The following is a 57,671-nucleotide window of genomic DNA, read 5'->3' as shown; positions in this document are numbered from 1 at the left end:
GTACGTTTCTTCAGCGGTGGAGCAAGAACTCAAAGCTTGGTAATTTCCAACCAATCGAATACGGCTCGATTTGTTGATACAATTCACATGTTTGGTAAACCCAAGACTCTCCAACTGAACTAATTTTTAGGGAATGGGGAATGGTAAAAGTAGAGGTGAAGCATTAGGAAATAAATCTTTCTATAAAATGGAAAAATAGTCAACCAAATGCTTCATCGTTACACTAGTTAGTAGTTAGTATTTAGTGATTAGTTATTGTTTATTAGTTGGAAAAATTATCAACCAATAAACAAAAATTCCCCATTCCCTATTCTCACTCAATGCCCTATTCTCAACTACCAACTAGTAACTACGATTTAGCAAATGAATATAGCAGTGGTGGGGTTAAGCCATAAAACAGCCCCAGTAGAAGTCCGGGAAAAACTGAGCATTCCAGAACCACAAATTGAAAGTGCGATCGCTCAACTGGCCAGCTATCCCCATATTGACGAAGTTGCAATTCTCAGCACTTGTAACCGCCTAGAAATTTATATTGTTGCCAGTGAAGCAGACCAAGGTATTCGGGAAGTAACGCAGTTTCTTGCGGAATATAGTAAATTACCCGTGCTTTCTCTACGACAACACTTATTTATGCTGCTACATGATGATGCAGTAATGCACGTTATGCGGGTAGCAGGTGGTTTAGATAGTCTGGTACTTGGAGAAGGTCAAATTCTGGCTCAGGTGAAGACTACTCACAAACTGGGACAGCAATATAGCGGTATAAAAACCATTTTGAATCGATTATTTAAACAAGCGCTGACAGCTGGTAAGCGGGTTCGCACTGAAACTAGTATTGGTACTGGCGCTGTCTCTATCAGTTCGGCAGCTGTAGAGTTAGCACAGCTAAAAGTGGCAAATTTGGCAGCTTGCCGAGTGGTAATTTTGGGTGCTGGTAAAATGTCGCGGCTGTTGGTGCAACACCTAATTTCTAAAGGTGCTGTGGAAATTAGTATTGTAAATCGCTCTCGCGATCGCGCCCAAGAATTAGCAAAGCTGTTCCCTCAACAACCGATCAAAATTCATCCGCTATCGGAAATGATGAGCGTAATTGCCGATAGTGATTTAGTATTTACAAGTACTTCGGCAACAGAGCCAATACTTGACCGTGCCAAATTGGAAATGGTTTTAGAAGTTCAGCGCTCTTTAATGTTATTTGATATTTCTGTGCCGCGTAATGTCCATGCGGATGTAAATGAACTGGAAAATGTGCAGGCTTTTAATGTGGATGATTTGAAGGCAGTAGTAGCGCAAAACTACGAAAGCCGTCGGAAGATTGCACAGGAAGCCGAGCGACTTTTAGAGGAAGAAGTGGAAGCCTTTGATATTTGGTGGCGCAGTCTGGAAACTGTTACTACTATTAGCTGTCTGCGAAATAAAGTCGAAACCATCCGCGAACAAGAGTTAGAAAAAGCTTTGTCGAGATTGGGTTCGGAATTCGCTGACAAACATCAAGAAATAATAGAGGCATTAACACGGGGAATTGTCAATAAAATTTTACATGACCCGATGGTGCAATTGCGATCGCAGCAAGATGTTGAAGCTAGACGGCGCTGTATGCAAACTCTGCAAATGCTGTTCAACCTCGATGCAGAAGAACAATTTAGTTAAATTTAACAACAAAATCCCCGGCTTCTGCGAAAAGTTGGGGATCTGAGCTTTCAATTAGATATACTTCTAATTAGATAGATATCTAATTAGAAGTTAGTTATGCAACCAGAGCAATTTAACATCTTACTCCGCTTTTTCAAGGCATTGGCGGATGATAGCCGATTGAAGATTGTAGGTATCCTGGCAAATCAGGAGTGCAGCGTTGAAGAATTGGCGGCGCTACTGCAACTGAAGGAACCGACGGTATCTCATCATTTAGCGAAACTTAAAGAGCTAAATTTGGTGACAATGCGTCCTGAAGGTAATAGCCGTCTATATCAATTGGATAGTGAGGCTTTGCAAAGCATTAGCAAGGAAATTTTCACACCTGAAAAAATAGCATCCTTGATAGAGGATGTGGATACTGAAGCTTGGGAAAGCAAAGTGTTGAAAAACTATTTCGACGGTGGATACCTTAAGGAAATCCCCGCTAGTCGCAAAAAGCGTCTAGTAATTCTCAAGTGGTTAGCAAACCAGTTTGATATAGGAGTCAACTACCCTGAACGCATGGTAAATGACATTCTTAAACGCTACCATCCCGACTGCGCCACCCTGCGACGGGAGTTCATTGCTTGCAAGTTAATGCAGCGAGAGAATGGGGTTTATTGGCGTACAACATAGATATGAAAGATGAGCAAACCGCACAATCATAGGTTGTATTTTTATGCAGTTAGAAACACAAAAGTTTTCTTATACACCTGAAGAGTATTTAGAACTTGAAGAAAAAGCAGAATATAAAAGCGAATACCGTGATGGAGAAATTGTACCGATGACGGGTGGCACTACAAATCATAATAAAATTGCTGGCAACTTTTATGCTTATTTGAAGTTTGGTTTGAGAGGCAAGAATTATGATGTTTATATTGGTGATGTGCGTTTGTGGATACCCCGTTATCGGCAGCATACTTATCCTGATGTGATGGTGATTGAGGGACAACCTATTTATACGGGATCCAGCACAACAACGGTTATGAACCCGATGTTAATTGCTGAAGTTTTATCTAAATCGACTAAAAATTATGACCAAGGCGATAAGTTTCTTTATTATCGCTCTATTCCCGAATTCAAGGAATATATTTTAATTGACCAATATCAGTATCATGTGATGCAATATGTAAAAACTGCGGAAAGTCAATGGTCATTCACTGAACTTGAACATGAATCTGCAATTTTATCACTGCAAACGGTTGATTTTAAAATTGAATTGCGCGACCTTTACGAACAAGTCAATTTTGCCGAGAATAACGAAGATTGAAGAAGAATTCAGAAGTCAGAATCAATGAGTAGAGGATTCAGAGCAATTTCTAACCAGTAATTTGACTTTGAATAAGTAACAGTATTCATGTACTTTTATTTGTCCAAAGTCAAATCACTAAATACATTGCATAAACAGAAAGCTAATCACACTTTATTTTCCCAAATAAGCTTCTAAAACTTTGGGATTAGTTTGAATTTCTGCGGGTGTACCATCAGCTAAATTTTGCCCTTCGGCAAGTACCCAAACGCGATCGCACAAGGACATAACCACATCCATATTATGTTCAATAATCAGAAAAGTCATGCCATCTTGACGGTTCCAAGTGATAATGCGATCGCAAATATCATCAATCAGTTTCGGATTCACCCCAGCCGCCGGTTCATCCAACAAAATCAACTTGGGATTAGTCATCAGCGCTCGCCCCATTTCTAGCAGCTTGCGTTGTCCACCAGACAAGCCACCTGCGTAATCGTGTGCTTTTTTGGCCAAGCCTACTGATTCTAACAGGAACATTGCCCGCTCTTGCAGTTGCTTTTCTTCCTTAGCAACAATGTGCGGTTGCAACTGCACCTGCCAAAAATTTTCGCCCGTTTGTTTTTGCGCCGCCAGCAGCATATTTTCTAACACCGATAACCGCGAGAGAGTCCGTGCAACCTGAAAAGTGCGGATTACTCCCTGCTGGGCGATTTGATATGGTTGCAAATTGTGAATCGGTTCGCCGTCAAAAATCACTCGTCCCTTATCTGGGCGGATGAAGTTTGAGAGTAAATTAAATAAAGTAGTTTTACCAGCACCATTGGGGCCAATCAAGCCCGTAATGCTGCCTTTAGCAACTTCGATTCTGGCCTCATTAACTGCTTTGACACCACCAAAGCTTTTAGAAAGTCCAGTGGCTGCCAAAAGGGGAAGTGGAGATGAATAGTTATTTACCAAGGGTGAGTTCCTCTTTTTTCCCTAAGATACCTTGAGGACGCCAAATCATCAGCACCATCAAAATTAGTCCGATTACCATGATCCGAAATGCGCCCAAACGTGCCTCATCAAGGGAAACGATTCTGGGTAAGACTTCTCGCGTTAACGCATCGTAAGCAAAGAAAATTACCGCACCTACGATTGTGCCGACATTATTCCCAGAACCGCCTAAAATCACCATAATCCAAGTGTCAAAAGTGATCTGGGGTTGAAAATTATCAGGGTAAATGGCGCTGAGTTGCCAAGCAAAGAAAGCACCAGCGATACCCGCGATCGCACCGCCTAACATGAGAGATTGTAATTTATACCAAAAAACATTTTTTCCCAGCGCTTTGGGAATTTCTTCATCTTCGCGGATAGCTTTGAGAATTCTACCCCAAGGCGATCGCACCAAAATTTCTAAACGCCAGTATACAAATGCTAAAACCAGCAGCAACACCAGCATTAAACCCGCTTTTGGGTTGTAGTTATACAGTCCGATTACCCCAGAAATATAAATCGCTGTCGCCAAAATTGCTAACACAATTCCCACACCCAAGCGCGATGCAAATTCTTGCTTGCTAGTCGTCCTTTTGCCCAAATCAGTAGTCCGAGATATTTGAGTGGTGCGAATCCATTGCCACAAAGAAAAGAAAGTTACGGCAGCCAGCAGCGTTAAAAGCCCAATCATTATTAATCTGACAAACAAACTTGGTTCTGTGGATAGAGGTATGGGATAACTTTGCACACCAAACGCCCCAGAAATCCAAGTGTCACCCACAGGTAATTCCTGATTATTCACCACCAAACGAATTAATTCGCCCGTACCAATGGTGACAATTCCTAGATAATCTTCTCGTAAGCGGAGAGTTACAAAACCAATTATCAAACCCAATAAGGCTGCGACAATTGCCCCAGCCAGTGCTGATATAAGTAGGGGTACGCCCTTTAAGCTTAACAATACCGTTGTATACGCTCCCAGAGTCATGAAAGCAATATGACCAAAGTTAATTAATCCCGTAAAGCCCCACTGTAAATTCAGTCCTAGTGCGAATAAAGCAAAAAGTGCTGTAGAAATTGCTAAGAAAATGAGATAGTCAACCATATTAAATTATTTGGGAATTGGGAATTGGGCATTGGGCATTGGGCGTTAGGAGTGCTGAGTGCTGAGTTAGGAGTTAAAAGTTTTGTTTATCTCCTTGTCCCCTCATCTCCCCTGCTCCCCTGCCCCTCTGCCCCCCGCGCTGGGCGAATAAATTTTAGCGTAGCTTGAGCGTAGCTAATTTTATGGGAATACTATTTATTGTTGGTGTTTGGTGGTAGGGAATAATTGACGTATGAATCTGCTGCGACTTAGAATGCATCACTTAATCGAGCAGTTAGGCGATGACGATTTGCAAGACATTTGGAATGTTCTCGAAGCTTTACATTATGACTTTTATATGCTCAAAGCGATACAAAAAGTCAAGCGATCGCAGCAACCGTGGGATATCTTAACCCATGAAGAAGCGGTAAGACTGTTGATGTTTTTCTGATTCAGCAGCGCTTTTAGTAGTGCTGAGTGCTGAGTGCTGAGTGCTGAGTGCTGAGTGCCCAGTAGTAGCCCATAGTTAAAACTAAGGGATTAGTTAGGATTAGGAAGAAATTTATTTATTATTTAGAACTAAAGTCAGAGGATTTAGATCCATATACTGAATTGTAAGTCTTAGTACTGGTTCTTGACTCAGCACTCAGCACTTTCAACTCAGCACTCTTTGGCCCCTCAAGTTTTGGTGAAGGTAACGCCCAGTGAGTCTGGAAATGCGCTATGCCAGGTCTTTTTTGCTAGACCTGAAGAATTTAGAACCTGCCGCCTACGAGCGGGTGCATGATTTTGTTTTTATTGAGTTAGCCCAAAAGTGGCAGTTGACTGATTTAAAAGAACTGCGACAGCTTGATAGTGAAGGCATTTTTCACCGCTTCACCCTAGACAATTATCTGATTGGTATAGAAATTAGAGGTGAAATTGTGAAATTTTTGCGTGTCATCCCTATGCCCGATGTTTAAAGTCAAGAGTCAATCAATTTTGAATTTTGGAATTGCGGATTTTGGATTTGTTCCACCCACGTTCGCTTTCTTGGCACGTTCGCGGTAGCGTCTAGTAAAGAAGTGCGGAGCATCAACCGAAATAAATTTTAACCTAAAACTTGTACTGAGCGGAGTCGAAGTATCTAAAATCTAAAATCTAAAATTGGCACGGTCAAAGGAACACTGAAAACTGTAAACTGTATAAGGCTAGGCAGGGATCGCTATAACCTTACATTAAACTGGTTTTTGAAAAACACTTTATTTGAGATTTCCCTATGGATGCTAGGGCACTTTGGCAACGATACCAAAACTGGTTATATTTCCACGAGGGATTGGGACTGTACTTAGACATAAGTCGGATGCGGTTCGATGATGCCTTCGTGGAATCGTTGCAGCCGAAGTTTGACAAGGCGTTTGCGGATATGGCTCAACTAGAGAAGGGTGCGATCGCAAATCCTGACGAGAACCGCATGGTTGGACACTACTGGCTGCGAAATCCTGATTTAGCGCCAGCTCCAGAACTTACACAAGAAATAGTTCAAACCTTAGAACAAATCGAAGCCTTTGCGGAAAAAGTCCAAACAGGTGCTATTCATCCTCCTAGAGCAAGCCGCTTCACGGATATTATCTCCATTGGTATTGGTGGTTCCGCTCTCGGCCCCCAATTCGTTGCGGAAGCTCTCGCTCCTGATTTCCCGCCGCTGAAACTTCACTTTATCGATAACAACGATCCCGCAGGTATCGATCGCGTTCTCAATCATCTACGAAATAGCCTCGCCAGCACTTTGGTATTGGTGATCTCCAAATCTGGGGGAACACCGGAACCGCGCAACGGCATGATTGAAGTTAAAAAAGCTTACGCCGGACACAATTTGGAGTTTGCTCAATATGCGGTAGCTATTACCAGTGTTGATAGCAACCTCGATAAGCTAGCCAAAGATGAAGGTTGGCTGGCGAGATTTCCGATGTATGACTGGGTAGGAGGACGCACCTCAGAAATGTCTGCTGTAGGGCTAGTACCAGCGGCATTACAAGGCATTGATGTTCGCGCTATGCTAGATGGCGCCAAAGAGATGGATGACGCTACCCGCGTCCCAGATGTGAAAAATAACCCAGCAGCCTTGCTTGCTTTGTCTTGGTACTTTGCAGGTAACGGAAAGGGCGAAAAAGATATGGTTGTTCTACCTTACAAGGACAGCTTATTTTTATTCAGTCGCTATTTGCAACAGCTGGTGATGGAATCCTTGGGCAAGGAAAAAGACTTAGACGGCAATGTAGTCCATCAAGGTATCGCTGTTTATGGCAACAAAGGCTCAACAGATCAACACGCTTACGTCCAGCAGTTACGCGAGGGTGTAGCGAATTTCTTTGCTACCTTCATCGAAGTGTTGGAAGATCGTCACGGCCCGTCCACTGAAATAGATCCTGGAGTTACATCAGGCGATTATCTTTCTGGTTTTCTCCAAGGAACCCGACAAGCGCTTTATGAAAATCACCGCGATTCCATTACAGTCACGATTCCTCAAGTTAACCCCCGAACTGTAGGGGCATTAATTGCTTTGTATGAACGTGCTGTTGGTTTATACGCTAGCTTAGTCAACGTCAACGCCTACCATCAACCAGGTGTAGAAGCTGGCAAAAAAGCTGCCGCCTCTATTCTCGATTTGCAAACACGAGTGGTAGCAGTACTACAAAAAGAAAAAACTCCCCTTTCTCTTGACGAACTCGCCGAGAAGGCAGGCGCATCAGACCAAGTTGAGGCAATTTACAAGATTTTGCGTCACATTCATGCCAATCAACGAGGTGTGATTTTACAAGGCAATCTTCAGAAACCCGGTAGTTTGACCGTTTCTGCTAGCTGATAGCTTTAATCTAAATCTCAGATTTTGTCCAGAATTGTTGTCTCAACAATTTTTTATTGTGAAGCATCCTAAATAGAAGATATATCTTCTGTCTAGGATGCTTCACTGTATAATTCGTAATACTTCGGCTACGCTCAGTACAAGTTCGTAATTCGTAATTAAGTTTTATCACTCAATACCGTTTCGTCTAAGTATTGCTTTTTCTCTTACTTTACCTAATTACGAATTATTTTAATTATGAATTGCCATCAGGCGTTGATTAAAGTAACTCTTGGGTAAAAAACAGCGATCGGGTAAAAAAGGATTGTTGAGATTTTGACATAAGAAAGTGCTGGGTTTATCCCGATGACAAAATGGTGGCACAATTCCCCAGTGTTCTGCTAGCCAAATCCAGTATCCTGTTTCAATTCTGCCGTAGCTTGATACCGTGAGAATCTCACCAACGCTGTTGTTAATAGATACTAAATCTGACGAGGATTTGATGTCAATTAATAGCCAAGCTAACTCATCTACAGAAAAGTAATAACCATTTTCGGCAGCGATATCGATGAACTGTTGTGGCTCTTTAGCTATTAGTAATTCTTCTTTGAGAGATGGCGTTTTTTGGGCAATATCAAAAAGATCCCAAATCTGTCTTCTTGTAACTAGAAACCAGGCGAGTTCTTCTGCGGTCAGATTGTAACCGTTTTCTCTTGCTAGCTTGAGAAACGGTTCAAGGCTATCGGTTTCTGCTAGTTGACTTTTTAACTGGAAAGTTTGCTCTACTAATGACAAGAAATCAATAATCTTTTGCCATGTCACTTTGTCAAAGTTTTTGTTAACTTTTATTTTTTCTTTCCAATAAATGTATTTATCTTCTTTAAGAAAGAAATTCCAAATTTGATAATACATGGGTCATCTTGCCTAATGTTTCAAATTTTTAGGGATTTGTGATTAATGAATACCAGTGTAGTAAGTATAATGTGTTTCTTCGACAGTACTAAGCCTTCATGTTATGTAAATCAAAGTACACAGTGACTAAGTATGAATTTTTTGTAAAGTTTGTAACTATAAATAGTAGTTACTGAGAAAAACATGAAAGACTGCGATGCCTTGTGGTGGGATGCAACTAAGATTTTTATTGCTTCTCATAAAATAAAATTAAGTCAATAGATAATATTAATTATTCATGAAGTAATTAATTGTAAAGCAATCTGTACTTTAGTTATTTTGAAACGAACCGCATATTACTACGGAGAAGAAAGCTAAGTATAGCGTATTGTCGAGAGGCACAAAAGTAAACTAAAAGTATATTTTATTACTTAAAGTTTTAGTTATATTACATAGCAAGTAAAAGCGATCGCCTTTGTCTTCCTCTAAAATAAAGTTAAGGCAGCATAACAAAATGGAGTTAGTGATTTATCAGGCTGGTATATTAACTTTGAGATAAATGGAATCGCGATCGCACTTCAGTTATTTTTAAATGAACCACTGAGACGCAGAGAGAAGAAAAGAAAGAGATAGATTGTACTATCTTTAGTTAATAAGTAAATTGCAGAGAAAGTAAAAGCGATCGCCTTTATATTCCTGTAAAATAAAGTTAAGACGGCATTAATCAATGGGGTTAATTACTATGACTGAATCAACAGCAAAACAACCTGCACGTAGAGGCAGAATCTTTCCAGAACGTACTTTAGCACCAGAAGAACTTGCGAGACGCAAAGCTGAAGATGAGGCATTTTATCATCGCTGTCGCGAAATTTTTGAACGTGTACGTCCCGATTTGATTAAGGAACACTACGGCTGGTATATTGCAGTAGAGCCAAATAGTGGTGATTACTTAATTGATATGGATAAAATGCAAGCTCATAAAAAATCCCTTGAAAAATACTCAAATAGTAGACATTGTGTATTCTGTTTAAATGAAACGGGAACAACTGGCACAATATGATTCAGGGGGACTTTGGAGATAATGGGCAACTATTTTTTGAAATTGATTTGATTACATCTGATGGATTAGATTTGCCTGTAGATGCTATGTTGGATACTGGTTTTCCAGGCTTTCTCGCTATTAACAAATAAGATTTAGAGGGTCTAGACTGGTTTTATATCGGTGAGGAATCTCTACAAACTGCTAAGGGGGAATCAAGATTTGATATTTATTTAGGCAAGGTGATATTAAACGAACAAGAGTATGAAATTAACGTTTATGTGGGCAATGAAATGACGGAAGTATTGTTAGGTTCAGAATGGCTAAAAATTCTGCCGTTGGTGGTGAATTACCAGGCTGGTATATTAACTTTAGGATAATTGCGATCGCAGTTATTTTTAAATGAATAGCACATACCCAGATAAAGCATAAGTAAAAAAATAAAATTATTTCACTATCTTTAGTTAACGGGTAAATCACCTATAAGCTAAAAGCGATGTCTACGGCTGGCTACGCTTATTTACTTCATTTATTTTTAAACGAACCGCATACTCCTACGGAGAAGCAAGCTATGCGCAGTGTCTCATTAGAGAAGGACGCAAAGAGCGCGAAGGTAAAAAAAGAGATATATTTTACTATATTTAGTTAATAGGTAAATCGCGGAGAAAGTAAAAGCGATCGCTATTCCAATCACTACCTTTAATTCGCCCTAAATAGCCTGTTAAAGGTGAGGAAAGTTCAATCAAAATTTCGTGCATTTCTGGTGTTTTTATTGGCTGTGGCGGATTTGAGCCAAAATACGCACCATGTAGAGATTCAACACCAGCAGATTCTATACCTGAGTTTTTTAAATAGTTTTTGACAAGCTGGATAATGTGCGATCGCAACCTTATAGATTGTTCAACTTTATTAATATAAGTATTAAGTTTATCTTCAGCTAAACCAAAAGGAGCTTGTTGCAAACACTCTTTTAGTTCTAATAAGTTGATAGAGTTTTTGTAGTGTGTTTGCAGTTCGATTAGTTTTTGTAGAGTTTCCGGACTAATAACATTCATTTGATTTTCGGTAGCTGTTCTTAAGGCGTAAAAATTTAGTTCTCCGGCGGCTATAATTAATTTAATAGAATTGTCATACTGAAATTTACCAAGATGGTTCATACCTATTTTCAGTAACTGTGCAGGTGTACCATCAGTAACTTTTTCAGTTTTAGTTGCTTTGCACTCTCCTACTATTGGATAAGGTTGTTCAGTGTAAAAATCCATGCCTCCTGCGCCACCCGTTGCATCTGGATTTAAGCCTGAACCTGTAAAGCCTAATTTTAGTAATCCTCTACGAACCAATTTTTCAAATGTATGTCCGTCGCTAGAGTTCCCAATTTTAGCAATTTTCTGAATCCAAGCTAAGTCTAAATCTAATGTGTTTGTTGGTTGATTGCTACTCCAACCTAAGAATATTTTTATATCGTCGTCTAATTGTTTAGCTGCTGGTTGGCTAATGGCTAGGGATGCGATCGCACTCTGCAATTCTTCCAATTCAGGATTTAGCGGGGGTTCTAGCTTTTCTAATTGGTGTTTACGTTGGGCGAAGGTGCGATCGTTTAATATCGGCTTGTCTTCAGAAACAGTTAGAGAATTAGGTAAACTAACAAATTTCCCTAGCTTTTCCTGAATGTTGGGATTGACTGATATTTCTTGTAACTGAGGTAACTGATGGACACGCAAGTAAGCCAGGAAAAGATATTGTTGTTTTTGTAGTATCTCCTTTAATATATTTGGTGTCCATATTGTTAATTTAGACAAAATATCTAATGGCTTAGTCTCGTCTAGAATTTGGCAAAGCTCACATTTAGCCCAAGCTTTAATTGAAACTGAAGAGTCAGCAGGATAAAGTGCAAATCTTTGCCCAGGACGAATAAAAATCCTGGGTAAAGCTGCAATTGTTCGTCCCTGTATTAAAGCTTCAATATCAGGGATGGGTAAACATAGCCCTGTTGGAATTGAAAACTGCTGATTCATTTCTAGTTAGCTATATATTTGGGTCGATATTATCAGTAGTAGGAATGGACTTAGGAATTGAAATAGGAAATTCATTATCAACCAAATTATCATAAGTAGGAGGGCTGATGATTTCTCTAATAAGAGGATTATTGATTGCTATTTTTCGCTGCTTAATAAAGTCTAAAACCTGTTCTTGAAAATCTAAAATCTCTTTTTCCTCTTTAATTCCATAATTTTCGCTGCCCCAGTAAACCCATAAAATAGCTAAAAGAGGTTGAATATCTTCGCTTTGTAGAGCTACCCATTTTCCCTTTTTTTTATTCAACAGTATTCCCAATCGCTCTCTAGCTACTGCTGCAACTGGGCTAATAACGTTTGTGCGAACTAAGCAACCACGAGTTAAGTTAAATGTTTCGTAGTCAATCAGCCGTCCCAAGGCAGCACCGATAACGTTGCGATCTTGCTGAACTACATCTACTCCAATCCTCACCTTCCTATTATTGCCAATATTTTTGCCGATAATTTTGAAATCCATAAAGCCATTATTTGCTGCGCTAGGCTCTACTTCTTCAATCGATTCGATTCTTACTCCCTCTAAAGTTTGCCCCATTAAACTATAGATGCAAAGACGAAGAGCTTTAGAAATTGATACTTCATCTTCTAAGAGTTCATCAATATTTTCATTCACATCTGCTAACTCTTGATGAAAGTATATTTCAACAAGAGAGACATTAACTTGTTGTCCTGTATTTTTTTTATTGTTTTCAGCAAACTTATTATCATAATCTATTTGATTTTTCTCAACAATATCTTCCTCCTTTGGAATATCACTATTATTAATGTACTCAATTGGCAGAAAATTCTCTGCACACCATTTTAAAATTGACCTAACAGTAGGTTTCTCTTTACCTCGTTGCCTAAGCTTATTTTCATCAAATGGGTAAAGAACATAAGGTGGAGTCTGTTGATGTTCTTGATAAAAATCCTGTAGCCATCCTTTAACAAGAGCAATAATATCATCAGAATTGAGATATTTTAACTCAATTGGTTGTCTATCAGCTTGTTCACTTACTAATCTATCAATGACCGCCTCAGCTTGTGGTAAAAGTCTGATTTGCTCATTCCAAGTCTCAGGATACATAGCCGACAGGAAAACACCTCTTTTTAGATTGTTATATAAATCCTTAATTAAGCTTGCAATAACTTGTGCTGTTGTCAAACCATTTTCTGCAACGTCTGCATTATCTAATTCATCAAAGCAAAATACTGGAATTCTATAATGGCTAGTGATATCTAGAATCTGCCGAATATTACGTAAAGATTCAGTCTCTCTATCCTCTTTTGTTGGATTTGGCAAACCCATTGCTTCAGCTTCTTCCTGTGTTAGTTCTAAACCAGATAGCCAGCGATTTGCATAATTAACATGGACTGGAGAAAGTGTCCACAAAATTGCTTTAATTATGTAAGGGTTGCTAATTTCAGGTTTAAGTGGCAAAACTAGTTTTGTAAATTGTTCAACAAAGTTAATTGAATATTTATTTAACCAAGTTGGATATTGGCTAATATACTGTTGTGGTGTGTAGTTCCATTGCTTCGCTTCGTTAATTAAAGCAGCTGCGATTTCTTGCCACTGCATTACCTTTTGACTACCAAATGCTCTGAGGCTAGAGGCAACACTTTGTAAAAATTCATATTTGATTTGATTTAAGTTATCATATTTACTCATGTAAATAAATAAACTATTATTTTCCGCCTGCAAATGATGGCGAATTCGACTAATAATATGGCTTTTACCTAGCCCTCTTTCGGCTACAATAGTTATACCTACAGTTGTACGCTGCCCTTTTTGTATTTTGTCAAGTGCGTCAAATACTGCACTAGAGGCATGAGCATTAATTGAAGATACATCAGGAAAACTTTTTCCCCATATTTGCTGTGGTTTAACAATAAGATGCCCTGCAAATGGGTTTTGCTTTTGAATTAATTCGTCAATGGTAGATGTGCTATTAATCATCAGAGTGTGAGGTTTATGAGTAAATATTTTAAGAAAGTTTAAGATTTCAGGCGTTTTGAGTAGCAGCGTAATCCATTGAGTTCTGTAGTAATAGAATCTTCTATTTTGTCGCTTGCATTATCTTCTACAGTTCCACCTTGTAGTTGCAAAATATCGTTAGCTTGCATTTCTAGCAGCCAATCATTAAACTCTGTACGACTAACGCGATCGCCAATTCCTCTTCTAATGCGATAAATTGGCACTAGATTATTAAAGTTGTACTCATAGTTCAGCTTGTCGTAGACTTCCAACGCCACTGACTTAAACTCGTCGTAAGATGCGATTCCTTCCGAAAGCTTCGCTAACGCACCTTTCCCATTAACTAGTACATCTGCACCAACTACCGCAACATCAATCTGACTAATCCACTTCACCAACGCATTCGCCGCCCAAGTACCGACAATCGTCCCTTCAAACTTAAACTCGCTACTTCTCAAACCCTCACCCAATACCTCTAAACCCTTGCCAGATGTCAGAGAATATCCCTTTTTGGAAATTGCGATCGCACCCTGCTTCTGTAATTCCTCGAATATGCCCTGATAATCTGCTACCTTTTTACTTTTGGATACAATTCGCTTAGTGAGTTGACCCTTTTTAACTTCCTGCTGCATTCCTCCCAAATCCCACAAAGCCAAAAGAAGACGAGTGCTAGTGTTTTTTGATGTCATATTGAGTGTACTTTTTGGCAAAAAGCATCATAGTAACTGTATCTTTCTAAGTTATTTATGCAGAAAAAATAACCGAGAAATTGCTGAAGATTTCGGCGTTTCAGCTAAATAGACTCATAAAAAAATCAACAATATATTTCCTTGGGATGAATACGATTTCTCTCAAAGGCGGGATGTAATACTTGAGAAAATCCATGAATATGAAAGAGAAACGCTGTAGCTGTGCAGTTGTAAATTGAGTGGTATGTGTTTTTTCAATTCCCAGCGAAATAACAGGAATTCCAACTTTGTTTTTGCAACAGCAAGGCTTTTAGCAAATACAGGTGAGAACGAAATCCAATGAACACAATATATAAAGAACGTAAAATAGTTTCGCGTCTATTTGCAGTGCTGCTTTCGGCATTGTTGATGGTTCCCTTACTGAGTAGCTGCGGAGGCGGTTCCCAAAAAGCTAATGTGCCACCACCAGTGGATGATACCGTTGGTAGAACAGTGAGCGATCGCAAGACTGCAAGTCAAACCGAAGTTAAGAAAGGATTGGGTACAGGGCAAAAAGTGGCGCTTTTGGCAGGAGCTGCGGCACTTTACTATATGTACAACCAACATAAAAATGCTCCCCAAGAAGGAGCGCAAGGTAAATATTATCTATCCAAGAATGGGCGTGTATACTACCGTGATGCTGAACATCGCGCTCACTGGGTAACGCCACCATCAGAAGGAATTCGAGTACCAGAATCTGAAGCACAAAAGTATCGGGAATTCCAAGGCTATAACCGGAGTGCCACAGGTCGCGATCTCACTGGTCTAACTTCATCCGCAGCCCCAGCACTGTAGACCAGCGAAGCGTGTGTAAATAAGAAAGCGGGTTTCCCGGAGGATAACGCCGATCGCGCACGTCGGAAACACGAACTTAAATCAGGAGACAGATTATGGTAGATGAATTTTTCCGTAAGGCGAAGGACTTGCTTTTGGGGTCGAACAGCGATCAAGCCGATCAAGATGCCGAATTCCGCGATCGCAATGTACGTCCAGCCAGCGAAGATCCATACGGCGATCCCGCAGACCCTGCATCTTACGGCAATGTTCGCCCAGCTAGTGAAGACCCCTACGGCGACCCCGCAGATATCTCGTCTTACGGCAATGTTCGCCCAGCTAGTGAAGACCCTTACGGCGATCCCGCAGATATCTCGTCTTACGGCAATGTTCGCCCAGCTAGCGAAGACCCTTACGGCGACCCCGCAGACACTGGGGAGTTTGGTGACGTCCGCCCAGCCAGCGAAGACCCCTATGGCGACCCCGCAGATCAGGATTACCGTCGCTAACGCAAAACCCAACCCTCCAACCCCCTTCTCTAGCAAAAAATGGAGACGATTCAAAGCCTCTTCCTTAGAAGGGAAGAGAATTGGAAAGGCATTTCCAGATTTGATTTATAGGGTGATAAATTTCGGAATTAAAGAATAAGGCAGTAGTATTAGAACCTACTGCCTTTTATTTTTGTTGCTATTTCTACAAATTACGAATTACAAATTACGAACTATTTTATTACCCAAAATTTCCTGTGATCGCTCAATATTTTGACGCACAGATTGAGCCGAAGTATGCAAACCCTCTCTTTCTTCATCGGTAAGCGTCAATTCCAAAATACTTTCAATTCCACCGCATCCCAACCGACAGGGAACACCAATTACAACATCTTCTAAACCGTATTCACCTTGCAGATACGCCGCCACAGGAAGCAACCGCGACTGATTTAATAAAATCGATTCTACCATCACACTAGTAGCCGATGCCGGAGCAAAAAAAGCACCTCCCGTATGCATCAATTCCACAATTTCTGCGCCACCGTTCCGAGTTCTTTCTACCAAACGTTCAATCGTGGCTGCATCTAGCAATTCAGTGATGGGAATGCCGTTAACGGTAGCATAACGAGACAAGGGAACCATTAAATCACCGTGGCTACCCAAAACCATTGCTTTGACATCGGCAGGTAAAACGCCCAATTCTAGGGCAATGAAGGTTTCAAAACGGGCGGAATCTAACACACCAGCCATACCCATAATGCGATCGCGTGGTAAACCTGTTGCTTGCCAAGCTAGATAAGTCATCACATCCAACGGGTTAGTGACGACAATAAAAATAGCATTGGGAGAATGAGCGATCGCATTTTTTGCCGCTTCCACCACAATCTGGGCATTGGTTTTCAACAAATCATCCCGACTCATCCCTGGTTTCCGGGGAAATCCAGCGGTAATTACCACGATTTGGGAACCAGATGTATCAGCATAATTATTTGTGCCAATAATCTGGCGATTATGTATTTCAATTCCCCTGGCTTCCATCAAATCCAGCGCCAAACCTTGAGGCATTCCCGCAATAATATCTAGTAAAACGACATCTGCCAGGTTTTTCTCTGCAACACGTTGAGCTAAAGTACTGCCAACCCTACCCGCACCTACGATGGTGACACGGGGTAAATTACAGACAATTGGGGAGTTAGGGGAAAAAGACATAAATTAAGATGCCATTTTTATCAACAAGAATTCAGGAGTCAGAATAAATGCTGAATTCTGAATTCTGGCTCCTGAAGTCTTTTTACTTATTTAAACTCTTCGAGTTGATCTACACGTAACCAAATATTAGGTGTTGGCACTTTCCCAAACTTAATCAGGGCGTAATCACCTTTAATATCTACAATTTCGCCCTTGCTTTCAAACAAATAAGAAGGAAAGCGAGCATCACTGGCTTTAGCCTCCAGACTGTTTTCTAGTTTCTCGCGCACAGCGCGAACCATATCTCCTTTTTTGACTGCCATGAGTTCCTCTCTCAAATTTGTAACGTCTTTCACCTGCATTTTAAAAGAGTTTCGAGTTAGAACTCCTAACTCTTGTAAAGACGCGATTAATCGCGTCTCCTGACTCCCCGTAACGTTTGACACTGGGAGCAAAAATGACTAGATCGCCCAGCTAACCTGATCCGTTGAATTGCTGTACCACAAACTCGACAGGGTTCTCCAGCACGGTTATAAACCCAGGCTACACCACCATAGTTGCCGTTAGTACCTTTAACATTTAAGAAATTACTAAATGTCGTACCACCAGCCTCAATACTGGTTTCTAACACTTGAATTATCGCTGTTCGCAAAAGTTCAATTTGCTTTAGCTGCAAATCTATACACAAGGTTTCAGGTAAAATTCCACTCTTAAATAATGCTTCATCAGCATAAATGTTACCTAATCCCGCCACCACCGATTGATCCAGTAACGCAGTCTTAATTGGACGGCGGCGGTTTTGGAGTTTGCTTGCTAGATATTCAACAGTAAATTCGGGTGAAAATGGATCTGCTGCCAGTTTTGCTAAACCAGTGATAATACTTTCTACAGCAACACCAGGTGGAACCCACCATATTTTACCGAAGGTTCGCTGGTCAACAAAACGTAATTCTTGCCGATCCCCAAAGAATAATCTAACCCGCGTATGCTTGTGTAATGGTTCATCTCTATCCAGCCATAATAGTTGACCGGTCATTCGCAGATGAACCCCTAGCCAACTTGTGGAAGAGGGGGAGGAAAGTTCGGCAAGCAGATATTTACCGCGACGATGCCAAGTAGTGATGGCTGCGCCAACCCCTCCGGGGTAGGCATTATATTTAATTCCATTAACAAACTCACCAACAGAAAACGGGTAGGCGATGGTGCGATCGAGCAACACATCTCCTCCCGTAATTTCTTGGTTGAGGGTCAATTGATTTAGACCCCTTCGGACTGTTTCAACTTCAGGCAGTTCAGGCATTCAAGCTGAGTTAAGCAGGCAATTATGATTTATTTGAGGGATCGAGTAAGAAGAGATGGGGTAGTAACTTACATAGCCGTAGATGGCTCGTATTACTACCCAAAAGAAACCGTAAATACCCGCAGGGCGGCTCTCGTAGATTAGAGTAGGCTAGGACAAAGAATGAATGAGCTGAAATTTTCAGACTTCATACTTCAGACTTAAGACTACCCTTCATCATCGCATCAAACAACCCCCTTGTAGCTTTGCTGCTATTTTTTCGGTGCTTTAGCCTTTGGTGCTTCAACCTCGACTAATTCATCCTGGGCAAAGTTGTTGGTATTAATACCAGAGTAATTGACCTTATCAAAGCGGACAATTACAGGGTATTTGATGCCGCTTTGGTCGATGGAAGCCACAGTTCCTAGATCCTGAAACCAGTAGGATTCAGGGCGGAGAATACGTACTTTAGAACCACGTTGAACCATGATTATTTTCCCTTTTAGTTATCAATCGCCAATCTAGAGGGCTAATTGATTTCACTCTACAACCTCAAGGTCGCAGCAAGAGTCTTTGTTAAGTTATTTGTCTGAATTGAGGAGTGGGTATGGGGCATAAGAGGCAGAGGTGCGGAGGGGCAGAGGGGCAGAGGGGAAAAATTTACTGCAACTTTCTCTGCTTTCCCTGCTCCCCTGCCCCCCTGCTCCCTCATCTCCCCAGTTACATACCATATCCAAAATTGCAAAAGGTATTAGACCCCACTTGACAAGGTAGACGTTATAGCGTACCGTCATTCGCAAATAGCTATTTTGTCAAAGCTTATGTTTTAGTTAAGACAAACACACTTCCCTCATTACCTCTGCCGATCCGTAGGTCGTTATCTATATAAGTGATATCTAACCAGCCTTGCTGTTTGTCACTGTTTATGGCAACATCAATTCCGGGAAATTTTCTACCTTCTTCAATTTGTTGGATAAAAGTTACCGGAGAATTGTATTCTATTAAACGTTGTAAGCCGATAATAGAACGCTCAAATTTCACTTGGACACGCCGACCTGAAACTGGCTCAAATTTAGCAGCAACGCTGACTAATCCTTCTAAATAAGGTAAGCCATAAATCTCAGCTATGTTGTAAACACTGGTAGTATCTACCCGGATATACTGATAGATTTGACCCAGTTTACATAAAGGGAAACGGTCTAAGTTTAAAAGAGCCTTGCTAGTGGTGTATAGTAATCGCCAATTGCCATCTAGCAAATTACTAGCTTCCACCGGACGGGGTGTAGGATTAAAGTCTTCTAAATTGGCGATCGCTGCTAAGATAACCTGTTTCTGTTCTTCGGTCGCCAGTAGACCGCGATTTGTACCAGCGATCGCATCCATAAGAGCCGCTTTTCCCATCATCGCCTGTCACCTCAAAAATCACTCACTTTCCATCAGCATAAACAAGATATTAATGACATATATGTAGAGCCATAAAAATTACTAAGAATCGCTTGACCTAAGCCTTATGCTTATTAAATAAAAAAATTTCTATCTGAATGCGGATTTATCAATTAAAGGGTTGAAAAGATAACTAAATTAATCCGTGTCAAGTGATAGACTCTAAATGTCAACTTACGTAAACCTTTTCTTGTCCTGACTCGATATGTTGAACTCTCCATTACGTGAAGCAGCTCGTAACCAAAGAGCCGATGTCATCCCCCTAAAGCCAGAGTCCTCTTTGTTGGACTGGTTACAAAACAACGGTCGCATCATCGCCCGTGACGTTCACGAACCGGATTTTCAAGCTGACGAAGAAGGAATAGACTCCCTAATGGGTGTAGATGATGGAATTGGCTACGACCTCGATGATGATGACGATGATGATATAGGAATCGCTGAGAATTAGCCTTTTCAGGCTAGGGACTTGGTAGTATCCCTAGTTACTGCTATTCAATTTTATTAAGTGTGGAGTGAAGGGAAACTTCTGTGGACGCTAAATTATCTCCTGAGCAAGGATTAAACATTTCTGGAATCGCTCTAGCCTCTTTATTAGCCGTAGGGTTAGGTACAACAGCATTTTTCTTGGATTCGATGGCCAATCGGCTACCGTGGCAAAGTATGTCGCTAACTCTGCCATTACTGTTGTGTGCGTTGGGTTCAGGTTTGGTGGGCTATTGGGTAATACCTTTACTTCAAGCACTTAAAACTGGGCAAATAATTCGTGAAGATGGGCCTCAAGCTCATCTCAAAAAGGCAGGCACTCCCACAATGGGCGGTATATTTTTTATACCTGTATCTGTGTTGCTTGCCTGCATATTGTCTAACTTTTCTAAAGAGGTGCTTGCAGTTTCGGCTTTGACAATCAGCTATGGATTGATTGGCTGGCTCGACGATTGGCAAATTCTGCGCCGGAAATCAAATAAAGGTATATCTCCACAAACAAAACTGGCTTTGCAGGTGAGTTTTGCGGCTATGTTTTGTCTATGGCTGATGTTTAATCAACCTTCTAATATTACAAATATTGCTTTGCCTTGGGTAAGCTTCACACTACCATTAGGATTCCTATTTTGGCCTTTAGCAGGTTTTGTACTAGTTGCAGAAAGTAATGCGACTAATTTAACAGATGGTATTGATGGCTTGGCAGCAGGAACAGTAGCGATCGCACTTTTGGCATTAGGTGCTTTAGTCGCACCAACAGCACCAGGATTGATGGTTTTCTGTGCTGCTCTAAGTGGCGGGTGTTTAGGTTTCTTAGCCCATAATCGCAACCCAGCCCGCGTTTTCATGGGAGATACTGGTTCCCTGGCACTGGGAGGAGCTTTAGCTGCTGTAGCACTATTAACAAACAGCTTAGTAGGTCTGTTTATTCTCAGTGGTATCTTCTTTGTCGAAACCCTCTCGGTAATGGCACAGGTAAGTTATTACAAAGCCACGAAGGGCCCCGATGGCAAAGGCAAACGTCTCTTCAAGATGGCACCTTTACACCATCATTTAGAACTTACTGGCTGGTCAGAATTGCAAGTGGTTGGAGTTTTTTATATAATCGCTGCTATTTTGGCTACCATCTGTTTAGCGATCGCACCTTTCTAAATGTTTTAAAAACTGCTTGAATATAAAAAACAACTCCCATATCTTCAGGGAGTTGTTTTTTTATAGAGTAAATTTATAAGTTTCTGATTTCTATGGAAACTGAAGCGCAAAGGATAGTCATAGAGTCAATCTAAAATCTAAAATCTAAAATCTAAAATTGTTTGACCACTTGCGGTATTCTAAATTCTTTATTCTTCAATTATAAGTATTTACATATTCCCTAACTCGATTCTTCCCTGTTCGCTTTGCCTCAAGCATCGCTTGATTCGCCCGATTTAGAAAATCTTTAACCGTAATCCCTGGTTCTGATACAGCTATTCCAAAAGAAGCGGTGATGCTTTCGAGGAGCCGGTCGCCGTCCTTCAATTGCATTTGTTCAATATCTAGCCTTAATTGTTCTACTCGCTTTCTGAGCGTTTCCAGTGTCATATTAGGCATGACAATCACAAATTCTTCACCACCCCATCTGCAAGCAATGTCAAAGGAGCGAATAGATTTTAAAAGTAACTTTGCTAATCCCTGGAGAACAATGTTGGCAGTCACGTGTCCATAACGCGAGTTGTAAGACTTGAAGTTATCGATATCAAGAAAAATAATACTAAGAGGTTGTCCCGATCGTTCCGCTTCCGCTAACCTTTGTTCTGTTATGCTTTCCATATAGCTTTGATTGAATAGTTGGGTCATCCCATCCCGCAAGTTTTCATGGGTTAGACGTTGTTTAATCGATAGATTATTCAGTGCAATGCCTAATGTTCTAGCAATAATCTCAGAAGTTTGTCGATCTTCTGGACTGATTTCTTCAAGCGCATCGAGGTGTAAAATTCCAACTACTTCGCCTTGTGCAAACAATGGAACGCACAAATGTGTGCCGCTAACAGGCTGTATTAAGTGACTGCACATTAGTCCGGAATTACGAGGCGATGAAAGATTTAATTTTCCTCTCCGCAAAGCCCAACAATCAGATAGTGAAAATATTTCTTTACTTCTTCTTTCACCTCCCCAAAAACTATTCATCTGAACATAATTTTTAGAATTAGCAATTATATAAATAGAACCCCTTATATTCGGAAATAGCTTGGAACACGTTAAAGCAACTACTTGATACACCTCATCTTCAGACTCGCAGGAATAAAGTATCTCCGCCATATCTGAGAGATATATAAGTTCTCGTTTTTTTGCTTCTAATTTCAGTGTTTTTTCTTCTAGTTGCCGATTTAAATCAGTGAGCGATCGCTGTGCTTCTATAGATTCTGTAATATCGATACTGATCCCACCAACGCGGTAAGCACCCGTTGCGCCATCGCTAAACGGAAACTTAAACGATAGCCAGTAGCACGGCTGATTATTAGCAGATACCTTTACTTCTTCAATCAGTTTCAAGGGACGTAGAGTTTTCAGAACGATTCGATCGTTTTCCATTACTCGCCGCCCCTCTTCTGGATCTGGCAAGAATTCACTATCCGTTTTTCCTAACCATTCTTGTGGATCTACCGAAAATCTAGATTGTAGCTCCCGGTTGTAGTATAGAATTCTAGATTGCTCATCTTTGATATAGGCTGCAAATGGCCCCTGATCTAGGAATAGGCGTTGCATCTGCTGGCTACGTTGCAGTTCGCGGGTATCTTCTTGATATCTGGCGATCGCCTTGACAATTTGATAAGCGGTTGGCATTAGGTAGAGTAAGGTAGACAAGGAAATAAACGCCATTACATCGAGTACGCCTAAATGCAGCAGCGACACTGCCATATATGGCTCAAAGATCGCCAAAAAGTGATGAAATCCGCAAAATAGTACGAATCCACCTGATAACAAAAAAGCTACCCAAAACTTAGAAGGAATAGTTGCCTTAGTTTTGGCAAAGCAAATCCCTATTACTATGGGGATACCAAAGTATGAAAATGCAGTGATGCTGTGAGCAATTATGCAATTCCAGTAAATAGGTTCCATTACTGACCTGATATTAATATTTCATCCGTTTGACTATAATTCTAGGTAGCCTCAATATGTAAGGATAGAAAGGATGATTTCAGTACCTGATGCCTTAGTTTTACAAAAGTTATTATGGTAACTATCTGAACAGGTGCTAATTTCACCCCTTACAAACCTGGCTTACCAAGTGAGTGAGTTCGGGCAAAATGAGTTTTTCCATCGCCAGTCGCACAGCATTACTCGAACCAGGAAGCGAGAAGATTAATTTATTTTGATAAATACCAGCAACAGCGCGAGATGCGATCGCCCGCGAACCAATTTCTTGATAACTTAAAAAACGAAATAACTCACCGAATCCCGGCAAAGTTTTCTCCAGTAACTTCTCAATGGCATCGTAGGTGGTATCTCTTGGTGCAATACCTGTACCACCATTGAAAATTACAGCATCCAAATTTGCGCTTTTACCTAGATTTTCTATCTGCCCTTGAATTTGTGTTGGTTCATCTTTAATAATAGTGTAGGCTCCTACAGCATGGTTAGCACCAAGGAGTAACTGCTGAATTAGCTGACCACTTTTGTCTGTTTCCAAAGTGCGCGTATCGCTGACAGTAACTACAGCACAAATTACGAAAACTCCAGGCGAGTCTGGATGGGGTTGTAGCATTATATGTCACTCATGTACTTTTAATAATGGATAATTGGGCATGGTAAATGACGCATTGACAATTATCAATGCCCCATGCCCTATGCCCTATTCTCTATGCCTCATTTTTGCTCAGTCCCAGATCGTTTTCTTCAGCATACCGCTCCATGAAACGCATAAAGCGCTCCCATTCTTGAGCAGATTTCATTACGTAAAGTGCTTCTAATTCTTCCGGTTTCCCGTTAATAAATTTAGCTTTTACTTCACGGGTAATTATTTCGCCTTCTTCGTCAATCAAGTACATCCCGGTAATATCTTCGGTAGTACCTTGATCTAAAATTTTTGGATTCGTAAAAGTAAATGTCGCTGTAGCACTGTCCCCAGTACGCGATCGCGTCAAGCGCACATCTGGAGTTACCTCTTCGTCAAGACCTCTAGAAAACTGGATTTTCGCCATGATGAATGAATTTAAACTTTGGTAATGGTTAATTTAATATTCTCTCATCAATTAGAACACCACGGTCTAGAGGCTACTGTTATTCAGTTTTTAGTGTATATATTTAAATCGCTTCTTTTTCAAGTAATAAAGTTACGGGACCGTCGTTTTCAATCGTAACTTGCATCATGGCACCAAACTTACCTGTTTCTACCTGCAACCCGCTAGCTCTTAACTTGATAACAAAACGATTATACAAATCTTCTGCCGATTGGGGAGCAGCTGAACGGTCAAAAGAAGGACGGCGACCTTTGCGACAGTCACCATAAAGTGTAAACTGACTGACTACTAACAAATCGCCACCAATTTCTTGTATAGATTTTTGCCAACGGTTGTCTCCTTCTTGGTCAGGAAACAGGCGCAATTCTAAGCATTTACGCACCATCCAGTCGATTTCAGCATCAGTATCGGTATTGGCTATACCTACAAGCAAATTTAGCCCCCGCCCAATTTTGCTGATAATTTCATCATTAACTGTAACTTGAGATGATTTGACTCGCTGGATAACAACGCGCATTTTAATCTAAACGTTCGTGAGGAAGCGTTTTCATTCATCAGGACAAATGGCAGAGCAATTGGGAATGAGTTCCCAGATTCTACCTGGGAACGAGTATTAAACTCTTAACTCCTAACTTTTATTTGCCAAAGCCTTTACCGCGAGAGGTTGAAGGTAGACAAATGCATTTTTCAAGTTGACTAATTAAAGCCTCACGATCCAAATTTTGACCAATCAGCACTAGCTGATTTTTCAATTCACCTTTCCATTCATCATCATCCAAGGTGAAGCGTTTACCGCAAAGGTGGAAAATATGACGCTTCGGACTTTCATCAAACCACATAATCCCCTTGGCTCGGAAGATATTTGAGGGTAGCTGGTTATCTAAGAAATACTGAAACTTCCTAATAGAAAACGGCTTGTCACTTTGGAAAGATATGGAAGTAAAACCATCATTTTCTAAATGGTCAGAATGGTGGTGGTGATCGTGGTGATCGTGGCCATGGTCGTGATGATCGTGACCGCATGTTGAGTGGTCATGATCATCATGATGATCGTGATGTTCATGATCGTGATGGTCGTGTTCATCCACCACTGTGTCAAAATATTTATCCGACTCAAACAGACCAACACTGAGAATTAAAGGAAGTGGCACTTGCGATCGCGTCGCGCGGATAATTCTTGCTCCTTCCTTAACTTCATTAATTTTTCTTTCTAACTCGTTCAAAGTGGCTTCATCAACTAAATCTGCTTTGTTCAGCACAATTACATCGCCATAAGCAATTTGGCTGTATGCTGCCTCAGAGTTAAATAAATCTAGGCTGTAATTTGCCGCGTCTACCACAGTAATAATCGAATCCAAACGGGTTAAATCCCGCAACTCTGTTCCCAGAAATGTTAAAGCTACTGGTAGCGGATCTGCCAATCCAGTTGTTTCCACTACTAGATAATCTAGATTTTCTTGGCGTTCTAAAACTTTGTAAACTGCATCTACTAAATCATTATTAATAGTGCAGCAGATACAACCATTATTTAGCTCCACCATGTTCTCACCAGTGGAAACAATTAGCTCGTTATCGATGCCAATTTCGCCAAATTCATTTACGAGAACAGCGGTTTTTAAACCCTGTTGGTTGTTGAGGATATGATTGAGTAAAGTCGTCTTGCCACTACCGAGAAAACCCGTAATAATTGTTACTGGCATTCCTTGTTTGGGCGTATCCATTGCCGAAGATTCGGGTGTAACTGCTGATTGCATAGCGCTGTGATCAAATATTCAAAAAATAGTAATGTAGCGCAGATAGTCCAGAAAACACTAGCGTCGCAAGGCGGAAGTCGAAAGTTAACACTGAGTGACTTGCCTTGAGCGCAGCCGAAAGGAGTCGAAGTGTCAAAAGTCAAAAACCTTTGATTTCTGGGCTTTCGAGATTTTGTCCAATAGTATGTTGATTTCCGCCGTGACGTACTAGCATAGGGATGCTGGACTGTCATCCCAGCTGCTTTACCCTATTATTACGTATCTCTCTATTTCAGCATTACTCTGTTATGACCCTAACCCTTTACAATACCCTCACCCGTCGTCAAGAACCGTTTGAAACAGTCGAAACAGGCAAGGTTAAGATGTATTACTGCGGTGTGACGGTATACGACTACTGCCATTTGGGTCATGCTAGAGCTTGCATCGTTTGGGATGTAATACGCCGATACCTCCAGTTTATCGGTTATGAAGTCCGATATATCCAGAATTTTACTGATATTGATGACAAGATTCTCAATCGAGCCTGTGCTGAAAATTCATCGATGGAAGCCGTAGCCGATCGCTTTATCAAAGCATATTTTGAAGATATGGCGCGGCTCTCAATCAAAGAAGCTGATGAATATCCGCGTGCTACCCACACGATGAATGGCATTCAGCGATTAATTCATGAGCTAGAAAATAAGGGTTTTGCTTACCCTGCTGAAGGCGATGTTTATTATGCAGTGCGGCAGTTTTCTGAGTATGGCAAGCTTTCTGGACAGAAATTAGAAGATTTGCAAGCGGGGAAAAGCGATCGCGTCAACATAGAAGATCCAGAGTACCAGAAAAAGAAAGACTCCTTCGATTTTGCTTTGTGGAAGGCAGCAAAACCGGGAGAACCTGCTTGGGAATCACCTTGGGGCGCAGGCCGTCCGGGGTGGCATATAGAATGCTCGGCAATGGTGCGCGATCGCTTGGGTGATACCATCGATATTCATGCTGGGGGTGCCGACTTAATTTTTCCCCACCACGAAAACGAAATTGCTCAATCTGAGGCTGTAACAGGAAAACCCCTAGCGCGTTACTGGTTGCATAACGGTATGGTGACAGTAGATGGTCAAAAAATGTCCAAATCTTTGGGCAACTTTACCACTATTCGAGACTTGCTGGATCGAGGAGTTGACCCGATGGCAGTGCGGTTGTTCGTACTGACCGCTCAATATCGTACACCAATTGATTTTACCGACGAAGCGATCGCCGCAGCAACCAATGGTTGGCACACCATTAAAGAAGGTTTACTCTTCGGCTACCAATACGGCAAAAAACTAGGATGGGGAGTGGGGACTGCCTCACTACTTCCTGAAACTGTTGAACGCTTTCAAGAAACTGTAAATAACGACTTTAATTTTCCTGGTGGGTTAACAGTGCTGTTTGAATTAGCCAAAGAACTGCGCCGTGAGGGAAATATTATTGTGCATGAAGGGAAAACCGAAACATCAGCAGAGGACTTACAACTTCAATGGCAAACTCTCGTTACATTAGCTGGAGTTTTGGGTTTAGAAGCCAAGATAGAAGCGGAAACTGACAAGAGTAATGGTTTAAGCGATGCGGAAATTGAAGCGAAAATTCAGCAAAGGCAAGAAGCACGTAAAGCCAAGAATTTTGCCGAAAGCGATCGCATTCGTGACGAACTTCAAGCACAAGGTATTACGCTAATTGATAGCCGTGATGGCACGCGCTGGCACTGGAATTAGGGAGAGTGAGGAGTAGGGAGTGGAAAAGCAGGGGAGCAGGGGAGAAATTGCAGTAAGTTTTTCCCCTCCGCACCTCTGCGCCTCTGCACCTCTGCACCTCTGCCCCATTCCCCATTCCCCATTCCCCATTCTTTATTCCCCAAAATTATGTGGTCTGAACTCAAAAAAGCGATCGCTAGTTTCGATATACCCGCTGATTGGATTGGTATTAGAGCCGTAAAGGAAACTTCTACTAACCGTTTAGTCCGTGACGCCTTACCCCAACTAAACGGCAAATCCTTCACTGTCGGAGCCATGCTGGAAGTTTTGGTCAATGGCTGTCTGGGTTATGCAGCTACTAACTCTCTAGAACTGTCTTCCCTGCAAACCGCTGCCCAAACAGCCTACAAACAGGCACTAGCAGCCAGTGAATGGTGGATACATCCTTTCCGTGAAAGTGAGCGCCCTAAAGTCGTTGGTGAATATAAATCTCCATTTATTGAGCCATTGGATGCTCTGAGTCCAGGAGAAATCAACGATTTACTAGTTCGCATTTGCCAAACGCTGAAAGTTGACGACAAAATTGTGCAAACCATAGCCAGTGCCAGCACCACTGAGAGAGAATCTTGGTTTGTTAGCAGCAACGGCTCAGAAGTTTATCAAAAAATTCTATCTATAGGCACTCATTATGGAGCCACCGCCCAAGATGGAGCAGTTGTCCAGCAGCGCAGCAACAACGGCTCGCAAGCAAACTGTTACCAAGGCGGACTCGAACTGTTAAAACAAGAAAACTTATGGCATCGGGTGCGGCAAATAGGTGAACAAGCAATAGAACTCTTGACAGCAGAAGAATGCCCAACCACCCGTACCAATTTAGTTTTAGCTCCAGATCAAATGATGCTGCAAATCCATGAAAGTGTTGGGCATCCCCTAGAAATTGACCGAATTTTGGGAGATGAGCGTAACTATGCGGGGGGCAGCTTTGTTAATAAAAGCGATTTTGGCAACCTAGTATATGGTTCGCCTTTGATGAACATTACCTTTGATCCTACCGTGCCTGGTGAATTTTCTAGCTACGGCTTTGATGATACCGGTGCTGTAGCGACACGGGAGTATTTGGTTAAAGAAGGTGTACTGCAACGGGGTTTAGGCAGTCTAGAGAGTCAAGCCAGAGCAGGTGTAGCAGGAGTTGCCTGTGCCCGTGCTTGCTCATGGAATCGACCAGCGATCGATCGCATGGGTAACTTGAATTTAGAGCCTTTAAACGGCACTTTTGAAGATATTATTGGCGGGATAGAACACGGGGTTTACATGGAATCTAACCGTTCTTGGTCAATTGATGATCGCCGCTACAAATTCCAATTTGGTTGTGAGTACGCTAAATTAATTGAAAATGGCAAACTCACCAAAACCCTTCGTAATCCAAATTACCGCGCCACAACACCAGAGTTTTGGCATAGTTTAATTAAAGTCGGAGATGCCACAAATTGGCAAATGTATGGTACTCCTTATTGTGGCAAAGGAGAACCAAATCAGGCCATTTGGGTAGGACACGGTTCGCCTATCTGTGTGTTTGCTAATGTTGAAGTTTTTGGTGGAGGAACTTGAAAAAAGTTAGGAGTTGAAAGTTATAAGTTAAAAGTTAAAAAAATCTTCAACTCATAACTCCTCACTCCTAACTTATAACTTTTTCCCCTTCTCCACTTCCTATTAATATTTAACATCTATGAAAATTGAGGAATTATCTGCATTAGAAGTCAGCTTTAATCGACTGATTGAAACTCTGCTGTTCAAGAAAGCAGAAAATGAACAATTTACTGTACGACTTAGCAGTGAGGTAAGTCAATTTACTCGTTTTAATCATGCGAAAGTGCGACAAACTGGTTGTGTTGCTGATGGTTGGATAGAACTAACTTTGATGAAAGAGCAGCGCAACAGTGTTCGGCAGTTTCCCTTTACTGGCAATTGGGAGGTAGACTGGCAGTTAGCATATAATTCTTTACAGGAATTACGTGAAGAACTTATTTTACTACCCATCGATCCATATCTAGTTTTCCCATCAGGAAATAATACCAGTCGAGAAATACATTTTGGGAATTTATTGGCGGCAGAAGCAGTAGTCCCAACGGTGCTAGAACTTGTTGCTGAACTAGATTTTACAGGGATATATGCAGGGGGAATGGTAATTAAAGCTTATGGTGATTCTAGCGGTCAAAAACACTGGTTTGCAACTGATTCTTTCACATTAGATTATTCTCTATTCTCTACATCTGGACAAGCTGTTAAGGGTACATTTGCCGGGAGTGATTGGAATGAATCTACATATATTGCAAAAATTAGCGAAGCTAAAAAACAACTAGAATTGCTTGCTCACCCAACTAAAGAACTGCCACGTGGACAGTACAGAACTTATTTTGCACCTGCTGCTGTTGCAGATTTATTATTGATGCTTTCTTGGGGAGCTGTGAGCGAAGCTGATATCCAACAAGGAAACAGTGCTTTAGCTGCCTTATCGCGTCAAGAAAAACAACTTTCTCTAAAATTTAGTTTGAAAGAAAATTTTCAGAGAGGATTAGTGCCGCGATTCAATGAATTGGGAGAAATGGCAGCACCGGAGTTACCTGTAATAGAAAAAGGAAGTTTGGTAAATACTTTGGTGAATTCCCGGACTGCTAAGGAATATCAAAAAATTGCCAACGGCGCTAATGGTTCAGAGACTTTACGAGCGCCAGAAGTGAGTACTGGTAATTTAGTATTTGAGCAGATTCTTCCGAGTTTAGATACAGGATTATATGTATCAAATTTGCATTACTTGAATTGGAGCGATCGCCACACTGGTAGAATCACAGGTATGACTCGTTATGCTTGTTTTTGGGTAGAAAATGGAGAAATTATCGCCCCCATTGAAAACTTACGTTTTGATGAAAGTCTCTATCGCTTCTGGGGAGAAAATCTAATAGATTTGACTACTTTTCAGGAGTTTATTCCCGAAGTAGGAACTTATGAAAGTCGCCAACTAGGAGGTAGTTTAGTTCCCGGTATGCTGGTAGAAGATTTTACATATACTTTGTAATCATCTGCTGAGAGGAAATCAAAAGCCAACAGATAAAAATAGGCTCTATCGCTCCCTTTATGGTTCCTAATATTAAATCCATGCTTTTTTAAACCTATTATCCTTACGCAGAATGGGTTTTGCAGTTTCTCAGCTTGGTATTTAATAATAGCGTAAGTCACTTTATGATCAGGGGAGCGATAGAACCAAGAAATTTACCTTAAGAAGATGTTTGAAAAGTATTGCGCGGATAGAAATCGCTACTATACAAATATTCGCGTAGCGTCCCGTAGATAAGGTGGCTTTCCCCATGAACAATTGGCGCACGACTTATAATCGCCAAAGCTAGTAATAAATTAAACCTCTTGCATAAGTCGAATAAACCCCCTTTATCCCCCCGATATATTGGCGGTAAACTTGAAATCTTGCCCCCTCCCCAATACATACGGGGAGGGTTGGGGAGGGGTGATTCAAGGATTTTTGCAAGAGGTCTATTAGACTTTACAAACATCCTCTAACAGGGAGATGACATCGGAGCTAGCTAATGACAAATAAACTATTAAGCTAGAGCGACGTAGACATCAGCATTTCCAAAACCAACAATATCATTGCGACCATCGCCGTTGATATCGCCAAGCTGACGCGGATATTGGTTAAAGCTAGTCCATCCGCCATCAACCACAGAAAAATTATCGCTTTGAGCGACAAATATCGAACCGAAAGTACCATTGGTTTGACCTAGAGCGGCGTAGACATCATTATTTCCAAAACCGACAATATCATCGAGACCATCGCCGTTGATATCAGCAAGCTGACGCGAATATTGGTTAAAGCTAGTCCATCCGCCATCAACTACAGAAAAATTATTGCTTTGAGCGACAAATATCGAACCGAAAGTGCCATCACTTTGGCCTAGAGAGACGTAGACATCACTATTTCCAAAACCGACGATATCATCACGACCATCGCCGTTGACATCACCAAGCTGACGTGGATATAGGTCAAAGCTAGTCCATCCGCCATCAACTACAGAAAAATTATCGCTTTGAGCGACAAATATCGAACCGAAAGTGCCATCACTTTGACCTAGAGCGACGTAGACATCACTATTTCCAAAACCGACAATATCATCGCGACCATCGCCGTTGACATCACCAAGCTGACGTGGATATAGGTCAAAGCTAGTCCATCCGCCATCAACTACAGAAAAATTATCGCTTTGAGCGACAAATATCGAACCGAAAGTGCCATCACTTTGACCTAGAGCGACGTAGACATCACTATTTCCAAAACCGACAATATCATCGCGACCATCGCCGTTGACATCACCAAGCTGACGTGGATATAGGTCAAAGCTAGTCCATCCGCCATCAACCACAGAAAAATTATCGCTTTGAGCGACAAATATTGGACCAAAAGTGCCATTGCTTTGACCTAGAGCGGCGTAGACATCACTATTTCCAAAACCGACAATATCATCACGACCATCGCCGTTGATATCACCAAGCTGACGCGGATATTGGTCAAAGCTAGCCCATCCCCCATCAACGACAGTAAAATTATTGTCTTGAGCTACAAACAACGAACCGAAAGTGCTCATTATAATGCTCCTTTAAGCAATAATATTGCGCGTAGTAAAACTACGTATAGCCGTAGTCACATAGATTAGGACAGTGTTGATTGCTCAAAGGCTTGAAACGACTGGGTTTTTACTCAGCACTCAGCACTCAGCACTCAGCACTTTGCTATACCTATTTAAGATTCAGTTTTAGTTCCAGAAACTACGCTAATCATTTACAAACCTTTACACCGTAATATTTTTATGGCAGCTTCTAACTACCAAGCGATGACTGATGAAGAGTTACGGACTGAGTTTGCTAGCATCCCAAAAATCTAGAAGCTTTCCACATTCTTATGGATAGATTAGAGTACCGTCCAAAAATTATTTGTACCACAGATGAAGAAATTGAAGCCGAATTGCAAAAGCGAATTAACCAATCGCGATCGCAGTAAAGTAGACTAGAGAATAAAAATTAAGTATTTTTTCTCCGTCCTGATTTTTCTTACTTTTAAACACAAATATTAATTAAATTAACTTAATTCTAAAATCACCTATTTCTGTAAACTGCATTAATTACAATATCTTTAATAGCGAAATAAATAATTAATAGCAACGATAAAAATTGTTCAAACTGAAGAATTGGATCTAAACGCCAACCTTGAAAAAACAGGATTACTCCGCACATTAACATTATAATTGGTGTAAATATCACTTGAATAATGTAAAGGGCTAAAGCCCAACCTGTAAGCCTAGTTCCACGTTGGGTTAGCCAAACTACTGTTAAAATAAAGTAAATAACTGCCAAAAGAAAATAAATAATTCCAATTAAGCCAGCTAGATTTAATCCAAAATTAACTTGAGCGAAAGTAATCATTTATTAGAGATCCTGTTTAATTACAATCCACAAATTTAAATTTATTATTCGGTAGATTCCCCAAAAAATCATTCTTAATAAAAATAGTTGGGTTAAGCAATAGTGAAACCCAACTTATGATTTTTCATCATCTCTTATTAGAGCCTCTATCGCTTTTTGCTAGGAGGTGAATTGCGCTGAGTGAGGTTATCAATTTGCAATTGTTGCCGTCCGTTGGTGACAATTCGCAACATATCTTTGAGATCCTGCTCGATATTTCCCAGGATGCCATCGGCATAAGCATCAGCACCATCTTCAATTTCTTGAGCTTGAGCGATCGCAGTTTGTCGCATCAGCTCTAACTCTTGCTGACAAGCATACCGCTTGCGGTCAATCTCGGCGAGGGTTTCTTGCATTATTCCCTCACACTCTTGTTGCACTTGTCGCCGCAGTCGTTCAGCTTCTTGTTCCGCCTGGTGAATAATATCGCTTTCAGCTAAAATTTGCGCTCTTTTTGCTTGTGCAGCTTCTACAACCTGCTGTCCATACTCTTCCGCCTCCAGCAGAATTTCGTCCTTTTGGTTGAGAACTGCTGCTGCTTCTTGAAAAAGTGATGGTAAAGCCAGTCGGATGTAATCAAGCTGATCTAGCAGCTTTTCTTCATCTATGAGTGTGCGTCCCGTCAGCGGAATCCTGAGACTAGAGAGAACCATTTCCTCTAGACGGTTGAGTTCCTGCTGAATATCTATGCTTCCCTCTCCACCGAGATATTCTTGAGAGGGGGGATTGCTTCCGTTAAGATTGGGTTCAACATTGGAGATTTCTGATTGTAGCATTGGTATATATCTAGGGCAATGTGTGGGGGAACGAGATGATCGATAGAGCCACCAAACCTTGCAATCTCTTTTACCACACTACTACTTAAAAAACTATACTCATTTGAGGTTGCGAGAAAAACTGTTTCTATTTGGGTAGAAAGAGTTTTATTGGTGTGAGCCATTTGCAGTTCCACTTCAAAATCTGACACAGCCCGTAAACCCCTGATCAAAACTTGTGCTTGTCGCATTTGGGCATAGTTGACGGTAAGACCATCAAAGCTGTCTACTTCTACATTAAGTAGATGTTGTGTAGAAAGACGGATCTGATCTAGCCGTTGCTCTACACTAAAAAGTGGCATTTTGTTAGGATTCCGCAGTACAGCGACAATCACCCGCTCAAACAGCCGACTACCGCGCTGGATGAGATCGAGGTGTCCCAAGGTGATGGGGTCGAAGCTACCAGGATAAATAGCTATCACAATTTTAAATATATCAAAGTTGTTTAGGTGATTATATTGAAACTATTTTGTGTAACTTACTCAAATCTACCATCTTGCGCTCTCGGTAAGGATGGTAAACTCAATTGTTTTAGTGGCACAAGTTATGCTCAACTAGGCGTTAGGAATTAGACTCCTAAATATGAATACTGGATTTTTACCTACGTCCCCACAATATTGTGGAAGATTCAAGTGTAGTTACAGTATTCGAGACACAAGAAACTCCGTACTTAGCTCAGTGCGCGGGTAGTTAACGAACTTTTCTAGGTAATTTTTCATGGCACTGGATTTTTCCACCTTGCCCTTGGCGTTTCAATTTACTTCTCCAGGACCGATTCTGGTGAAAATAGGGCCACTAACTATTCGTTGGTACGGCTTGTTAATTGCCACAGCAGTGTTAATTGGCGTCATCCTTTCCCAGAATTTGGCAAAGCGCCGTAATGTTAATCCTGAGTTGCTAGGCGATTTGTTCTTTTGGTTGTTGATTGGGGCAATTCCTGGCGCACGACTATATTACGTTTTTTTTGAGTGGTCAAAATATGCCCCAACTCCAGGAAAAATTTTTGCGATTTGGGAAGGAGGTATTGCCATTCATGGAGCGATTCTTGGTGGCGTTGTGGCTGCGTTAATCTTTGCCAAAATCAAGCAGGTTTCTTTTTGGCAACTGGCAGATTTAGTAGCACCTTCGCTGATTTTAGGGCAGGCGATCGGACGTTGGGGCAATTTCTTTAATTCTGAAGCTTTTGGCGATCCTACTAATTTACCCTGGAAACTCTATATTCCAGCAGACCATCGTCCTTTAGACTATGCTAGTTTCGATTACTTTCATCCCACCTTCCTCTACGAATCTCTATGGGATTTAATGGTGTTTACGCTACTAATAAGTTTGTTTTTCCGGTCTTTATCCGGTAAACCACGCTTGAAGGTAGGCACACTGTTTCTAATTTACTGGCCAGCCTACAGCTTAGGACGCTTGTGGATTGAAGGCTTTCGCACTGATAGCTTGATGCTGGGGCCATTACGGATGGCACAAGTAGTCAGTAGTCTAGGAATTCTATTGGGATTAGTGGGATTAGCTTGGCTTTACTTACTCAAACGCCCTTTACCCGATGTAGTTCCTACTCTTAAGGGAAATGGGGAGAGTGGGGAATGAGGGGGACAAGGAGAATAACTATGCCCAATACTTCGACTACGCTCAGTACAAGTGCTCAGTTCCCAATGACTAAAAAATAAAAAATGCCCCAGAGTATTCTCTAGGGCTTAACCAGGGTGCATCTACCATTACTCTCTACTAAGGAAAGAGGGTGAATCCGGAAAGATACTGAAGAATTTGCCAAAAAACTTTTTTGAGGGATTGCCGTGTGTTCTTTTACAAACGAATATACTGAAAGCCTAAGTTACAAAAAAGAACTATATGCTGTAGAACCATCTGTGTATATTGTCGGAGCAGGCCCTGGAGATCCTGATTTATTAACGGTGAAGGCACAGAAACTACTGGCTGTTGCTGATGTAATTTTATTTGCTGATTCTTTAGTACCCGAACAAATTTTAGAACTTTGCCGAAAAGATGCCGAGATAATTAGGACTGCGAATCAGACTTTAGAAGAAATTTTGGCGATTATGATCGATAGAGTGCGATCGCAGCACAAATCTCTAGTCCGTCTCCATTCTGGCGATCCTAGTCTTTACAGCGCCATCCACGAGCAAATGCACCTCCTCGCAGAGGCAAATATTCCTTTTGAAGTCATACCTGGTATCAGCGCCTTTCAAGCTGCTGCTGCCAAACTTAAAATAGAACTGACTGTCCCTGGTTTAGTTCAAACCATTATTTTGACACGCATCAGTGGACGTACAGAAGTCCCCGCCACTGAAGAATTAGCCTCTCTTGCGGCACATCAGGCTAGCCTCTGCTTGTATTTGAGTGCGCGTCACGTCGAAAATGCCCAAGCCAAACTACTCGAACACTATCCAGCAGAAACTCTCATTGCGATTTGCTTTCGCATCGGCTGGCCCGATGAAAAAATCAGGGTTGTCCCTCTAAATCAAATGGCAGACTGCACTCATCAAGAAAAACTAATTCGCACTACACTTTATATAATCAGTCCAGCACTCTCAACAACAACGGGGCGATCACGTTTATATCATCCCGAACATAGTCATCTATTTCGCTCATCTCATAACTAAATAGTGGGGCATTGGGCATGGGTTATTCTCTTCATCTCCCTTGTCGCCCCATTACCTCATGTCCTCTGCGTTTCGGTAAACTTAACAGTGTAATAAAATCCAAAATTCCAATTCGGTACTATGCCTTTAATTAAAGTGCAAACTTCTGCATCTGCTCCTCAAAAAGCTGAAATTGAGTCAATGCTTTTAAACCTATCAGCAAAGTTAGCGAAACATTTGGGAAAACCAGAATCCTATGTAATGACTGCTTTTGAGCCAGAAATCCCCATGACTTTTGCAGGGAATACAGACCCGGTTTGCTACATTGAAATTAAGAGCGTTGGCACGATGAAGCCAGATCAAACCGCAGCAATGAGTCAAGACTTTTGCCAGCAGATTAACCAAACTTTAGGTGTGCCGAAAAATCGCATTTACATAGAGTTTGCAGACGCCAAGGGTGCAATGTGGGGCTGGAATGGCACAACCTTTGGTTAATTAACCATCTTCTTTGGTCAAGACTAACTCGATCTAGCAGGTGTAGGATAGAGATCCTACATCAACTCGTGATTTTTTTATGTCCGCTACGCCTCTTGTATCTCAGGTTGACTCACACAACCCAGAAAAATCAGAATTAATTCCTCCCCTTCTTGGTGCTTCTCTGGCGGAGTTAAGCACTTGGGTGCAGCAACAAGGACAACCTGCTTACAGAGGAAAGCAACTGCATGAATGGATCTACGATAAGGGAGTGCGATCGCTAGCTGATATTTCTGTCTTCTCCAAGCAATGGCGCAAAGAAGTAGCAGAAGTTCCCATTGGGCGCTCAATTTTACATTACCGCTCTGAGGCTCCCGATGGTACGGTGAAATATCTTTTACGATTAACAGACGGGCAAATTATTGAAACTGTTGGTATCCCCACCTTCGCAGAAAGGGGAGAAGGCCCAAAAGCCCGTTTGACAGTTTGCGTCTCTACTCAGGTGGGTTGCCCAATGGCGTGTGATTTCTGCGCTACTGGTAAGGGAGGCTACAAACGTAACCTAGCACGGCACGAAATTGTCGATCAGGTGTTGACTGTGCAAGAAGATTTTCAGCAACGGGTTAGCAATGTGGTGTTTATGGGATTAGGTGAACCGTTGTTGAATACTGAGAATGTTTTAGCAGCACTGAAATCTCTCAATCAAGATGTCGGTATTGGGCAGCGATCGCTTACAGTTTCTACAGTGGGTATTCGCGATCGCATCCGTCAGTTCGCGCAAAATAATTTGCAAATTACTCTGGCTGTAAGTCTCCACGCACCCAACCAAGCACTACGAGAAAAACTCATTCCTAGCGCCCGTGCCTATCCTCTCGAAGATTTATTGGCTGAGTGTCGAGAATATGTAGAAATCACTGGGCGTCGAGTTACTTTTGAATACATTCTTCTCGCTGGTGTTAACGATTTACCAGAACACGCATTGGAACTTTCAAAATGCCTGCGAGGATTCCAAAGTCATGTAAATTTGATTCCTTACAATCCTATCCAAGAAGTAGACTACAAACGCCCCAACCGCGATCGCATTCAAGCATTTGTCAACGTTCTCAAGCAGCAAAATACTGCTGTTAGCGTCCGTTATTCCCGTGGTTTAGAAGCTGATGCTGCTTGCGGACAACTAAGAGCAAGTAAGAATTAAATCTGTTTTACTCAGTAAATTTAGTTACTTTTACTTACGTATTTCTGCACGTTAGTTGTAATTGTTGCAAGAGGGCCGCGGTAGGAATTGTTATATTAAGGTTAAGCGATCGCTCAACCCAATCTGTAACAAATCACTTATGTTGAATCGATCATTGACGCTTAAACTATGGCTACTAGCGATTGTTCTTGCAAAAGCTTTGCCGATAGATTCTCCTGTTTATGGACAAATAATTCAACCGATTCCTCAGCAACCTGAGTCCTTTCAAGAAAGAATGAGACAACAACAAGAGGAACGAATTCAGCAAACACAAGAGCAATTGAAGGAAACATGGCTACGCCAAAACCTTCAACAACCACTTCTAGAACCACGACTACAACAACAACAGCAAGAATTTACACGACAACGGCAAGAACTAATACGCCAGCAGCAATTTAGACTACAACAGGAACAAACAAGACAACAACAACAACAATTTACACAACAGCAACAGCTGAGAATACAACAGCAACAACTCAGACAAGATCAACAAATTAGACAACAGCAACAATTTAGATTACAAGAACAGAGACGACAGCAAGAACTCAAACAACAGAAACAAAACCTGTGAAGTGTTCAAAATTTCTGTTCAAGAAAAATTCAGAATTCTGGATTCTGAATAAGAAAGTGGGGAATACCCTGCGGCATCTTGCTACTGACTCGCCACTAATTTAAACCGCTAAATCTTCTTTTTCAGAGATGTGGAAAGGACGACTTAGCGTGTTTAATAAATACGCTTCTTCAGAAGCTTTTTACAAGACGATGCGCGTAGCTTGCTTACCCGTCGTGGTAGTGGTACGCTGACTCACTACCGCTTCGCGCCAGTCAAACTCCAATTTACACAGAATTCTAACTCCTGAATTCAGTTTTGATAAAAACTTTTTTTTAAAATTAGAGAAAATCTTCTCCAATTTTAATTTTTTCTTATTAGCTAACGGTGTGCATGAATGCCAGGGGCATACGCTTCAATTACTTTGCCAGTGCGAGTGCAACTAATCATCAAATAGTCGCAACTTGGGCATTGTGTGCGAGTTAATTGACTATCAGAAATATAATAACGCTCTGCATGACTACCACAATTTGGGCAGTAAATCTTTTGTACTGTCTGCATTTTAAAACCCCTGGTTGTAATTATTTTATATTTGGTAAAGCTACTAGTTAAACCAGGAAAAAATCTGGTTCGACCCAACTTAACAAACTGCTGTAATATTGGCTGATTATTTTAAACAAAACTTCAGGTTTGATAACTTTCCCATATCTTTATCTATTATTCTAGAATTTCAGTGATTTTACCCTCCTACTTTAGATACATAAATTATTTTTAAATTAAATGCCGCTTAGATATTTACTGATCCCTATGACTAATGCCTTGAGAGAGGGTTGTTTATAATCGTTTCAGACGAATACAAAAAAAGCCATTCTTGTATTCAAAAATTAAACCATATAAATTACTGTATATTTAGTAACAAAATATCTATCTTAAGATTTAGTTAATATTTGCTAACAAGATTTATGAGGTCAAATTCTAATGAGATAATTTAAATAAAACTACCAAACTTTATCAGAAACGGCTTTCTTTGGTCGAAACTCCGGGAGCCGCTTAAAATTCTCTCCAATGCCAGTAATTAGACCCGAATCTTAGTGCAGCAAACTCTAGCATCCTTTTGATAACTGGTCTGTTTTTGACATCTTGGAGAGAACTTATGGGAATATATCCGTTAACTAAGTATTGAGTGCTGAGTATTGAGTGCTGAGTATTGAGTGCTGAGTCCTGAGTATTGAGTGCTGAGTTTTGAGTGCTGAGTGCTGAGTAAAAACCCGGTTGTTTCAAGCCTTTGAGCAATCAACACTGTTTTAACCATGTGACTACGGCCATAATATAAGACAGCGTAAATAAACCACCCATTCCAAATCAATGAAACGCTTACGCTGCATTCATTTTTAATTTTTCATTCCGTCTTGCCTACTAGTCCCCAATCTTCAGTTCAAGGTGACAATGGGAGTTCTCACTTCAAGCAGGATGAAAATAATCGTAAATTTCTTGAGCCAAACGTGGCCCAATTCCTGCGACTTCAGCGAGTTGTGTGGTTGTTGCTTGCCGAATATAATCCACTGAGCGAAAATGCCCTAGTAGCTGCTTTTGTCGATGATGTCCTAAGCCAGGAATTTCATCTAAACGCGATCGCTTCAATTTATCACTGCGCTGTTGACGATGGAAACTCACTGCAAACCGATGCGCTTCATCCCGTAGCCGCCGCAACAACTGTACCCCAGGTTGTTCTGCATCAGTTGTTAAGGGTTTAGACTCTCCCGGTAAAAAAATCTCTTCTCGCTGCTTTGCTAAACTTACAACTCGCAAGTCTTCTAATAAATTCATCTCTTGTAAGACGGCGACAACTGATGATAACTGACCTTTACCACCATCGATCATGATTAAATCAGGCCAGTCAGGATTACCCAAACGTGTTAATTGCTGATCTTCCGCATATTTACGGAACCGCCGCTGGATGACTTCAGCAAGACTAGCAAAATCATCTGAATGTCCTGCTGTCACCGTAGGATTTTTAATTTTGTAGTGGCGATAGTGCTGCTTTGCGGGTAATCCGTCGATAAACACGACTTGCGAAGCTACAGCATTTGACCCTTGAATATGGGAAATGTCATAACCTTCGATCCGGTGAGGTACATCTGGTAAATCGAGGATGGTGGCTAAGTCTTGCATTGCTTGGTGATTGCGATCGCCAAATTTCTGCATTCTTTGCAATTCATACTGAGCATTTCGCTCTACCATCTCAATTAATTCTGCTTTAGTTTGGCGCAAAGGAGTCAATATTGTGACTTTTTTGCCTTTACGTTGAGTTAAGACATCCGCCAATATCTCCGCATCTGGTAAATCATGCTGTACTAAAATCTCTAAAGGTATTTCTACGGAATCAGCAGTTTGGTAATGTTCCTCTAAAGCTCGTTGTAAAATAGCTCCTGGTTCCGCGTGAGCATCTGCCACAAAGGCTAAACGTCCAACCAATTGCCCAGCGCGAATCTGGAATAGTTGAATACAAGCGTGTTGTTCATCGGCTGCCAGTGCGATCGCATCCCGCGAAACAGTATCATCTGGTAAGGAAACTTTCTGGTCAGCTGTCAGCGACTTTAAGCCAGAAATTTGATCTCGAATCCGCGCAGCTGACTCAAAATTTAAGTTCTCAGCGGCTGCGTTCATCTGTTGGGTCAAAATATCAATCAGTTCCTGGGTTCGACCTTGAAAAACCATCGCGATTTTTTGGACAATTTTGCGATATTCTTCCGGTGAAATCATCTGTTGACACACACCAGGACAACGCCCTAAATCAAAATTCAAGCAAGGGCGGTCTTTAAACAGTGGTTGGGGTCGTTGTCGCTGTGGGAAGATGCGCTTGCAGATGCGGACAATTTCTCGCAATAAACCAGCATCAGTATAAGGCCCGTAGAATTTATCCTTTTCTTTACCGAATTGGCGCTTACGGGTAATAAAAATTCGCGGATAATCTTCTGACCAAGTAATGCAGAGATAAGGATATTTTTTATCATCTTTGAGCAGCACGTTAAAGTACGGTTGGTGCTGCTTGATCAAATTGGCTTCTAGCGCTAAAGCTTCGGCTTCAGTATCAGTGACAATGAATTCAATTTCTGTCACCAACTTGACCATCGTGGCGATACGTTCAGTCTTGTTGTAGCCATCCCGGAAATAGGAACGGACACGCGATCGCAACTTACGTGATTTACCTATATATATAATGCGATCGCTCCTGTCCCGCATGAAATAAACCCCCGGTTCCGGTGGAATTTCGGCTAGACGGTTTTCTAGTCGTTCTGGCTCTTTAACCAGCGGTAATACTTGAGTAGATATTGTCACAACCAAAATTAGGTAATCTTTATCTATTTTAAGAAAAATTGTTTTTTCGTGCCGATTTAACAAATTATTTATCAAGTAAATATAAAGTAGCCATCATGAGCGGTACATACTACATACAGATGAAAGAGGATTGAGAGAGAAGAATAACTTTTAACTCAGCACTGACTCAACGCCCTGCTACCGCTAATAGCACTCTCAAGCCAAGAGGCTTTTTAGTCTGTATAAAAAGAAGTCGGCTGGATATTTCTTCGGCTTCTCCTACAGTGAGTCAGTTTCTAAGCTAGAGGCTTGGCAAAAACTAACTCCAAGCATCACAACCTTCGAGCAGACGAGAGGTTGTTTCGCTGTCACCTTAGTCATTGACTACTACTGTCAGAATAAAAACTTTGCTTTTTGAATCTATAGTTAACATTTTTAAATTGGTAATACTTTATTATCTAAAACTTTATATTTTAGATTAGATGATAACATTTTTGTATTGAACTAGATTATTTATTAATAAGGAATAGACTTATATATCGCTTACATAAACATTAAATAAAATCTTAATTTATTGGCAATGTTTATGTTTATTTATTGAATTTATAATATTAAGCGCATTAACGGATTTAGTCAGTTAAATTTCCGATTATGATTGAGAATATATTAATTATTCATGATTTCAGGCAAGAGCTAAACTATGAATTTACAAGATTTTGAAATCCGGTATCGTGAGGCTATGGCTGAAACTCTCAATGAACTGCAAACAGCAGTTTTGTTATTAGCACAAGTGCAACAGAAAATTTCAACAATTGGTAGTTCTGTACAAACTCTTAGCGAGTGTGTTGAAGAGTTTATTGCTGACCAAAAAGTAGAATAAATATACGCCTACCAAAAAAGTTTATCTGTGGCGACAAGTAAACTGTTCTTCAATTGCAAGGATGAGATCCTTAAGTTTTAAAGGTTTGACAAAATAGCAACATGCACCCAAACTCAGAGCTAGTTCTTGATCTGCTTTAAAAGCAAAGGCTGAAACCACAATAATAGGTATTTTTGACAAATGAGGTTTTTGCTGGACTTGTTTTAAGAGTGAATAACCGTCAATATCTGGCAATTTCAAGTCCAATAACATTAAATCTGGCTGGAATTTCTCAATGGTTGAGAAAAAAGCAGAGCCTTCTGACAAACTTTGGACTTCATACCCACAGTAACTTAGATAGTCGCTAAGTAACATCCGATTGAGGTAATGGTCTTCAACTAGTAAAATTCGTCTAACTTTGTGTGACTGCAATGGCTGATTTATATTGAGTAATTTTACTGTCATTGCTATTTATTATCTGATGATCTTAATTAAAAGCTAAAAATTTACCATAAACTAAAACAGTCATGCATTTAAGCAGTGAAACAAATATAAATTTTATTTATGTAGTCTAATTAAATATCTGGAGAAATCGAATTTAGCTGCACTACAATACTAGAATGATAGTATAAAGAAATGTAACTAAATCAAAAATTAATCTTTTTTTTACAAATTTTTTATAATTTAGACTATTAATTTAACATTTATTTCACAATTTTAATTGCCTAAATTTTCTGAGTAAAACTGCTTAAGTAATACTGGGACTAACATTATCGTATTGCCTTTCATAAAAATGTGAGGCTAAGTAATACTATTGTACAAAATCCATATTAAAAATAAATCAAGTGCGTAGAGGCATACAGATGTAAAATCTTGCAACCGATTTATTTTTTGCAAGTGTTGTTAGAAAAAGTATAACCTAGAAGATTAAATTATATTATCGGTGCAAGTAATTATTCATCAAAAAAGGGAGCTAAAAGCTCCCTTACTTATTTTTTGGAATGGAAACCGGAGTTTCAACCAGATACTTTTTTTAACTTACGTTGTGTAACAAAGATACCAGCAACACCTAAAATCCCAAATACTACTGAGGGTTCTGGTACAGAGGATGGAGAAACATACTTAGGTGTTGACCAAGTATAAATTGCACTATAGGATACACCATCATCAGAAGCAGTAATACCGGATGCAGTGGGGTTAAAGCTATAGGCATAGTAAGTTTGACCACCAGTAACTACCTTAGCAATTTCACTAGCCGCAATTTCACCTTGATATCCATTTAATGCAGCTTGCAGAGTCAGTACATCTTTAAATGATGTAAGTTGAGAGATTTGACCTGGTAGCTGATTTTTGAAAGTATTCAGTTGAGAGATTTGACTTGGCAGCTGATTTTTGAGAGTATTCAGTTGAGAGATTTGATTTGTCAGTTGTTGCCTTTTTAATTGATTGGCTGGAGTGTTAGGAATTGCGTTGAGTTGTGTTTGCAGTGTGGTAATTTGTCCTGGAATTGCGTTGAGTTGTGTTTGGAGTGTGGTAATTTGTCCTGAAATTGTATTGAGTTGTGTTTGTAGTTGTGGGATTAAACTTTCAACTTGTGAAAGGGTTGGTGCCGTTGTTTGTTGAGGAAACTGTGATTTAATTGCATTCCATTTTTCATCAACCTTAGTAGAAATAGTTGTAGCAAGTTTAGTCTTTACATCCAAGTGACCAACTAACTTCAGTTCCACACCGCCATTTTGACCGAATTGGAAACCACCAATGTTAGGATCTCCCATTCCCAAGGAAGGAAAATAACTAGTTATTAGTGATTTGCTGTCGGCTGAAAACCCGTTCCAAACTGATTGAAATGGTGTGTAGCTACTCAATAAATCGCCTAGCCATTGCGAACCAAAACTATTCCAGTCATTAGCAGTGACACTACTAACGCTGGCACTATAGTTTCCTTTTGTGGCGGTGAAGCCAACATTAGAACCTGGGGTTTCGCTACTATACCAAAGCTCGACGTTAGAGCTGGGGTTGTTATCTGTCAAAGCCTTGATGGCGGCGTTAGTACCACCTTGTGCATTCCCTTTGATAAAAGTACCATTTGAGCCACCAGTGTAAGTGTTAATTTCTCCTGTATTATTGAAGTCAAAAGATGTAGCGTGTGCTGGGGCAGTGGCAAGAGCGCTCACACCAATAGCCATTGATGCACCAATTACAAGTTTCTGAAAAGTCATTTTCATTGTTTTCAAGTCTCTGTCAGTTTGGAAGTTAAGTTTTAAACTACTGCCGTTTTTAGGCTTGGGCTGTCTTGACCACAGGCTTTTTGGCAATACGGTTGCTTAAAAGCATGGCCTGTATTGTTTGCCGTCTTTGGTATCTGAGCGTACAAACCCAGTTTAAGAAACGGGGAGACCTAATTGGGTAAAGTTACTCCTGATTATCAATAAAAAGATGAAGAATGTTTTGATAGTTTTATACGTTTAATTACATATTTTAAGCATTTAGCATAGTTATAAAAATAACTATATGATATTTTCAAGTTCAGTACAATACGGTAGGGACACACAAATGCGCCCCTACCGTATGTTCCATTGGTAAACTTTGCCACTAAAAATCCTTGGCGTTCAGCTTGAGAAGAAATTTAATGAAGAAACTCAGCCATTCTTTCTACAGCAATTTCTAACAAAGGTGGCTCATGCACCAAGGCAAAACGGACATACCCTTCTCCAGATTTGCCAAAGCCAGCACCTGGAGAAACTGCTACACCAGTTTGTTTGACTAGCTGGGTACAAAATTCTACGGAGTTTTCACTCCAAGGTGAGGGTAACTTTGCCCAGATGTACATTGTGGCTTGGGGGGTGGGAACATTCCAGCCAATGCGGTGTAAAGCACTGATGAAAGCATCACGCCGTCCCTGGAAGGTAGTGACAGCAGATTTTACGCCAGCTTGAGGCCCAGTTAGGGCAGCGATCGCACCATTCAAAATTCCTCGATACTGATTAAAATCAACGGCAGCTTTTACCTGGCGTAGAGCCTTAATTAACTGGGCATTACCTATGGCATAACCAATGCGGAAACCGCCCATATTGTAGGACTTGGAAAGAGTGAAAAATTCAATCGAGACGCTTTTTTCTGGATCGGCTTGCAGAATTGAAGGGACTAAGGATTTTGAATTGGGAGAAGAATCTGCCCACTCCCCAGTTTCCTGAAATACCAAATCTACGTAGGGGAAATCGTGAACCAGCACGAGGTTGTGTTGTTGACAGAAAGCGACAGCTTCTTGGAAGAAAGATAAAGGTGCGATCGCAGCAGTGGGATTGTGAGGATAACTTAATACCATCATCCGCGACTGAGCCAAGACTGGAGCAGGAATATCAGCAAACACTGGTAAAAAACCGTTTTCTGCCAGTAGTGGCATCGGGTAGATTTGACCACTGGCTAGGTAGACTCCCCCCGCATGGGAGGGATAACCTGGATCGAGCAACAGCGCAAAATCTCCTGGATTGAGTATTGCTAGGGGTAAATGGGCTGTGCCTTCCTGAGAACCAATTAGAGGTAGTACCTCAGTTTGAGGATCGACTTTGATACCAAATTTTTGTTCGTACCAGTTGACCGCGGCTTCGCGGAATCCTTGGGTACCGTTAAACAACAGATAGCCGTGGGTACTGCGATCGTGCAGAGATTGGGCGATCGCCTCAATAACGTGTGCCTCGGCTGGTAAATCAGAAGACCCCAACGACAAATCAATTACTTCTCGTCCAGCAGCCAAAGCAACTGCCTTGGCTCTGTCCATATCAGCAAATACATTCGATTTTAGGGGTTGTAAACGTTTTGCAAACTGTATGTTAGTCATTTGTCTTTTGTCATTTGCTCTTCGTCATTTGTCCTTTGTCATTTGTCCTTTGTCAAATGACCAATACTTCTCTACCAGAGGCTGCACCAAGGGGAACGCTACTTCGGCTGCGCTCAGTACAAGTCAGTACAAGTGACCCATGACCAATGACTAATGACCAATGACTAATTACTATTTAAGTGCGTATCTAGGAGAGCCAGTAATTTCTCTTTGCCGATGACTCCCTCTGTGGATATCAAAACTTCTTGGTCTTGAAATAGTCTGAGAGCGGGTACACCTTCCACTTGGTACTGCTTAACAGTAAGTGGGTTGGGGTCGATTTCCATTTTAACGACTTTGAGGCGATCGCTATATTCGCCGGCAGCAAAGTTAATCGCGGGCGACATCAATTGACAAGGCCCACACCAGGAAGCCCAAAAATAAACTAATACAGGCTGCTTGGCTTTTAGCACTTCGGTTTCAAACTCAGCATCGGTTATGGTGATTACAGCCTTACTCATTGCAGTCTCCATCAGGTGGCGATCGAAGTTGGCACACACAATACTTTATCCCAAAGTCGTCAATAGTCCATAGTTAATAATTCATAGTTATTAGGATTGTTGACTATGGGCTATTGACGTAAAATCCCACACCCGTTGGCTGTGGGACTATCTCAAATAAGTTTTCTGCCAATTTTACAGTTGATCCAATTGCTTGCGTAGTGAATCTAACTCAGCATCAACCACCTCATTAGATTTAGGAGCAGTGCTTTCTTGTTGCGGTGGCAGTTGGGCTTGATTTTGTGGAGCGGCGGGTGGTAACATCTGGGCTTTCAAAGCTGCCAATTCATCATCAACATCGCTACTACCTTCCAATCGGGCAAATTGGCTTTCTAAATCAGCACCTGCTAACTCTCCAGCTGACTGTGCCCGAGCTTCTTGCATCAAGACTTTTTCTTCCATCCGCTCGAAGGCAGACATTGCACTGCTGGTATTCATCCCACTGACCATGTTTTGGAGTTGCTCCTGGGCTTTGGCAGTGGTGATTCTCGCTCTGAGCATTTCTTTCTTGGTCTTAGCCTCAGAAATTTTGCTTTCCAGCTGGATTAAGTTGCGCTTGAGGGTTTCAACTTGGGTGCTTTGGGTATCTAAACTAGCTTTGAGGGCTGTGCTGGTGTCAGTATAGGTTTTTTTCCGCTCCAGAGCTTGTCGTGCTAAGTTTTCATCACCTTTTTGTAGCGCTAGTTGGGCATTGCGTTGCCACTTATTGATTTCATTTTGGGCATCATTATACTGTTTCTCACTGCGTTTTTGGGCGGCGATCGCTTGGGCTACTCCCTGACGCAGCTGTACCAAGTCTTCCTGCATTTCCAGGATGGCTTGCTCTAGCATTTTTTCGGGGTCTTCGGCTTTGTTAACCAGGTCGTTGAGGTTAGAACTAACTACTCGCTTAATGCGATCGAATAATCCCATAACTTTGTTTTTCCTTGTGTGATTTACGCTTTTTGTTGGACAGTTAGCTTTTTTACTTTTTATAGCTACCTATTTCAATGTAATCTTTCTAGTTTGAATCAGTACCTCCTAACAACTCTTAATTGTTAAGATATCGCCAAACTGGGATAATTAGTCGAACTTCAAGAATCCTGATTGGGTAACTGCTGTTGGGGTGGCTGCGTAGTCTTCTGGCTCTCCTCAGTTAGGATTTTGTGCTGTGTGTTTTCTGACTGGTTGAAAACCTGTACCTTCATCGCTGCCAATTCGGAATCTACATCATTAGATTCCAAAGAAGTAAATTGTGTTTCCAAGTCGTCGCTACTAAGTTGAGCAATCGCTTCTGATTGAGCTTCTATCTGCAAAACTTTTTCTTCCATACGCTCAAAAGCACTCAGACTGCTAGTGGTAGAAACTCCACCGAGCATTTCCTGGAGGCGATAAGAAGCTTCAGCTGAACGGGCGCGGGCAATATACATATCTTTTTTTGTTTTCGCCTCGGAAATTTTTAACTCTAGCGATCGCATATCCTTTTTTAGCCTAGCGACTATCTCGTTTTGCTGCTCTATCTGCGAAAAGAGGGCTGTAGTGGTTTCTTTATAAGCTTGGCGCTTAGTCAATGCTTCGCGTGCTAGAGGTTCGTTGCCTTGTTGCAGGGCCAATTGAGCGCGGCGGTACCATTCTTCTGTTTGAGACTGGGCAGCCGCAGCCTGTCGTTCAGTGCGTTTCTGGGTAGCGATCGCTTGTGCTACACCTTGGCGCAACTGCACCAGATTTTCCTGCATCTCCAGAACAGCTTGCTCCAAAATCTTTTCTGGATCTTCTGCACCACCGATTAAACCATTGAGATTAGCGCGAATCACCCGCAGGATACGCTTGATTAATTCCATGTCGGCTCTCCATTCACGAAACCCAGTTCTAAGTGCTGAGTGCCTAGTTAAAGTCCTAAGTATAAAAATTTTTGTTGTTGGGTAGTTATGGAGTATTGAATGCCCAGTTAAAGTCCTGAGTATAAGAATCTTTATCGTAGGGGCGTAAACAAGCAAGATTTTGTCCTTACTACTCAGAACTCAGCACTGGCTCAATGCTCCACTACCGCTAACAAAACTCAGCACTGGCTTGATGCCCCACTACCGCTAACAAAACTGTAAGACTGTGATCTCATGGTATCGTAGATTTTTGCAATTCATGGCTGCTGAACTCGTGCCTTGATTCCCCTTGCTTGTAACAGTTTCATCTGTTGTTTTACTTGCTCTTTAGTTTTAAAAGCACCCAGATAAATCAATTCTTTGTTGGGCGATAAATAAGCATCAGGAATTACTTGCCGTGCCGAAGCAAAAGCTGCCCCTTGATTATCGATCACTACATGATAGAACCCATCTGTTCCTGGTTTGATTTCTGCATCTGGCTTTGGTGAGCTTGCGATTGGCTTGGGCAAGGTTGAAGTGGGAGGTAAATTCAGGGGAGGCAAGGATTGTAGCGTCGGCACTGGTGCTAAGGCGATCGGGTTGGTAGGTTGGGCTGTATTGGGGTTAGTAGAAAATGCCCCTTGAGGATTTGCGGGATTTTGGGGAACAACTGGATTAGGCACTACTGCGGGGGTTGGTTGGACTTTAGGTTTTAAGCCAACTACATCATTGGGATCTCTTACCTCAGGAAACTCTTCAGTAGCTAAATTGGGATATTTGGGTATGGATGTGCTTGGTGGCTGGATTTGAGGTTGAACATTACTCCCAACTTCCTCAGCATTTTCTGGTGTGGGAGACGAGTTGCCGTTAAACAAATTGCCTAAATTCCATTGTGGCAAGCTTTTGGGATTAAAGACTACATAACCCAAGGTAAGACTCGCCACCAGCAGCAGCAACATGGAGCCAATACCCAAAGGTGATAGCAGACTGTCGCTAGAATTGCTTGGTTTCTTGGTTTCTGGTTGTTCTTCTGTCAGACTTCGCAGCAGTGCTTCACTAGATTCTAAATAGTCATCTGGGTGCTTGGGGCTATTATCTGTCTGCAAGTGATTTTCGCTTTTAGTATTTTTAACGGCTGCTGGCACAATGCTGCTACTAAAGTTGGGTGGGGGTGGTGGAAGTTGAGTTTGTGTTTTAGCTGAATTGGAGGCGGAGGGCACATTAAGATTATTCAGTTCCTCAGTTTTTGCTGCTGTAACTGGCGCTGGATTTATCTCAGGATTCACAGGTACAGATGCGGGTGGGACATCAACTGGGGCTGTAGTTTCCTGATACACAGGTACAGATGCAGGCGGTACGTTGGTTTTAATTTCCGTTACTGATGACTGAGTTGTGTTCGATGTTGTCGGAATGGCAGTTAAAGGTTGGGGTTGAGCACTCATGTAATTTGCAACACGCGATTGCTTGGATGACACCAAACCAGTTCGCGTGCGTCGGTATCGAGCTAACTCTTGATCTAGCGGCACTTCTAAACTCGCTAGTGCTGCTGCTAGTACTGGTTTCAATCCAGGTGTTTTAGACGATTGATGAGAACCGGAGTCGTTCAGGGGGTTTTGAGTCATTGCCTTTGTGCCTCAAACGTAGATTACGGGAATTAACTTTTAGATATATTTTGTGACAATAGTAGCGGAAATTATTTAAATAGATAGAGGCATTGAAAAGAAGCAGAGGGGCAGGAAGCAGGGGGCAGAGGGGAAAACTCCTCTCCCTTGCTCCCTGCTTCTCTGCCCTTCTCCACTTTCCACTCCCCACTTAGAATAATGTCGTTGAAATCAATTAATGATGTTTTAAGGATTCTGGAAAAGCAGTCGAAATGGCAGGAGCAACCATTTCAACGTCTGCTCAAGTGTTGGGCAGAAATTGTTGGCCCGGTGGTTGCCGCAAATACTCGACCATTATCAATTCAGCGTGATGTTTTGTCGGTAGCAACTTCTAGTGCTGCTTGGGCGCAAAACCTGACTTTTGGTCGCACATCTCTACTTTTAAAGTTGAATAAAAAACTGCCAACGCCTTTGGTTGATATTCGCTTCTCTACTGCTGGCTGGCAGAATCCTTTGGTGGAGAGAAAACAGCAACAAATGGTTTCGCCTCATGAACATCCCAGTTACCTTGGTGATATTAGCCGCCCTGATGCTATACCCACTAAAGATGTGAATGCGGCTTTTGGACATTGGACGAAGATTGTGCGATCGCGATCGCATGGCTTACCCCTTTGTCCCCAGTGCCAATCTCCCACCCCACCCGGTGAACTCCAGCGCTGGGAAGTCTGTTCTGTTTGTGCTGCTAAACAGTTTTCAAAGCAAAATAGTTGAACGATTATCCGTTGAGCAGAGTTTATCCTGAAATAATTTGATGTAATGGCAGCAAATCTTTCTAATTCTTGAGAAAAAGTATAGTTTGCTGCTGAAATATGCCGAATGTGGTATGTAAAAAAGACTATTTATGTGAAAATTTATGCCTTAAGCCATACTTAAGGAGGAATTTAAAAGGCTAAATAAATCAAAAGCTTTAGTCTTAGTCTTGATCCCTAATAAGTTTTAGACCATAGCTATATGTAACTGCTTTAGGAATTATTTAAATATATAACAAGATTATAAAAATATCCTGAAGTTTATTTTTTACTTGGGATCGCTGAAACCTATAGAAAATAATGACTTTTTGGCTTTTCTCCGTCTTTATATATAGAAGCAGAATATAAAGATGAAATTCAGCCAGAAACAACACTAAAGATGAATCCGAATGAAACCCATTAAAGTTTTAGCATCTGCCTGTAGATATTGCCGTCATTACCAGCCAGAGGGTCGCCGTGGTGGAACGTGCCAGCAGTTGGGCGCACCAGTTCAAGCGACTTGGAAAGCTTGCTCTTTGGCGCTTCCACCTTTTGCACCTTCTTGGGAAACCTTAGAAGATGCTTGGGGTTTACCAGATGCAGCTCCAGTTTTAACATCTTGTCAATCTCTAGCCTCAGATTTAGACAATGCTGCTCTTGTCTCTCTGGAGGAAATAACGGCCTCTATATCTGAACAGGTAAAAACTAAAGCAGTGGTCATTTAGTCATCCATTATTACTGGACTGAGTTTGCAGTCTGCTTAAAATAAGATTTGTTTTTAAGATTTTTAGTGCTGTAAAAGTTGATATATACAAAAATCGCACCCTTTAGTAAGGTGCGATTTTTGCAATTCTAAGGTAGCCAAGGAAAAGAGCGAAAATCTGGTGGACGCTTTTCGAGAAAGGCTTGTTTTCCCTCAGCTCCTTCTTCTGTCATGTAATAAAGTAGGGTGGCGTTGCCAGCAAGTTCTTGTAAACCAGCTTGTCCGTCACAATCAGCGTTAAAGGCGGCTTTGAGACATCGAATTGCGATCGGACTTTTTTCTAAAATCTCCTGCGCCCATTGAATACCTTCAGCTTCTAGTTGTTCAACTGGAACGACACAATTAATTAAACCCATTTCTAGCGCTTGCTGTGCATCATATTGGCGACAGAGAAACCAAATTTCTCTAGCCTTTTTTTGCCCCACGATGCGGGCAAGATAGCTGGCTCCAAAACCACCGTCGAAACTGCCGACTTTCGGACCAGTCTGTCCGAAAATGGCGTTATCGGCAGCGATGGTAAGGTCGCAGATTAAGTGTAGGACGTGTCCACCACCGATCGCATATCCAGCTACTAAAGCAATCACCACTTTTGGCATGGAACGAATCAGGCGTTGTAAGTCCAGCACATTCAAGCGAGGGATGCCAGTATCATCCACATAACCCGCATGTCCCCTCACACTTTGATCGCCACCAGAACAGAAGGCATATTTGCCATCAGTGTGTGGACCATAACCAGTAAATAGAACAACACCAATAGTAGTATCTTCACGAGCATTACAGAAAGCGTCGTACAGTTCAAAGACGGTTTCAGGACGGAAAGCATTGCGTTTATGGGGGCGGTTGATGGTGATTTTCGCAATGCCATCAGTTTTTTGATACAGAATATCTTCGTAGGTTTTGGCAGTTTGCCAGTTAATTTGCATTGGTATGGAGTGCGGTGTTGTGCTTGAGAATTTTATCGCGGACGTAGGGACATGCGATACCTGCGGGGGGCTACGCCTACGCTAAAATTGCTGTCTCAAGCCTTTACAATCTGGTAATTGTCTGGGTGTTGAGGAATAGAAATGCGACGTGACACCATCTTCTACAAATTATTTAAGCAATTTCCCGGTTTGCTGTTTGAATTAGTAGATGAACCACCTCCAGAAGCGGAAAACTACCAGTTTGAATCGGTTGAGGTGAAAGAAACGGCGTTTCGGATTGATGGAGTGTTTTTACCTCCCGATAATGCAGTTTCCAAAACCGTCTTTTTTGCAGAAGTGCAGTTTCAGAAGGACGAAGACTTATATCACCGCTTCTTTAGCGAATTATTTTTGTTTCTCTACCGCAACTCTATCCGTTACGCTGACTGGTTTGGGGTAATAATTTTTGCTTCTCGCAGCCTTGAACCTTCCAATTCAAAGATTCACCGCGCTTTGTTAGAAAGTGGTCAAGTCAGGCGGGTTTATCTGGATGAGTTGGGGGATTTGCGAGAACAACCTTTGGGATTAGGTTTGATGTTGCTGACAAATGTTACTTCGGAAACGGAAGCAGTTGAAGGTGCGCGGTTTTTGTTGGAGCAAGCACGGCAACAATCGGAGCAAGCGATAATTGATTTAGTGACGACGATTATCGTCTACAAGTTTTCTACCTTAAGTCGAGAGGAGATTCAAGCGATGTTAGGACTGAATTTGGAAGAACCACGGGCTATTCTGGAAGCGAAGGAAGAAGGCCGAGAGGAAGGCGAAAGAACGATCGTTTTACGACTATTAAATCGGCGTGTGGGTAATATTCCTGATGCGCTTTTATCACAGATTCAAGGGTTATCGGTGGAACAGTTGGAAGCTTTAGGTGATGCTTTGTTGGATTTTTCTACTCTTGCTGATTTGGAAGGGTGGTTACAAGGTCAACCAACAGGGTAAATTTCACTCAGAGAAGCAGAGGAAAAGGCGATCGCACCCGGTAAAATTCTCATAGCTACAAATCTGAGGCTGGAAGACACGCGGGTATATCAGGAAGCGGTGGGAGAAAGAGTGCGATCGCTCATTTTACTTCTATCTCAGAAGCTCGAACATCTAATTCTTCTAAACACTTAGTTTTGTTGCCATAACTTCATTATCCTTTTTTTCAGTTCAACGATAAAATTGATGAACTCATCAAAAGATAGCCAAAAATCTTATCCTAATATCGACGATAATACTTACTCTAGAATATTAGAACTGTCTAAGCTAGGAGATGCTTATACAGAGCAAGAAGAATTTGTAAAAGCGATTGAAAGCTATCATCAAGCTTTTGATTTGATCCCCGAACCATTTGAAGTCTATATAGCATCAACTTAGTTGTTGACTGCTATTGGCGAATCATATTTATTAATGGATGACTATGAAAATGCACGTCATGCACTTCAAGAAGCTATGTATTGTCCAGATGCAATTGGAAATCCCTATATTCATCTAAAACTAGGGCAAGCTCAATTTGAACTAGAAAATTTTGACCGTGCTCAAGAGGAGCTAGCTAGGGCTTATATTATAGAAGGCAAGACTATTTTTGAAAATGAAGACTTAAAATACTATGAATATTTGAAAACATTTCTTCGAGAAGTTGAGTAGTGCGATTGCATCTAGAGCATTTCACTGAATATCCACTCCAAACTTCCGTAAATTCTCCTGTCGCCACTTGGCATCTACTTTACGATTTGTCTGCAACTCTAAAACCTGAATTCCTGTAGTTGGAAGCGGGTTTAATTTTTGTTGTAACTGCTGCCAAGAAGTAATCAATTCATGTTGCACATTATAAGTAGCGCACAACTGAGAAAAATCAATATCCTGGGGAGTACCGAAAAACTCTTCAAATGGCGGGTCAAATTTGGCAATGGGTAACATTTCAAAAATACCACCGCCATTGTTATTGATTAACACAATCGTCAAATGTCCTACAAATTTATTGCGGATTAAAAAACCATTGGTGTCATGTAACAGAGCTAAATCTCCCGTTAACATCACACTACTTTGCTGGCGATGAGCAATTCCTAAAGCTGTGGATAATGTACCATCGATGCCATTTGCACCCCGGTTAAAGTGCGATCGCACTCCTAAATTATTTGGTTTCCAGAAATATTCCACATCCCGCACAGGCATACTATTGGCAATAAACAGAGGCGTTTCTGGCGGTAAAATCTGAGAAATTAACCAAGCTGCTTTACTCTCAATGATTTCATCTATTTTCCCCATCGTCTGGTCAACCATTAACCTAACCTTCGCTTCTGCATTACACCATTCCTGCATATAATCTGAGGAGAAAGATAAATTTCCTTCCTCTACTTTTATTTCTTCTACAGATATCCGTAAATGCGTCGTTCTCCCATGCAAAGGGTCGAGGTTTTGGTCACTCTTATCAATTATCCAGCGTCGAGGTTGGGTTGCAGCTATCCAGGTACGCAATTCTTTACTTGTAGGCATTTCTCCCACCTGAATCACCATTTCGGGTGCTAGCTGCTTTGCTAGCTGCTGATTTCGCAAAATCAGGTCATAAGTGGCAATTAAATAAGGGTTGAGTTCGGCATAATTTCTGACTGGGGAGAGTCCCTCAGCTAGCACGGGCCATTTGAGAGTTTGGGAAAGTTGCGCGATCGCTCTACAATATTCCTCTGGTTGCGATGGTTGGGCAACACCTGCGATGATGATACCGCGATCGCATTCTTTCCATTCTTTGGGAATGGGGAATGAGGCATCCCTTCGGCTTCGCTCAGGGCAAGTGGGCATGGGGCATGGGTTTGCTATTCCTGCGAAAAAGTCTTCTGCTTCCAACTGCGATCGCAAATAGCTCAAATCATTTCCATCAGGCAGAGGCGCTAAAGGATCGCGAAAGGGAATATTCAAATGTACTGGCCCCTTTGTAGGAGTTTGCGCCCTCTCCCAGCTATGAATTACCGTTTGTCGCAGGTAAGCTAGCATTCCCAGATCGGCACAGGGTAAGGCTAACTCGGTTTGCCAATTTGGGTAGTTTCCATATAATCTCAATTGATCTACAGTTTGCCCAGAGTGACAATCTCGCAATTCTGGGGGTCTATCGGTGGTTAATATCAATAGTGGTACGCGACTATATGATGCCTCTATTACTGCTGAATAAAAATTTGCTCCTGCTGTACCAGAGGTGCAAACTAGTACCACAGGATGTCCGGTTGTTTTAGCTTGTCCCAAAGCAAAAAAGGCGGCGGAACGTTCATCAAGAATGGAAATCGCTTCAATCTCAGGTGCTTGTTGAGCAAAGGCGATCGCTAACGGTGTAGAGCGCGATCCGGGGCAAATGATGGCACAAGTCAATCCCAAGCGCTTTAGGGTCTCTGTTAAAATATAAGCCCAAAGTTGATTAACATTCCTATAAGCGATCGGTATTAAATCAAACATAGCTATAAAACAATCTTAAATTTTAGATTTTGTCTAGGGAAATTCAATTTAAAATCCATCAATGCGGTGATGGAAACCAACACCGCAGCGCGAGTTTGGAGGAAATAAAATCTCCAAGCAAACTTGCTCCACTTTCTACAAAATGCACAATTTGCTCTCAAACATTTATGGACTGCATTCATTTAACGGGAATTCGCGGCTATGGCTACACTGGGTATCTAGCAGAAGAACAGGTGCTAGGGCAATGGTTTGAGGTGGATGTGAGGTTATGGTTGGATATCTCCACAGCGGCCAAGACTGACGCGATCGAAGACACTTTAGATTATCGCAGCGTCATTAGCTTGATACAACATCTGATAAAAACGTCTAAATTTGCTTTGGTGGAGAAATTGGTAGCAACGATCGCAGATTCTATCCTCCAAGAGTGCGATCGTGTAACAAAAGTCCAAGTCACTCTCAGCAAACCTGCTGCACCTATTCCAGACTTTGGTGGCAAAATTAGCATTGAACTGACTAAAAGTAAGCCCAACCTTTAATTCACAAAATGCGTTTTTTTTCAATATCTATCAGCTAGCAAAAAACAGGGGGTTTACGTGGGGCTTGGAAGTGTCTCACAATGAGAATCTTTCCTGCCATTGCCCCCAGCACCTGCTGATATCAATTTACATTGAAGCTGCATAGAAAAGAGCTTCAAGAATAAAGTCATAAG

Annotated in this window: 59 protein-coding genes and 2 pseudogenes (1 of these 61 running past the window's edge); 29 read left to right on the top strand and 32 right to left on the bottom strand. The window is 41.4% G+C overall.

Translation table 11 applies throughout. The annotated features are described in order from the left end of the window. The 4 genes from glpX to RMY27_RS12265 all read left to right on the top strand — a co-directional run. Positions 1-123 carry the 3' portion of a class II fructose-bisphosphatase gene (gene glpX / locus RMY27_RS12280; RefSeq protein WP_322663506.1) on the top strand. It extends 915 nt beyond the left edge of the window, so the window shows 123 of its 1,038 coding nt (coding positions 916-1,038); the start codon falls outside the window, past its left edge; its stop codon occupies positions 121-123. Positions 124-363: 240 nt separating this feature from the next. Further along, positions 364-1,650 carry a glutamyl-tRNA reductase gene (locus tag RMY27_RS12275; protein ID WP_322663503.1) on the top strand — a complete coding sequence of 429 codons (1,287 nt, stop codon included), beginning with the start codon at positions 364-366 and terminating at the stop codon, positions 1,648-1,650. A 99-nt stretch (positions 1,651-1,749) separates the two neighbouring features. Continuing rightward, positions 1,750-2,310, top strand: a complete 561-nt coding sequence (locus RMY27_RS12270) for a metalloregulator ArsR/SmtB family transcription factor (RefSeq protein ID WP_322663501.1) — start codon at positions 1,750-1,752, stop codon at positions 2,308-2,310. Between the two features lie 43 nt (positions 2,311-2,353). Further along, the gene (locus RMY27_RS12265) at positions 2,354-2,944 is read left to right on the top strand and encodes a Uma2 family endonuclease (protein ID WP_322663499.1); all 591 of its coding nucleotides are present in this window, start codon (positions 2,354-2,356) and stop codon (positions 2,942-2,944) included. Positions 2,945-3,097: 153 nt separating this feature from the next. Here the strand turns inward: RMY27_RS12265 and RMY27_RS12260 are convergent, their stop codons facing one another. Together RMY27_RS12260 and RMY27_RS12255 are read right to left on the bottom strand one after the other, a co-directional pair. Then, entirely contained in the window at positions 3,098-3,880 is a 783-nt protein-coding gene (locus tag RMY27_RS12260; RefSeq protein ID WP_322663497.1) for an ABC transporter ATP-binding protein, read from the bottom strand. Next, complete coding sequence (locus tag RMY27_RS12255) at positions 3,870-5,003, bottom strand: branched-chain amino acid ABC transporter permease (RefSeq protein ID WP_322663496.1); 1,134 nt, start codon at positions 5,001-5,003, stop codon at positions 3,870-3,872. Before RMY27_RS12255 ends, RMY27_RS12260 begins: the two co-directional genes overlap by 11 nt. A gap of 232 nt (positions 5,004-5,235) precedes the next feature. Here RMY27_RS12255 and RMY27_RS12250 point away from each other — a divergent pair, with 232 nt between their 5' ends. The 3 genes from RMY27_RS12250 to RMY27_RS12240 all read left to right on the top strand — a co-directional run bounded on the left by RMY27_RS12250 (position 5,236) and on the right by RMY27_RS12240 (position 7,827). Continuing rightward, positions 5,236-5,433, top strand: a complete 198-nt coding sequence (locus tag RMY27_RS12250; protein ID WP_104907481.1) for a hypothetical protein — start codon at positions 5,236-5,238, stop codon at positions 5,431-5,433. Positions 5,434-5,686: 253 nt separating this feature from the next. After that, the gene (locus RMY27_RS12245; RefSeq protein WP_099102182.1) at positions 5,687-5,944 is read left to right on the top strand and encodes a cytotoxic translational repressor of toxin-antitoxin stability system; all 258 of its coding nucleotides are present in this window, start codon (positions 5,687-5,689) and stop codon (positions 5,942-5,944) included. A gap of 296 nt (positions 5,945-6,240) precedes the next feature. After that, a complete protein-coding gene (locus tag RMY27_RS12240; RefSeq protein WP_322663493.1) occupies positions 6,241-7,827 on the top strand; it encodes a glucose-6-phosphate isomerase in 1,587 nt (528 codons plus the stop codon). 231 nt (positions 7,828-8,058) lie between these two features. Here RMY27_RS12240 and RMY27_RS12235 read toward each other — a convergent pair whose 3' ends face one another. Beyond that, complete coding sequence (locus RMY27_RS12235) at positions 8,059-8,718, bottom strand: Nif11-like leader peptide family natural product precursor (protein WP_322663491.1); 660 nt, start codon at positions 8,716-8,718, stop codon at positions 8,059-8,061. Between the two features lie 721 nt (positions 8,719-9,439). On the opposite strand from RMY27_RS12235, the gene RMY27_RS12230 reads away from it, so the two are divergent. Then, positions 9,440-9,757: a hypothetical protein gene (locus RMY27_RS12230; RefSeq protein ID WP_322663489.1), complete on the top strand. Its 318-nt coding sequence runs from the start codon at positions 9,440-9,442 to the stop codon at positions 9,755-9,757. Next, a pseudogene (locus tag RMY27_RS12225) lies at positions 9,754-10,116 on the top strand (aspartyl protease). The gene RMY27_RS12230 and the pseudogene RMY27_RS12225 overlap by 4 nt, the downstream one beginning before the upstream one ends. Before the next feature lie 261 nt (positions 10,117-10,377). Here the strand turns inward: RMY27_RS12225 and RMY27_RS12220 are convergent. Genes RMY27_RS12220 through RMY27_RS12210 form a run of 3 tightly spaced genes read right to left on the bottom strand, consistent with a single transcriptional unit; the run spans position 10,378 to position 14,454 of the window. Continuing rightward, a complete protein-coding gene (locus RMY27_RS12220; RefSeq protein WP_322663487.1) occupies positions 10,378-11,751 on the bottom strand; it encodes a DUF1802 family protein in 1,374 nt (457 codons plus the stop codon). A 10-nt stretch (positions 11,752-11,761) separates the two neighbouring features. Beyond that, complete coding sequence (locus RMY27_RS12215; RefSeq protein ID WP_322663485.1) at positions 11,762-13,747, bottom strand: hypothetical protein; 1,986 nt, start codon at positions 13,745-13,747, stop codon at positions 11,762-11,764. Positions 13,748-13,785: 38 nt separating this feature from the next. Then, positions 13,786-14,454: a hypothetical protein gene (locus RMY27_RS12210; protein WP_322663483.1), complete on the bottom strand. Its 669-nt coding sequence runs from the start codon at positions 14,452-14,454 to the stop codon at positions 13,786-13,788. A 339-nt stretch (positions 14,455-14,793) separates the two neighbouring features. Between RMY27_RS12210 and RMY27_RS12205 the strand changes: the two genes are divergently transcribed. After that, positions 14,794-15,288, top strand: a complete 495-nt coding sequence (locus tag RMY27_RS12205) for a hypothetical protein (RefSeq protein WP_322663480.1) — start codon at positions 14,794-14,796, stop codon at positions 15,286-15,288. Between the two features lie 95 nt (positions 15,289-15,383). Continuing rightward, positions 15,384-15,776 carry a translation initiation factor gene (locus RMY27_RS12200; RefSeq protein ID WP_322663478.1) on the top strand — a complete coding sequence of 131 codons (393 nt, stop codon included), beginning with the start codon at positions 15,384-15,386 and terminating at the stop codon, positions 15,774-15,776. Between the two features lie 198 nt (positions 15,777-15,974). On the opposite strand, the gene mdh is transcribed toward RMY27_RS12200, so the two are convergent. The 5 genes from mdh to RMY27_RS12175 all read right to left on the bottom strand — a co-directional run bounded on the left by mdh (position 15,975) and on the right by RMY27_RS12175 (position 19,626). Continuing rightward, positions 15,975-16,964 carry a malate dehydrogenase gene (mdh, locus tag RMY27_RS12195; protein WP_322663476.1) on the bottom strand — a complete coding sequence of 330 codons (990 nt, stop codon included), beginning with the start codon at positions 16,962-16,964 and terminating at the stop codon, positions 15,975-15,977. 86 nt (positions 16,965-17,050) lie between these two features. Then, entirely contained in the window at positions 17,051-17,266 is a 216-nt protein-coding gene (locus RMY27_RS12190) for an NAD(P)H-quinone oxidoreductase subunit O (RefSeq protein WP_322663474.1), read from the bottom strand. An 86-nt stretch (positions 17,267-17,352) separates the two neighbouring features. Then, positions 17,353-18,243, bottom strand: a complete 891-nt coding sequence (locus RMY27_RS12185; protein ID WP_322663472.1) for a DNA-formamidopyrimidine glycosylase — start codon at positions 18,241-18,243, stop codon at positions 17,353-17,355. A 251-nt stretch (positions 18,244-18,494) separates the two neighbouring features. Next, on the bottom strand, positions 18,495-18,710 hold the full coding sequence (locus RMY27_RS12180) for a photosystem I reaction center subunit IV (protein ID WP_229451189.1): 216 nt from the start codon (positions 18,708-18,710) through the stop codon (positions 18,495-18,497). A 331-nt stretch (positions 18,711-19,041) separates the two neighbouring features. Continuing rightward, positions 19,042-19,626, bottom strand: coding sequence for a PAP/fibrillin family protein (locus RMY27_RS12175; protein WP_322663469.1), 585 nt, complete (start codon positions 19,624-19,626; stop codon positions 19,042-19,044). A 244-nt stretch (positions 19,627-19,870) separates the two neighbouring features. Between RMY27_RS12175 and RMY27_RS12170 the strand changes: the two genes are divergently transcribed. Next, positions 19,871-20,113, top strand: coding sequence for a DUF3134 domain-containing protein (locus tag RMY27_RS12170; protein WP_094349539.1), 243 nt, complete (start codon positions 19,871-19,873; stop codon positions 20,111-20,113). 80 nt (positions 20,114-20,193) lie between these two features. Then, positions 20,194-21,297, top strand: a complete 1,104-nt coding sequence (mraY, locus tag RMY27_RS12165) for a phospho-N-acetylmuramoyl-pentapeptide-transferase (protein WP_322663467.1) — start codon at positions 20,194-20,196, stop codon at positions 21,295-21,297. A gap of 195 nt (positions 21,298-21,492) precedes the next feature. Here mraY and RMY27_RS12160 read toward each other — a convergent pair whose 3' ends face one another. The 5 genes from RMY27_RS12160 to RMY27_RS12140 all read right to left on the bottom strand — a co-directional run bounded on the left by RMY27_RS12160 (position 21,493) and on the right by RMY27_RS12140 (position 26,119). Beyond that, a complete protein-coding gene (locus RMY27_RS12160; protein WP_322663465.1) occupies positions 21,493-23,244 on the bottom strand; it encodes a diguanylate cyclase in 1,752 nt (583 codons plus the stop codon). Positions 23,245-23,386: 142 nt separating this feature from the next. Next, positions 23,387-23,893 carry a molybdenum cofactor biosynthesis protein B gene (locus RMY27_RS12155; protein WP_322663633.1) on the bottom strand — a complete coding sequence of 169 codons (507 nt, stop codon included), beginning with the start codon at positions 23,891-23,893 and terminating at the stop codon, positions 23,387-23,389. A 91-nt stretch (positions 23,894-23,984) separates the two neighbouring features. Continuing rightward, the gene (psb28, locus tag RMY27_RS12150) at positions 23,985-24,326 is read right to left on the bottom strand and encodes a photosystem II reaction center protein Psb28 (RefSeq protein ID WP_322663463.1); all 342 of its coding nucleotides are present in this window, start codon (positions 24,324-24,326) and stop codon (positions 23,985-23,987) included. A gap of 103 nt (positions 24,327-24,429) precedes the next feature. Continuing rightward, complete coding sequence (gene dtd / locus RMY27_RS12145) at positions 24,430-24,882, bottom strand: D-aminoacyl-tRNA deacylase (RefSeq protein ID WP_322663461.1); 453 nt, start codon at positions 24,880-24,882, stop codon at positions 24,430-24,432. 118 nt (positions 24,883-25,000) lie between these two features. Further along, positions 25,001-26,119, bottom strand: a complete 1,119-nt coding sequence (locus RMY27_RS12140) for a GTP-binding protein (protein WP_322663460.1) — start codon at positions 26,117-26,119, stop codon at positions 25,001-25,003. Positions 26,120-26,406: 287 nt separating this feature from the next. Here RMY27_RS12140 and cysS point away from each other — a divergent pair, with 287 nt between their 5' ends. The 3 genes from cysS to RMY27_RS12125 all read left to right on the top strand — a co-directional run bounded on the left by cysS (position 26,407) and on the right by RMY27_RS12125 (position 30,904). After that, a complete protein-coding gene (cysS, locus tag RMY27_RS12135) occupies positions 26,407-27,852 on the top strand; it encodes a cysteine--tRNA ligase (RefSeq protein WP_322663458.1) in 1,446 nt (481 codons plus the stop codon). A gap of 147 nt (positions 27,853-27,999) precedes the next feature. Next, positions 28,000-29,439, top strand: a complete 1,440-nt coding sequence (locus RMY27_RS12130) for a TldD/PmbA family protein (RefSeq protein WP_322663456.1) — start codon at positions 28,000-28,002, stop codon at positions 29,437-29,439. A gap of 118 nt (positions 29,440-29,557) precedes the next feature. Then, the gene (locus tag RMY27_RS12125; protein ID WP_322663455.1) at positions 29,558-30,904 is read left to right on the top strand and encodes a TldD/PmbA family protein; all 1,347 of its coding nucleotides are present in this window, start codon (positions 29,558-29,560) and stop codon (positions 30,902-30,904) included. A 538-nt stretch (positions 30,905-31,442) separates the two neighbouring features. Here the strand turns inward: RMY27_RS12125 and RMY27_RS12120 are convergent. Continuing rightward, on the bottom strand, positions 31,443-32,483 hold the full coding sequence (locus RMY27_RS12120; RefSeq protein WP_322663453.1) for a VCBS repeat-containing protein: 1,041 nt from the start codon (positions 32,481-32,483) through the stop codon (positions 31,443-31,445). Positions 32,484-32,776: 293 nt separating this feature from the next. Here RMY27_RS12120 and RMY27_RS35505 point away from each other — a divergent pair. Further along, positions 32,777-32,896 (top strand): annotated as a pseudogene (locus tag RMY27_RS35505) (hypothetical protein); the annotation flags it as partial. Positions 32,897-32,991: 95 nt separating this feature from the next. Here the strand turns inward: RMY27_RS35505 and RMY27_RS12115 are convergent. From RMY27_RS12115 to coaD, 3 genes are all read right to left on the bottom strand, one after another. Beyond that, positions 32,992-33,318 carry a Ycf66 family protein gene (locus RMY27_RS12115; protein ID WP_322663451.1) on the bottom strand — a complete coding sequence of 109 codons (327 nt, stop codon included), beginning with the start codon at positions 33,316-33,318 and terminating at the stop codon, positions 32,992-32,994. A 146-nt stretch (positions 33,319-33,464) separates the two neighbouring features. Next, positions 33,465-34,133, bottom strand: a complete 669-nt coding sequence (locus RMY27_RS12110) for a DivIVA domain-containing protein (RefSeq protein WP_322663449.1) — start codon at positions 34,131-34,133, stop codon at positions 33,465-33,467. Further along, the gene (gene coaD, locus RMY27_RS12105; protein ID WP_322663447.1) at positions 34,043-34,594 is read right to left on the bottom strand and encodes a pantetheine-phosphate adenylyltransferase; all 552 of its coding nucleotides are present in this window, start codon (positions 34,592-34,594) and stop codon (positions 34,043-34,045) included. Before coaD ends, RMY27_RS12110 begins: the two co-directional genes overlap by 91 nt. Before the next feature lie 295 nt (positions 34,595-34,889). Between coaD and lgt the strand changes: the two genes are divergently transcribed. The 5 genes from lgt to RMY27_RS12080 all read left to right on the top strand — a co-directional run bounded on the left by lgt (position 34,890) and on the right by RMY27_RS12080 (position 39,054). Further along, positions 34,890-35,765, top strand: a complete 876-nt coding sequence (gene lgt / locus RMY27_RS12100) for a prolipoprotein diacylglyceryl transferase (RefSeq protein WP_322663445.1) — start codon at positions 34,890-34,892, stop codon at positions 35,763-35,765. A gap of 206 nt (positions 35,766-35,971) precedes the next feature. Then, complete coding sequence (cobM, locus tag RMY27_RS12095) at positions 35,972-36,796, top strand: precorrin-4 C(11)-methyltransferase (protein ID WP_322663443.1); 825 nt, start codon at positions 35,972-35,974, stop codon at positions 36,794-36,796. A 120-nt stretch (positions 36,797-36,916) separates the two neighbouring features. Then, positions 36,917-37,270: a phenylpyruvate tautomerase MIF-related protein gene (locus RMY27_RS12090; protein WP_229484222.1), complete on the top strand. Its 354-nt coding sequence runs from the start codon at positions 36,917-36,919 to the stop codon at positions 37,268-37,270. Between the two features lie 79 nt (positions 37,271-37,349). Continuing rightward, a complete protein-coding gene (rlmN, locus tag RMY27_RS12085; RefSeq protein ID WP_322663441.1) occupies positions 37,350-38,444 on the top strand; it encodes a 23S rRNA (adenine(2503)-C(2))-methyltransferase RlmN in 1,095 nt (364 codons plus the stop codon). A gap of 139 nt (positions 38,445-38,583) precedes the next feature. Beyond that, the gene (locus tag RMY27_RS12080; RefSeq protein WP_322663439.1) at positions 38,584-39,054 is read left to right on the top strand and encodes a hypothetical protein; all 471 of its coding nucleotides are present in this window, start codon (positions 38,584-38,586) and stop codon (positions 39,052-39,054) included. 360 nt (positions 39,055-39,414) lie between these two features. Here the strand turns inward: RMY27_RS12080 and RMY27_RS12075 are convergent, their stop codons facing one another. From RMY27_RS12075 to uvrC, 3 genes are all read right to left on the bottom strand, one after another. Then, entirely contained in the window at positions 39,415-39,594 is a 180-nt protein-coding gene (locus RMY27_RS12075) for a replication restart DNA helicase PriA (RefSeq protein ID WP_179067652.1), read from the bottom strand. Between the two features lie 607 nt (positions 39,595-40,201). Further along, complete coding sequence (locus tag RMY27_RS12070; RefSeq protein WP_322663437.1) at positions 40,202-40,345, bottom strand: hypothetical protein; 144 nt, start codon at positions 40,343-40,345, stop codon at positions 40,202-40,204. Positions 40,346-40,494: 149 nt separating this feature from the next. Next, positions 40,495-42,372: an excinuclease ABC subunit UvrC gene (gene uvrC, locus RMY27_RS12065; protein WP_322663435.1), complete on the bottom strand. Its 1,878-nt coding sequence runs from the start codon at positions 42,370-42,372 to the stop codon at positions 40,495-40,497. Between the two features lie 679 nt (positions 42,373-43,051). Here uvrC and RMY27_RS12060 point away from each other — a divergent pair. After that, a complete protein-coding gene (locus tag RMY27_RS12060) occupies positions 43,052-43,231 on the top strand; it encodes a hypothetical protein (RefSeq protein ID WP_322663433.1) in 180 nt (59 codons plus the stop codon). Between the two features lie 21 nt (positions 43,232-43,252). Here RMY27_RS12060 and RMY27_RS12055 read toward each other — a convergent pair whose 3' ends face one another. The 7 genes from RMY27_RS12055 to RMY27_RS12025 form a co-directional block, all read right to left on the bottom strand. Next, on the bottom strand, positions 43,253-43,675 hold the full coding sequence (locus RMY27_RS12055; protein ID WP_322663431.1) for a response regulator: 423 nt from the start codon (positions 43,673-43,675) through the stop codon (positions 43,253-43,255). Positions 43,676-44,226: 551 nt separating this feature from the next. Next, positions 44,227-45,435 (bottom strand): NF038130 family PEP-CTERM protein, encoded by a 1,209-nt coding sequence (locus tag RMY27_RS12050; protein WP_322663429.1) that lies wholly within the window; start codon positions 45,433-45,435, stop codon positions 44,227-44,229. 401 nt (positions 45,436-45,836) lie between these two features. Continuing rightward, entirely contained in the window at positions 45,837-47,048 is a 1,212-nt protein-coding gene (locus RMY27_RS12045; protein ID WP_322663427.1) for an LL-diaminopimelate aminotransferase, read from the bottom strand. 164 nt (positions 47,049-47,212) lie between these two features. Then, the gene (locus tag RMY27_RS12040; RefSeq protein ID WP_322663631.1) at positions 47,213-47,548 is read right to left on the bottom strand and encodes a thioredoxin family protein; all 336 of its coding nucleotides are present in this window, start codon (positions 47,546-47,548) and stop codon (positions 47,213-47,215) included. Between the two features lie 174 nt (positions 47,549-47,722). Next, a complete protein-coding gene (locus RMY27_RS12035; RefSeq protein ID WP_322663426.1) occupies positions 47,723-48,499 on the bottom strand; it encodes a PspA/IM30 family protein in 777 nt (258 codons plus the stop codon). 161 nt (positions 48,500-48,660) lie between these two features. Then, positions 48,661-49,407, bottom strand: a complete 747-nt coding sequence (locus RMY27_RS12030; protein WP_322663425.1) for a PspA/IM30 family protein — start codon at positions 49,405-49,407, stop codon at positions 48,661-48,663. A 296-nt stretch (positions 49,408-49,703) separates the two neighbouring features. Next, entirely contained in the window at positions 49,704-51,047 is a 1,344-nt protein-coding gene (locus tag RMY27_RS12025) for a hypothetical protein (RefSeq protein WP_322663424.1), read from the bottom strand. A 198-nt stretch (positions 51,048-51,245) separates the two neighbouring features. Between RMY27_RS12025 and RMY27_RS12020 the strand changes: the two genes are divergently transcribed. Continuing rightward, a complete protein-coding gene (locus RMY27_RS12020) occupies positions 51,246-51,797 on the top strand; it encodes a DUF721 domain-containing protein (RefSeq protein ID WP_322663422.1) in 552 nt (183 codons plus the stop codon). A 427-nt stretch (positions 51,798-52,224) separates the two neighbouring features. Next, entirely contained in the window at positions 52,225-52,539 is a 315-nt protein-coding gene (locus tag RMY27_RS12015) for a hypothetical protein (protein WP_194047337.1), read from the top strand. A 127-nt stretch (positions 52,540-52,666) separates the two neighbouring features. Here RMY27_RS12015 and menB read toward each other — a convergent pair whose 3' ends face one another. Further along, positions 52,667-53,500, bottom strand: coding sequence for a 1,4-dihydroxy-2-naphthoyl-CoA synthase (menB, locus tag RMY27_RS12010; protein ID WP_322663420.1), 834 nt, complete (start codon positions 53,498-53,500; stop codon positions 52,667-52,669). A gap of 141 nt (positions 53,501-53,641) precedes the next feature. Between menB and RMY27_RS12005 the strand changes: the two genes are divergently transcribed. The 3 genes from RMY27_RS12005 to RMY27_RS11995 all read left to right on the top strand — a co-directional run bounded on the left by RMY27_RS12005 (position 53,642) and on the right by RMY27_RS11995 (position 55,165). Continuing rightward, complete coding sequence (locus RMY27_RS12005; protein WP_322663418.1) at positions 53,642-54,478, top strand: Rpn family recombination-promoting nuclease/putative transposase; 837 nt, start codon at positions 53,642-53,644, stop codon at positions 54,476-54,478. A 225-nt stretch (positions 54,479-54,703) separates the two neighbouring features. Beyond that, the gene (locus RMY27_RS12000; RefSeq protein ID WP_322663416.1) at positions 54,704-54,895 is read left to right on the top strand and encodes a hypothetical protein; all 192 of its coding nucleotides are present in this window, start codon (positions 54,704-54,706) and stop codon (positions 54,893-54,895) included. A 3-nt stretch (positions 54,896-54,898) separates the two neighbouring features. Beyond that, a complete protein-coding gene (locus tag RMY27_RS11995) occupies positions 54,899-55,165 on the top strand; it encodes a hypothetical protein (RefSeq protein WP_322663414.1) in 267 nt (88 codons plus the stop codon). A 21-nt stretch (positions 55,166-55,186) separates the two neighbouring features. On the opposite strand, the gene menD is transcribed toward RMY27_RS11995, so the two are convergent. Continuing rightward, a complete protein-coding gene (menD, locus tag RMY27_RS11990) occupies positions 55,187-56,962 on the bottom strand; it encodes a 2-succinyl-5-enolpyruvyl-6-hydroxy-3-cyclohexene-1-carboxylic-acid synthase (protein ID WP_322663413.1) in 1,776 nt (591 codons plus the stop codon). Positions 56,963-57,129: 167 nt separating this feature from the next. On the opposite strand from menD, the gene folB reads away from it, so the two are divergent. Next, positions 57,130-57,498: a dihydroneopterin aldolase gene (gene folB, locus RMY27_RS11985; RefSeq protein ID WP_322663411.1), complete on the top strand. Its 369-nt coding sequence runs from the start codon at positions 57,130-57,132 to the stop codon at positions 57,496-57,498. Positions 57,499-57,671 lie beyond the last annotated feature (173 nt).

It is taken from the genome of Nostoc sp. DedQUE09 (assembly GCF_034530915.1).
Lineage (GTDB): Bacteria > Cyanobacteriota > Cyanobacteriia > Cyanobacteriales > Nostocaceae > Nostoc.
This window is presented reverse-complemented; position numbering and strand designations above follow the sequence as displayed.

Coding starts and splice junctions, on each gene's coding strand:
- RMY27_RS12275 (WP_322663503.1), top strand. CDS start 364: ATGAATATAGCAGTGGTGGGGTTAAGCCATAAAACAGCCCCAGTAGAA.
- RMY27_RS12270 (WP_322663501.1), top strand. CDS start 1,750: ATGCAACCAGAGCAATTTAACATCTTACTCCGCTTTTTCAAGGCATTG.
- RMY27_RS12265 (WP_322663499.1), top strand. CDS start 2,354: ATGCAGTTAGAAACACAAAAGTTTTCTTATACACCTGAAGAGTATTTA.
- RMY27_RS12255 (WP_322663496.1), bottom strand. CDS start 5,003: ATGGTTGACTATCTCATTTTCTTAGCAATTTCTACAGCACTTTTTGCT.
- RMY27_RS12250 (WP_104907481.1), top strand. CDS start 5,236: ATGAATCTGCTGCGACTTAGAATGCATCACTTAATCGAGCAGTTAGGC.
- RMY27_RS12240 (WP_322663493.1), top strand. CDS start 6,241: ATGGATGCTAGGGCACTTTGGCAACGATACCAAAACTGGTTATATTTC.
- RMY27_RS12235 (WP_322663491.1), bottom strand. CDS start 8,718: ATGTATTATCAAATTTGGAATTTCTTTCTTAAAGAAGATAAATACATT.
- RMY27_RS12230 (WP_322663489.1), top strand. CDS start 9,440: ATGACTGAATCAACAGCAAAACAACCTGCACGTAGAGGCAGAATCTTT.
- RMY27_RS12220 (WP_322663487.1), bottom strand. CDS start 11,751: ATGAATCAGCAGTTTTCAATTCCAACAGGGCTATGTTTACCCATCCCT.
- RMY27_RS12215 (WP_322663485.1), bottom strand. CDS start 13,747: ATGATTAATAGCACATCTACCATTGACGAATTAATTCAAAAGCAAAAC.
- RMY27_RS12210 (WP_322663483.1), bottom strand. CDS start 14,454: ATGACATCAAAAAACACTAGCACTCGTCTTCTTTTGGCTTTGTGGGAT.
- RMY27_RS12205 (WP_322663480.1), top strand. CDS start 14,794: ATGAACACAATATATAAAGAACGTAAAATAGTTTCGCGTCTATTTGCA.
- RMY27_RS12200 (WP_322663478.1), top strand. CDS start 15,384: ATGGTAGATGAATTTTTCCGTAAGGCGAAGGACTTGCTTTTGGGGTCG.
- mdh (WP_322663476.1), bottom strand. CDS start 16,964: ATGTCTTTTTCCCCTAACTCCCCAATTGTCTGTAATTTACCCCGTGTC.
- RMY27_RS12190 (WP_322663474.1), bottom strand. CDS start 17,266: ATGGCAGTCAAAAAAGGAGATATGGTTCGCGCTGTGCGCGAGAAACTA.
- RMY27_RS12185 (WP_322663472.1), bottom strand. CDS start 18,243: ATGCCTGAACTGCCTGAAGTTGAAACAGTCCGAAGGGGTCTAAATCAA.
- RMY27_RS12180 (WP_229451189.1), bottom strand. CDS start 18,710: ATGGTTCAACGTGGTTCTAAAGTACGTATTCTCCGCCCTGAATCCTAC.
- RMY27_RS12175 (WP_322663469.1), bottom strand. CDS start 19,626: ATGATGGGAAAAGCGGCTCTTATGGATGCGATCGCTGGTACAAATCGC.
- RMY27_RS12170 (WP_094349539.1), top strand. CDS start 19,871: ATGTTGAACTCTCCATTACGTGAAGCAGCTCGTAACCAAAGAGCCGAT.
- RMY27_RS12160 (WP_322663465.1), bottom strand. CDS start 23,244: ATGGAACCTATTTACTGGAATTGCATAATTGCTCACAGCATCACTGCA.
- psb28 (WP_322663463.1), bottom strand. CDS start 24,326: ATGGCGAAAATCCAGTTTTCTAGAGGTCTTGACGAAGAGGTAACTCCA.
- dtd (WP_322663461.1), bottom strand. CDS start 24,882: ATGCGCGTTGTTATCCAGCGAGTCAAATCATCTCAAGTTACAGTTAAT.
- RMY27_RS12140 (WP_322663460.1), bottom strand. CDS start 26,119: ATGCAATCAGCAGTTACACCCGAATCTTCGGCAATGGATACGCCCAAA.
- cysS (WP_322663458.1), top strand. CDS start 26,407: ATGACCCTAACCCTTTACAATACCCTCACCCGTCGTCAAGAACCGTTT.
- RMY27_RS12130 (WP_322663456.1), top strand. CDS start 28,000: ATGTGGTCTGAACTCAAAAAAGCGATCGCTAGTTTCGATATACCCGCT.
- RMY27_RS12125 (WP_322663455.1), top strand. CDS start 29,558: ATGAAAATTGAGGAATTATCTGCATTAGAAGTCAGCTTTAATCGACTG.
- RMY27_RS12120 (WP_322663453.1), bottom strand. CDS start 32,483: ATGAGCACTTTCGGTTCGTTGTTTGTAGCTCAAGACAATAATTTTACT.
- RMY27_RS12115 (WP_322663451.1), bottom strand. CDS start 33,318: ATGATTACTTTCGCTCAAGTTAATTTTGGATTAAATCTAGCTGGCTTA.
- RMY27_RS12110 (WP_322663449.1), bottom strand. CDS start 34,133: ATGCTACAATCAGAAATCTCCAATGTTGAACCCAATCTTAACGGAAGC.
- lgt (WP_322663445.1), top strand. CDS start 34,890: ATGGCACTGGATTTTTCCACCTTGCCCTTGGCGTTTCAATTTACTTCT.
- RMY27_RS12090 (WP_229484222.1), top strand. CDS start 36,917: ATGCCTTTAATTAAAGTGCAAACTTCTGCATCTGCTCCTCAAAAAGCT.
- rlmN (WP_322663441.1), top strand. CDS start 37,350: ATGTCCGCTACGCCTCTTGTATCTCAGGTTGACTCACACAACCCAGAA.
- RMY27_RS12080 (WP_322663439.1), top strand. CDS start 38,584: ATGTTGAATCGATCATTGACGCTTAAACTATGGCTACTAGCGATTGTT.
- RMY27_RS12075 (WP_179067652.1), bottom strand. CDS start 39,594: ATGCAGACAGTACAAAAGATTTACTGCCCAAATTGTGGTAGTCATGCA.
- RMY27_RS12070 (WP_322663437.1), bottom strand. CDS start 40,345: ATGGTTAAAACAGTGTTGATTGCTCAAAGGCTTGAAACAACCGGGTTT.
- RMY27_RS12060 (WP_322663433.1), top strand. CDS start 43,052: ATGAATTTACAAGATTTTGAAATCCGGTATCGTGAGGCTATGGCTGAA.
- RMY27_RS12055 (WP_322663431.1), bottom strand. CDS start 43,675: ATGACAGTAAAATTACTCAATATAAATCAGCCATTGCAGTCACACAAA.
- RMY27_RS12050 (WP_322663429.1), bottom strand. CDS start 45,435: ATGAAAATGACTTTTCAGAAACTTGTAATTGGTGCATCAATGGCTATT.
- RMY27_RS12045 (WP_322663427.1), bottom strand. CDS start 47,048: ATGACTAACATACAGTTTGCAAAACGTTTACAACCCCTAAAATCGAAT.
- RMY27_RS12040 (WP_322663631.1), bottom strand. CDS start 47,548: ATGAGTAAGGCTGTAATCACCATAACCGATGCTGAGTTTGAAACCGAA.
- RMY27_RS12035 (WP_322663426.1), bottom strand. CDS start 48,499: ATGGGATTATTCGATCGCATTAAGCGAGTAGTTAGTTCTAACCTCAAC.
- RMY27_RS12030 (WP_322663425.1), bottom strand. CDS start 49,407: ATGGAATTAATCAAGCGTATCCTGCGGGTGATTCGCGCTAATCTCAAT.
- RMY27_RS12025 (WP_322663424.1), bottom strand. CDS start 51,047: ATGACTCAAAACCCCCTGAACGACTCCGGTTCTCATCAATCGTCTAAA.
- RMY27_RS12020 (WP_322663422.1), top strand. CDS start 51,246: ATGTCGTTGAAATCAATTAATGATGTTTTAAGGATTCTGGAAAAGCAG.
- RMY27_RS12015 (WP_194047337.1), top strand. CDS start 52,225: ATGAAACCCATTAAAGTTTTAGCATCTGCCTGTAGATATTGCCGTCAT.
- menB (WP_322663420.1), bottom strand. CDS start 53,500: ATGCAAATTAACTGGCAAACTGCCAAAACCTACGAAGATATTCTGTAT.
- RMY27_RS12005 (WP_322663418.1), top strand. CDS start 53,642: ATGCGACGTGACACCATCTTCTACAAATTATTTAAGCAATTTCCCGGT.
- RMY27_RS12000 (WP_322663416.1), top strand. CDS start 54,704: ATGAACTCATCAAAAGATAGCCAAAAATCTTATCCTAATATCGACGAT.
- menD (WP_322663413.1), bottom strand. CDS start 56,962: ATGTTTGATTTAATACCGATCGCTTATAGGAATGTTAATCAACTTTGG.
- folB (WP_322663411.1), top strand. CDS start 57,130: ATGGACTGCATTCATTTAACGGGAATTCGCGGCTATGGCTACACTGGG.